This is a genomic window from Planobispora longispora (assembly GCF_016863135.1).
GTDB lineage: Bacteria > Actinomycetota > Actinomycetes > Streptosporangiales > Streptosporangiaceae > Planobispora > Planobispora longispora.
The window spans coordinates 1-55,096 of the sequence record NZ_BOOH01000067.1 but is presented as its reverse complement, the minus strand read 5'-3'; the positions used below and the strand labels follow the sequence as shown (position 1 = coordinate 55,096).

Sequence of the window (55,096 nt, the reverse complement as noted above, 5' to 3'; positions counted from 1 at the left end):
GCCCGGCGCCGCCATCATGGAGTTCTCGCTGAGCACCGCGATGGCCAGCATCGACCACATGCTCGGTGGTCCCGGCGGCCCGCAGATCGAGCGCCCGCTGACCGACATGGAGCTCCCGCTCCTGCGGGACCTGCTCAACCGGGTCCTGGACGAGATGCACTACGCCTTCGAGTCCATCGCCGACTTCCGGCCCATGCTCGGCGCCATCGACTACAACCCGCAGTTCGTCCAGGCGGCCGCCCCGGCCGACGCCGTCATCGTCGCCTCCTTCGAAATGCACGTGGGCAGCGAAGAGTGCATCATGACGTTCTGCCTGCCGTTCACCTCGATCTTCCCCAAGCTCCAGGGCAACGACAACGACGTCACCCTCAGCGACTCCCAGCGCAGGACGCGCGAGGAGGCCCACCGCAACATGGTGGCGGCGCTCGGGACCACCCCCATCGAGGTGTCGGTCCGGTTCGACTCCGTCGAGCTCCGCCCCGAGCAGATCGTCCGTCTCGAACCGGGTGACGTCGTTCCGCTCAGCCACGCCGTCACCGCGCCGCTCGCGGTGACCGCCGCGGACATCGTCTTCGCCCACGCAGTGCCCGGCAGCCAGGGCCCGCGCCTGGCCTGCCTCGTCGTGCCCACGCCGCTGAACGAAACGGAAAACCAGTAATGACCACGATCACCGTCGCCCCGCGCGTGGGGCTCGCGCTCGACGCGGCCGAGGCCGCCCTGGCCCTGCTGCCCGCCGGTGGTTCCCTGGAGGTCGGCACGCCCGTCGCGACCGTCCCGGCCGGCCTCCCCGAGGGCCAGGCCGTGTGCGCCCGCTTCTCCGGCGCCACCCAGGGAGAGGTCGCGGTCGTCGTCGGCCAGGACCTCGTCGACGCCCTGAAGCAGAGCCCGCTCGGCGAGCTCGACCTGGCCAAGGCCGTGCAGCCCGCCCTGGAGGCGGCGGCGCGGGTCATGGGCCCGGTCGTCCTGGACCCCGCCCAGGCCGTCGAGACCCAGGTCGGCCTGGGCGCGCTCGCCAACCGCGGCGAGGCCATGTTCGTGCCGCTGCTGGAGGACGGCGTCGTGCGCGCCGTCGTCGCCCTGGTGGCGAACCCGTGGCCGGCCCCCCAGGCCGCGGCCTCCACCCCGGCCCGCAAGGGCGGCCTGGAGATGCTGCACGGCGTCGAGATGAGCGTCACCGCCGAGCTCGGCCGCACCCGGATGACCATCCGCGAGCTGCTGTCGCTGTCGCCCGGCGCCGTGGTCGAGCTCGACCGCGCCGCGGGCAGCCCGGTGGACCTGCTGGTCAACGGCCGTCTGATCGCCCGCGGCGAGGTCGTGGTCATCGACGAGAACTTCGGCATCCGCATCACCGAGATCGTCCCGCCCACGGCAGAGCGCTCCTGACGGGAGCCCCTCCCGCCCGACCGAGACAGCCTCCGCGAAGGAACAGCCTGAAAATGATCGAGACCGTTCTGAGAATCACGTTCTCGCTCCTGGTCGTCCTGCTCCTGGTGTGGGGGCTGTCGAAGGTCGCCCGCAAACCCCTGGCCGGCCGCGGCGGCGGACACCTGTCGGTGATCGCCCGTCAGCAGCTGAGCCGCAACTCCTCGGTGGCCATCGTCCGCGTGGTGGACCGCGCCCTGGTGCTCGGCGTCACCGACGGCCAGGTCACCCTCCTGACGGAGACGGAGCTCGACGCGGTCGAGGAATCCCGCGAACAGGCCGTGGAACGCATCGCCGTCCCCCTGACGGACGTCCTCCCGGCAGCCGACTCCTCTCCGGCTGCCGAGGAGGCGACCCCCGAGCGGGCCGCGCTGACCGGCCCCCTGGCAGGCTCCGCCCTGTCGCTCCAGACCTGGAAGACCGCCCTGGAAACGCTGCGCGAACGGACGGCTCGCTAACTCATGAAGCGCATCTTCAGCCTGGCCGTGGTCGGCCTGGCTACCTTCGGCACGCTCGCGCTCGGCTCGGCCTCGGCCTCCGCCGCCACCCAGCCGGCCTCGGTCTCGGCCTCCACGACCACCACGGCCGCCTCCGCCGCCACGGCCCTCCAGGGCACCGTCTCCGCCCCGCTGGCCTCCCCGAAGCCCGACACCAAGGGCCCGAAGGGCCCGACCGGTCCCGGCGTCGACGACATCACCATCGACCTGAACGGCGTCAACGGCAAGCCGAGCCAGTCGATCGTCCTGATGCTGGGCCTGACGGTCCTGTCCGTCGCCCCGGCGATCCTGCTCCTGTGCACCAGCTTCACCAAGATCTTCGTGGTGCTGAGCATCACCCGCAACGCGCTCGGCCTGTCCAACGTCCCGCCCAACCAGGTGCTGGCCGGACTGGCGATCTTCATCAGCCTGTTCATCATGGGCCCGGTCGCCTCGCAGGTGAACGACAACGCCATCCAGCCCTACCTCAAGGGCGAGAAGAGCGTCTCCGAGGCCGTCGCGGCGGCCGAGCCGTCGGTGCGCGAGTTCCTGACCAAGCACACCCGCAAGGACGACCTGGCGCTGTTCACCAAGGTCTCCGGGAGCGCGAAGCCGGCCAACGCCCAGGCCGTGCCGATGACCACCCTGATCCCGGCGTTCGTCCTGTCGGAGCTGCGCGCCGCCTTCATCATCGGGTTTGTCATCTATGTACCTTTCCTCATCATCGACCTGGTCATATCCGCGGCCCTGATGTCGATGGGAATGATGATGCTCCCGCCGGTCACGGTGGCGATGCCCTTCAAGCTCCTTCTCTTCGTACTCGTCAACGGCTGGGGACTGATCGTGACGTCCCTGGTCGGAAGCTACCAGTGAGGATCTGTTAGTGACCGACACCCAGGTGCTGCACATCGGCACTCAGGCCATGGTTCTCGCCACCAAACTCGCGGCCCCCATCCTGATCACCGCCCTGCTCATCGGGTTCGCGATCTCCCTGTTCCAGTCGGTGACCCAGATCCAGGAAGCCACGCTGTCCTTCGTGCCGAAGGCCGCCGGCATCGCCGTGGCCCTGCTGTTCAGCGGCAACTGGATGCTGCACGAGCTGATGTCGTTCACCACGAACCTGTTCGGCCAGGTGCCGCAGCTCATCCACGGCGGCTGAGCCCATGACGGGATTGCTGTCCTCTCCCACCCTGGCGGCCCTGCTGCTGGCCTCGATCCGGGCCGCGGCCTGGCTGCTGATCAGCCCCCCGTTCAACTCCAAGGCGATCCCCAGCACGGTCAAGGCCCTCCTGGCCGTCGCGATCGCCCTGCCCATGGCCCCCCAGCTGGCCGGACAGCTTCCCGAGATCACCGCCGCCACCATGCTGATCGGCGCCATCGAGCAGGTCGTCGCGGGCGTGGCCCTCGGCTTCCTGACCTCTCTGGTCTTCGCCGCCGTGCAGGCCGCCGGCGACCTCCTCGACATCTTCGGCGGCTTCTCCCTGGCCACCGCCTTCGACCCGCTGTCGATGGCCGCCAGCTCGGTGTTCGGCAAGTTCTACCAGATGCTCTGCACCACCCTGCTGCTGGTCAGCGGCGCCTACCAGTTCGTCCTGCTGGGCTTCACCAAGACCTACGCCGCGCTCCCGCTGAACGGCACGTTCTCGCTGGAGAACCTCAGCGAGCTGATCACCGGCGGCATGGCCGACCTGTTCGTGGCCACCCTGCAGATCGCCGGCCCGATCATCGCGGTGCTGTTCTGCGCCGACCTCGCGCTCGGCCTGCTCAGCAAGGCCGCCCCGGCCCTGAACGCCTTCTCCCTCGGATTCCCCGTGAAGATCTTCCTCACCCTGGCCCTGGCCGGCATCGGCATCTCGGTGCTGCCCGGCGTCATCGACGGGCTGACCGACCGCGCCGTACGACTGATGATGGAGGGGGCCGGGGCATGAGCGGCGGTGGAGAGAAGACCGAAGAGCCAACAGCCAAAAAGAAGAAGGACGCCCAGAAAGAGGGGCAAGTCCCCCAGAGTCCTGACTTCGGGGCGTGGGCGTCGATGCTGGCGGCCGGCCTGCTGCTGCCCATGGTCCTGGAGAACTCCGTGGCGGCCGGCAAGCGCATCATGCTGCAGCTCGGGGAGATCGTCCGCGACCCCGACCCCCGGATGGGCCTCGACCTGCTCGTCACGGGCCTGAAGGACGGCATGCTGGCGATCGCGCCGCTCGCCGCCGCCACCGTGGTGATCACCCTCGCCGCCGCGGGCGGCCAGACCGGCCTCAAGCCCGCCAGCAAGCTGTTCAAGCCGCAGTTCAAGAAGCTCAACCCGCTGTCCGGCCTGAAGCGGATGTTCGGCGGCCAGGCGCTGTGGGAGAGCGTCAAGGCCGTGCTGAAGACCGCGGTGCTGACCGGCGTCGCCTACATGGCCATCAGCGACCTGATCCCGCTCCTGATGTCCTCCGGCTCCCTGCCCCTGGGCATGCTGCTGTCCACCGCCGCCGACTCGATCCTGTCGCTGATGCGCTTCGCGGGCGCCGCCGGCGTCGCGCTGGCGGCCGCCGACTACGCGATGGCGCGCCGCCGCATCGGCAAGCAGCTGAAGATGACCAAGCAGGAGGTCAAGGAGGAGCACAAGCGCAGCGAGGGCGACCCGCACGTCAAGGCCCAGATCCGCGCCCGCCAGCAGGCGATGAGCCGCAACCGGATGATGGCCGACGTCCCCAAGGCCGACGTGATCCTCGTCAACCCCACCCACGTCGCCGTCGCCCTGCGCTACGACCCCGAGAAGGGCGCCCCCCGGGTGGTCGCCAAGGGCGCCGGCGCCGTCGCCGCCAAGATCCGCGAGCTCGCCTCCGAGAACCGCATCCCGATGGTGCAGGACGTCCCGCTGGCCCGCGCGCTGTACAAGAGCTGCGAGATCGGCCACGAGATCCCGGCGGAGATGTACGGCGCGGTCGCCAAGGTGCTGGCCTTCGTCATGACCCTGAAGGCCAAGGGCTCGGCCGCCGGCTTCCACCGCCTCGCCGCCTGAGCCGCGCCGCGCGCCGGCCGGGCGGCCGGGAAGGACCGCCGGTCATCGCCCGGCGATGATCCGGCGGCCGGACGGCACGCTCAAGAGGCGTCCTTCGCCTTGGGGCGGGCGCGCAGGTGCGCGCGCTCGCCCTGCCTGCCGAACAGGCTGAGGAACTCGACCGGCTCGCTGTCGGCGGCGCCGAACCAGTGCGGCACCCGGGTGTCGAACTCGGCCGCCTCACCGGGTGAGAGCACCAGATCGTGCTCGCCGAGGATGAACCGGAGCCGCCCGTTGAGGACGTAGAGCCATTCGTAGCCCTCGTGGGTCTTCGGGTCGGGATCCCTGCGGCGGCTGTCGGGCGGAATAACGATCTTGTAGGCCTGGATGCCGCCGGACCGGCGGGTCAGGGGCAGCATGATCATGCCGTTCTGGGTGACCGGGCGCAGGTGGACGCGGGGGTCGCCGGTGGGCGGGGCGTCGACGAGCTCGTCGAGCGTGACGCCGTGGACCCTGGCCAGGGGGAGCAGGAGCTCCAGAGTCGGCCGGCGGGTGCCGGACTCCAGCCGGGACAGGGTGCTCACCGAGATGCCGGTCGCCGCCGACAGGTCGGCCAGCGTGGTCTCCCGCTGCCGGCGCAGGGCGCGCAGCCGGGGCCCGACCGCGTCGAGCGCCGGGCCGAGGTCGTCATCCATGCGGTCGTCCATGCCGCTAGTTTGCCACATTGGCAATGATGTTTGCCCTATTGGCGAGTTTTCCCGCATTGTGGCCGCGGAGGTGGTCACAGTGACCGAACAGCTGGAGAACAGCTATGACGTGGTGGTCGTCGGCGGTGGCGCCGCGGGGCTGAACGGGGCGCTGATGCTGGGGCGGGTGCGGCGGTCGGTGGTGGTGATCGACGCGGGCGCCCCGCGCAACGCCCCCGCCGCGGGCGTGCACGGGCTGCTGGCCCACGACGGGACGCCCCCGGCCGAGCTGCTGGAACGCGGCCGGCAGGAGGTCCGCCGCTACGGCGGCCACGTGGTGCGCGGCGAGGTCGGCGCCGTGGCCCGCGACGACGACGGCGACGGCGGCGGCGGGTTCACGGTGACGCTGACCGACGGCCGGACGGTCAGCGCGCGCCGGCTGCTGGTGACCACCGGACTGGTCGACGAGCTGCCGGACGTCCCCGGACTGCGCGACCGCTGGGGCCGGGACGTGATGCACTGCCCGTACTGCCACGGATGGGAGGCCCGCGACCGGGCCATCGGCGTGCTGGCCGGCGGGCCGATGTCGGTGCACCAGGCGCTGTTGTTCCGGCAGCTGAGCGCCGATGTCACGTTCTTCTCCCACACCGCGGCCCCGCCGGCCGGCGAGGCGGCCGAGCAGCTGGCCGCCCGCGGCATCCGCGTGGTGGAGGGCGAGGTGACGGCCCTGGAGATCGCCGGGGACCGCCTCACGGGAGTACGGCTGAGCGACGGCACGGTGGTCGGCCGCCAGGTGCTGGTCGTCTCCTCGCGGATGGTGGCGCGCACCGGATTCCTGGAGGGGATCGGGCTGCGGCCGGCGCAGCATCCGAGCGGGGCCGGGGAGCACATCCCCTCCGACGCGACCGGCCGCACCGACGTGCCCGGGGTGTGGGTGGCGGGCAACGTCACCGACCTGTCCGCCCAGGTCGGCGCCTCCGCCGCCGCGGGCGCCCTCGCAGGGGCCCACATCAACGCCGACCTGATCGCCGAGGAGACCCGCCAGGCGGTCGCCGCCCACCGCGACTCCCTCCCGGCCGGGTCCGCGGCGCGCGTCTGAGAAGAGGCGCCGTTCCGGCGGGTGAGCCGGGAGGAAACCGTTGTGCCCAAAGAATCGGGCAAGGCATTCTGGGAAGAGCGTTACCGCGGCCATACCGCGATCCGCCGCGGACGGCCCCGCCCCGGGGCGCCGTCCTGGCGGCCCCGATCCGGCCGCCCGAGTCCCAGGAGCCCCGATGTACCCGGCCGTTCCCCCGCCCTCCGCCCACGTCCACGAGAACGCGGCCTGGGCCCGCTACCTGCTGGCGGTCAACTCCCCGCGGGCGGCGCAGGCGATGCGGGACCGGGAGATGGAACGGCGCCGCCGGCGCCCCCGCCCCCGCGACAGCGACCACTGGAAGCTGACGGACACCCTGGCGCGGACCGCCCTGGAGCTGTCCCGGCCGCCGGCGGAGAACTGGATGCCGCCGGCGGACGAGGAGGAGGAAGTGGACGCCCGGACGGCCGCCCTGGCCAGGGCGCGGACCAGGGCGCGGATGGAACGGGCGACGCGGGCCGCGGAAGGCCCGCGCGGCGGCGGGCGGCCGCGTCCGTGAGGACGCCGCCGGGCGTGCCCACGGGCCGCCGGCGGCCGCCCGCGCGGGCCGTACACGCGAGGAGACGGCACGCGAGAAAGGGGCACGGCGCTCGGCGCCGTGCCCCTTCTCTCACGTTCCTACTGCGGGCTCAGGAGGTGTACTGCGGGTAGCCGTACCCGACGACCTGCGACGTCGGCCGCACCCGCTGCTCGACCTTGCCGTTGCCGGTGTTGCCCTCGATCGTGGTGATCGTGCCGTCGCCGTTGTCCTTCTTGACGAAGCCGACGTGATCGATCCCGGACAGGTCGCTGCCGCCGTCCCAGTCGAAGTAGACGACCGCGCCCGGCTTGGCCTCGGCGCCCCAGCGGTTGTTGTTCTGGAACCACTCGGCGTGGGTGACGGTGTAGGCGTCCCAGCCGACGGTGGGCCGCAGGCCGACCTGCTCGCCGACCCAGGAGACGAACATCGCGCACCAGGGGGCGTTGGCGTAGGCGCCCACGGCGCCGCCGTCGCGGGCGACGGTCTCCTTGGCCCGCGCGGAGTCCATGTACCAGGAGTGGAACTTGGTGCCGCCGCCGTCCGCGTTCTCGGCGGTGCCGACCTGCTTCTCGGCCACCTGCAGCAGCTGGTCCGCGCTCACCTTGGGAAGCGTCTCGGCCGAGGGGCGCGCCTGGTCGGCGGGGGTCTCGGCGTGGGCGGCGCCGCCGAAGGCGACGGTCGCGGCGGTGGCGGCGGCCAGGCCCAGGGTGGCGGTCAGGACACGGGTGCGGGTGGTGAAGCCGGTGGCGAAGGTCATCAAGCGGCATCCTTTGTACGGCGACAGGACTCCGGCGGTGAGTCCCGCGAGCGGGATCCGGTGCCGGTGAAGACCCTGCGCTAGCGGCCTTCGACATCCAGTAAGCCGTCCGGGCGTAGCGGGAGAAGTGCTCGAAAGGTGCAGCTGAGTTGCCGCGATGACGAATCGCTAAGCCCGTGGCCAAGGCCCGGCTGAAGCCGGGGCCCTGGCCCCGCCGCCCTCAGGCGCCGACGTAGGCCGCCAGGTGCTCGCCGGTGAGGGTGGAGCGGGCCGCGACGAGATCGGCGGGCGTGCCCTCGAAGACGATCCGGCCGCCGTCGTGACCGGCGCCCGGACCGAGATCGATGATCCAGTCCGCGTGCGCCATGACCGCCTGGTGGTGCTCGATGACGATGACCGACTTGCCGGAGTCGACCAGCCGGTCCAGCAGGCCCAGCAGCTGCTCGACGTCGGCCAGGTGCAGGCCGGTGGTCGGCTCGTCCAGGACGTAGACGCCGCCCTTCGCGCCCATGTGGGTGGCCAGCTTGAGCCGCTGCCGCTCGCCGCCGGACAACGTGGTGAGCGGCTGGCCGATGCCGAGGTAGCCGAGCCCGACGTCGGCGAGCCGCGCGAGGACGGCGTGCGCGGCCGGTGTGCGCGCCTCCCCGGCGCCGAAGAACTCCTCGGCCTCGGTCACCGACATCGCGAGCACCTCGCTGATGTCGCGGCCGCCCAGACGGTAGTCCAGCACCGCCGCCTGGAACCGCTTGCCCTCGCACTCCTCGCAGGTGGTGGAGACGCCGGCCATCATCGCCAGATCGGTGTAGATGACGCCGGAGCCGTTGCAGACGGGACAGGCCCCCTCGGAGTTGGCGCTGAACAGCGCCGGCTTCACGCCGTTGGCCTTCGCGAACGCCTTGCGGATCGGATCGAGCAGCCCGGTGTACGTCGCCGGATTGCTCCGCCGCGAGCCGCGGATCGCGCCCTGGTCGATCGAGACCACGCCCGCGCCGGCGGGGATCGACCCGTGGATGAGCGAGCTCTTGCCCGAGCCGGCGACCCCGGTGACGACGGTGAGCACCCCGAGCGGGACGTCGACGTCGACGCCGCACAGGTTGTTCGCCGTCGCGCCGCGGATCTCCAGCGCGCCGGCGGGCTCGCGCACCGTCTCCTTGAGGGCGGCCCGGTCGTCGAGATGGCGGCCGGTGACGGTGCCGCTGGCCCGCAGCCCCTCGAGGGTGCCCTCGAAGCAGACCGCGCCGCCCGCCGTACCGGCGCCGGGACCCAGATCGACGACGTGGTCGGCGATGGCGATCGTCTCCGGCTTGTGCTCCACGACGAGCACCGTGTTGCCCTTGTCCCGCAACCGCAGCAGCAGGTTGTTCATCCGCTGGATGTCATGGGGGTGCAGGCCCGCGGTGGGCTCGTCGAAGACGTAGGTGGTGTCGGTGAGCGAGGAGCCCAGGTGGCGGATCATCTTGACGCGCTGCGCCTCACCCCCCGACAGCGTGCCCGACGGCCGCTCCAGCGAGAGATAGCCCAGCCCGATCTCCACGAACGAGTCGAGCGTCTGCCGCAGCGAGGCCAGCAGCGGCGCCACCGACGGCTCGTCGAGGACGCGGACCCACTCGGCCAGATCCCTGATCTCCATCGCGCACGCGTCGGCGATGCTGATCCCCTCGACCTTCGACGACCGGGCCGCCTCGCCGAGCCGGGTGCCGTCGCACTCGGGACAGGTGGTGAAGGTGACCGCCCGGTCCACGAACTCCCGGATGTGCGGCTGCATCGCCTCCCGGTCCTTGGACAGGAAGGACTTGTGGATCTTCGGGATCAGCCCCTCGTAGGTGAGGTTCACCCCCTCGACCTTCACCTTGGTCGGCTCCCGGTAGAGGAAGTCGTGCATCTCCTTCTTCGTGAACTTGCGGATCGGCTTGTCCGGGTCGAGGAAACCGGACTCGGCGTAGATCCGCACCGTCCACCAGCTGTCCGACTTCCACCCGGGGATGGTGAACGCGCCCTCGGCGATCGACTTGGAGTCGTCGTAGAGCTGGGTGAGATCGATGTCGGAGACCGCGCCCCGCCCCTCGCAGCGCGCGCACATGCCGCCGGTGCGGGTGAAGGTCTCCTTCACCGTCTTGGTGGCGGCGCCGCGCTCGACCGTGATCGCGCCGCTCGCCCGGACCGAGGGGACGTTGAAGGCGAACGCGCTGGGCGGGCCGATGTACGGCCGCCCGAGCCGGCTGAAGAGGATGCGCAGCATCGCGTTGGCGTCGGTGGCGGTGCCGACGGTGGAGCGGGGATCGGCGCCCATCCGCTGCTGGTCGACGATGATCGCGGTCGTCAGCCCCTCGAGCACGTCGACCTCGGGCCGCGCCAGCGTCGGCATGAACCCCTGCACGAAGGCGCTGTAGGTCTCATTGATCAGCCGCTGCGACTCCGCGGCGATCGTGTCGAACACCAGCGAGCTCTTGCCCGAACCGGAGACACCGGTGAACACCGTCAGCCGGCGCTTGGGGATCTCGATGCTGACGTCCTTGAGATTGTTCACGCGCGCGCCGTGCACGCGGATCCAATCGTGGCTGTCGGCGACGTGCTCCGCAGACGACTGCGCGTGCGTCCTCGCGGCCTTGCTCATCCGTGTCTCCATGTGTGTCGGGGCGCCTGCCGGGCGGCAGCGCCCGCGCCGGCGTCGCGCGCGGGCTCCGCGGAACCGCCCGCGCGGGTCGTCATGCGGGAGCCGTACGGCTCAGTCTCGTTCCTGGATGCGGATCAGGTTCCCCGCGGGATCGCGGACGGCGCAGTCGCGGACGCCGTACGGCTGCCTGGTCGGCTCCTGGACGATCTCGGCGTCACCGGCCTGCAGCCGCTCGAAGGCGCCGTCGAGGTCGGCGGTGGCCAAGACGATGCCGGCGAAGGTGCCCTTGGCCATCATCTCGGCGATGGTGCGGCGCTCGTCGTCGGTGATCCCCGGATCGCCGGCGGGCGGCTGCAGGACGATGGAGACGTCGGGCTGGCCGGCCGGGCCGACCGTGATCCAGCGCATCCCGTCGTATCCGACGTCGTTGCGGACCTCGAAACCCAGGGCGTCGCGGTAGAAGGCCAGGGAGGCCTCCGGATCGTCGTGCGGCAGGAAGCTCGCGTGAATGCTGAGGTTCATGACGATCACGCTAGCCGCGGCCTTCCGGCGGGTGCTTCTCGATTCCTGACGGGTCTGGTCACCTGCTTGGCCACGCACGAGGGCATCCCCGCCGTCGCGCGCGCCGCCTGACGCCGGTAGGTGCTGGGCGGCACGCCGACCAGCTCGGTGAAGCGGGTGCTGAAGGTGCCCAGCGACGAGCAGCCGACCGCGAAGCAGACCTCGGTGACGCTGAGGTCGCCGCGGCGCAGCAGCGCCATCGCGCGCTCGATGCGCCGCGTCATCAGATAGGCGTACGGCGACTCGCCGTAGGCGCGCCGGAACTCGCGGCTGAGATGCCCGGCCGACATGTTCGCGCCGCGCGCGAGGGCCTCGACGTCCAGCGGCTGCGCGTACTCCCGGTCGATCCGGTCGCGGACGCGGCGCAGTCGCGCGAGGTCGCGCAGGTGCTGCGCCGCGGCGGGACTGCTGGTCATCTCAAGATCGTGTCATGTCACGCCGGAGTTGCCTAGGCCGCGACGCCCCGGATGCCCCCGGCACCCCTTTGAGCAGGGAGCATCCAGAACAGGTAACTCTCTGAATATTTTTCGCGACTCGCCGTGACAGCTGCTGGATCGTTGAATCGGCAAATCGGTATAACGGCCTCATGAGTGGTAGCAAGCGCGGACCTGACCCCAAGTGGGGGCCGGTGAAGCAGCACCCCCTGCGGGTGCCCGTTGAGCTTCTCGGCGACATCAAGACTCTCGCCCAGCAACGCGGATGCTCGGTGAACGAATACATCGTCAGGGTGCTCGCCCGCGAGCACGACTTCGTTCTGGCCCCGCCGCCGCGCGCGGCGACGCAGGACCCGCTCCCGCTCATCGAGGGGCGACAGGGAGCCGCGGCATGAACATCGCGATTCTCCCGCGAAGGAGGAGCTCCAGGCGTTAATCTCAATCGCCGTCGGTCGGCGACCTCATAAACGCGGAAGCCCCCGCGCTGTTGGCCTGAGAAACCTCGCGCGAGGGACTTCCCCCAAACCACAGGACAGTGCTGTTCCGCAGTGACATCAGGTCGTGCCGACTGCGCCTTTGACATGCGCTGTTCCATGGAACTTCTGGAGACCACCATAGACGACAGGTCCCCGGGTCGGCCACCTACACGCGAAAATCGCCCCTTCCGCGTGTCCCGACCCGCCTCACGCGATATCAGCCTTCGTAAGGCTGCGCCTGTTTTCCATAAAAGCAGCCCTAAATGTGCGCCAGCCGAGGTAATGGCGGGCGCCTCCATTCCGGACACCCTCGTCCCGGTGCACACCCTGGTGCTCTGGCTGCACCTCATCCAGGCCCATCCCGCCGCCGCCGGCCGCCGCGCCGACTGGTGGCGCAACACCACCGCCGTGGTCTGGCAGCTGATCCTGCACACCGGCCCCGACATGGTCACCTCGCCGCGCAAGGGCGCCACCTGGGCGCTGCTGGCCGCCAAGGCCGGGGTGTCGCGCAGGACCCTCGCCGACCGGCTGCGCTGGCTCAGGGAGATCGGCGCGCTCTTCACGCTCGTCTCCGGCTCGACCCCGCGCTACCGCCCCGGCTGCCGGGGCGGCCGCGTCGACGACGGGCTCGGCAACCTCGCCGCCCAGTACGTCCTCACCGCGCCCCAGGCCGTCCTGGACGCCATGGACCCCGAGGAGCTGGAGCGGCTGACCGCCATGCCCCACCCCGCCCCCGGGGCCCTCACCGAGGAGCTCTGGCAGGACGTCCCGTGGCCGGTGGAAGTACTTCCTGTGGAGGTAACTCGCACCCCAAGTGTTTCCATGGTTGCTCTAAGTGATAACACGAGCCCCGTATACGCGCGCGAGGAGAGCGGACAGAACGGGACATCACCCGCGACACCCGAGCGAACCTGGCCAAGCACCGTAACGCCGGAAACAAAGCCGCAAATGCTCGAAGCCTGCCGGAGGCTCCGCGAAGACGTCCACGTCCTGCGGAGAATCTCCCCGAAGCACCTGAGATCGCTGCTACGGTCGGCGTTGATCGCCGGGGCGACCGTCAGCGACGTCAAGCACATGCTCAACGTCCAGCCGGACGGACGACCGTGGGGCTACACCGACGAGCCGCGCTGGCTGCCGGGCTGGATCCGCTACCGCCTGGCGGCGTGGATCGACGAGTCGGGAGCGCTCCTGGCGCAGCTGCCGTCCCAGGCCGTGGCGGAGGCCAACCGCCGCCGGCTGCGGGAGCAGTCCGAGCGGGCCGAACAGCGGGCCGAGGCCGAAAGGAACCGGGCGGCGCCCGATCCGGCGCTGCTGGCGTCGCTGAGGCGCAGGCTGGAGGCCGTACGGCGCGGCGCGGGCCGTGCGGGCGGCGCCGAGGGGAGAGTCGCCTAGCCCGGCTCAGGGGTGTTGTGCGACCTACGCTTCTTTACATTGTAAAGGCGGGTGGAAGGCACAACACACGACCGTCTCCGGCCGCGCCATCGCTGGGGATCGGAAGAAGCCGCAGGTCAGGCGTACAGGGCGCCGACGACGGAGCTCGCCCAGCGCATGCGCTCGCAGACGAACTCGGGGTGCTCGCCGAACTCCTGGGCCAGGGCCGCGGCGCAGCCGGCCTCGCCGCCGTGCTTGTCCATCGCCGTCAGGATGGCGGTCTCGGCGGTCTCGCGGTCCAGGTAGACCCCGGCCGAGACGGGTGCGAGGGCGAGAGCCTCGGCTCGGACGGTGTTGTTGATTTCGATGCTCATCGGAACGTCATCTCCTCGTCCGTCAGGCGGCCGGGCTGGTGGGTCCGGCGCTTGGATTCCATTGGATGTGGCGTGGGTCTCACTGCCGGTAGCGCTTGGGGTGCCGGACGGTTGCATCCGGTGTGGTTGGTGCGCCCGGGGCCCCGCGGGGCATCGCCGAAGGCCCCGGGCACGATGCGGGGTGGTGCGGCGGTCAGGGGAACCGCACGCTCCACGTGTCCAGGTAGCCGTTGCTCCGCATCGGCAGGAGGGTGCGCACGCGCAGCTTCCAGGCGCCGTCGAGGGTGCGGCCGGTGACGGGGACGGTGTAGGTGGCGTCGAGGTCGGCGCCGCGGTCGCGCAGGTTGAGCTTGCGCAGCAGGACCGTCCTGCCGCCGGGCAGGACCAGGTCGATCACGAGGTCGGCGCGGCTGGCGCGCTTGATCGCGACGGTGACGGTGGCGGTGTCGGCGCCGCCGGTCATGCCGCTGACGGTCAGCTCGCTGCCGGCGGGGCGGTGCCATCGTTTGTCGAGCGGGACGTCGATGTCGTTGACGAAGTGGGTGTCGGTCGGCGGCTCGGGGTCTTCGACCGGGGGCTCGGGGACCTCTTCGGTGCCGGTGTAGGCCAGGAGGTTGGGTGAGCCGGTGCCGGCGTTCTGGATGATCGCGGGGGTGGCGGCGCCGGTCAGCGCCTGGGCGACCTGTGCCGGGGTGGCGGTGGGGGTGGTGGCCAGGTGCAGGGCGGCGGCTCCGGCGACGTGCGGGGCCGCCATGGAGGTGCCGCTGATGGTGCCGGTGGCGGTGTCGCCGGTGCTCCAGGCGGAGGTGATGTTCGCGCCGGGGGCGAACAGGTCCAGGCAGCGGCCGTAGTTGGAGAAGGAGGCCCGGGTGTCGCCGCTGGTGGTGGCGCCGACGGTGAGGGCTTCGGGGACGCGGGCCGGGGAGGCGGTGCAGGCGTCGCGGGCGCTGTTGCCGGCGGCGACGACGTAGGTGACGCCGGCGGCGACGGAGCGGCGGACGGCGTCGTCGAGGGCGGTGCTGGCGCCGCCGCCGAGGCTCATGTTGGCGACGGAGGGGCCGGTGGCGTTCTGGGTGACCCAGTCGACGCCGGCGATGACGCCGGACAGGGAGCCGCTGCCGTTGCAGCCGAGGACGCGGACGGGGTGCAGGTCGGCGCCTTTGGCGACGCCCCAGGTCTGGCCGGCGATGGTGGCGGCGACGTGGGTGCCGTGGCCGTTGCAGTCGTTGGTCCCGTTGCCGTCGCCGACGGTGTCGACGCCGCCGGTGACGCGGCCGCCGAAGTCGGTGTGGCTGGAGCGGATGCCGGTGTCGATGACGTAGACGTCGACGCCGGCGGCGGTCGAGGGGTAGGTGTAGGCGCCGTCGAGGCCGGCGGCGCGCTGGTCGAGGCGGTCCAGGCCCCAGGTGGGGTCGTTCTGGACGTCGGTGGCGCGGATGACGGCGTCCTGTTCGACGTAGGCGACGGAGGGGTCGCCGGCCAGGAGGCGGGCCTGGGTTTCGGAGGCTCGTACGGTGAAGCCCTTGAGTCCGCCGGCGAAGGTGCGGGAGACCTTGCCGCCGCGGCGGGTGGTGAGGGTTCCGGCCTGTTTGCGGACGGCGGTCGCGGTGGTGGCGGTGCCGTTCTTGAGGACCACGATGTAGTGGCCGGAGATGAGCTGTCCCGCCGGTTTGCGGACGGTGCCGGGTTTGGGGGCGGGGGCGGGGGCGGCCGCGGCGCTCGCCGTCGTGGCCGCGGCGGTTCCGCCGAGGAGGGCGAAGGACAGCAGGCCGGCGGTGGTCATCGCGCGGAGCGTTCTGTGTGGTCGACGCGCGGCGGTACGGAGCATCGTCTGTCCCTTCCGTGGTGCCCGGGTGCTCCCCGTGTGCGGCGTCCTTGCCGCTTCGGGCGACGGGTGCTGAGCGCGTCCGTCGCGGGCTGGAGCTGGAAGCTCGATGTCTTCGCATCGGCAGGGCGGGGGCGGGACTGAGGGAAACGGGTGTCCGGGATGTGGGGTTCGTCCCGGGTTTCGCAGAGTTCCTCAGGTGATGCGGGCGATCGCCGATGAAGGGGCTGCCTTATAAGAGAGGGAGAGGAACGTCGTGGACGAGTTGGGCGACATCATCCAGGAGTTCCTGGTCGAGAGCCACGAGAACCTGGATCAGTTGGACCGGGACTTGGTGGCTCTGGAGCAGGATCCGGGCTCCCGGGAGATGCTCTCCAGCATTTTCCGGACAATCCACACCATTAAGGGCACGAGTGGCTTCCTGGCGTTCCACCGCCTCGAGACGCTGACCCACGCGGGCGAGTCCCTGCTGTCCCGCCTGCGCGACGGCGCGCAGCGGATGAACCCGGCCAGCGCGGACGCTCTGCTGGCCATGGTGGACACCGTACGCAAGCTGCTGGAGTCCATCGAGGAGACCGGCGGCGAGGGCGACGTCGACGTCGAGACGGTCATCGCGATGGTGACGGCCTGCATCGAGGACCCGTCGGCGCCCAAGCCGGAGCCGGCCGCGCCGCAGGCCGCGCCCGCGGCGGAGGCCAAGCCGGCGAAGTCCGCCAAGCCCCGGACCGCGAAGGCCAAGGCCGAGCCGGAGGCCGTCGAGGACGCCCCCGCCGAGACCCCGGCGGAGACCCCGGTCGAGGAGCCCGCCGAGGCCCCGAAGAAGCCCGTCGAGGCCCCGGCCGCCGAGGCCCCGAAGAAGCCGGCGCCGCGGGAGTCCGCGACCGAGGAGACCGGCCAGAACACCAAGCGCAGCATCGCCGACAGCTCCATCCGCGTCGACGTCGACCTGCTCGACACGCTGATGCGGCTGGTCGGTGAGCTGGTGCTGACCCGCAACCAGATCGTCCGGGGCGTGAGCGAGATCTCCGACCCGGTGCTGGCCCGCACCACCCAGCGGCTCAACCTCATCACCAGCGAGCTGCAGGAGAGCGTCATGAAGACGCGTATGCAGCCCATCGACCACATCTGGTCGAAGCTGCCGCGCGTCGTGCGCGACCTGAGCGGCGCGCTCGGCAAGCAGGTGGCGCTGGCGATGGAGGGCAAGGAGACCGAGCTCGACCGGAGCCTGCTGGAGGCCGTCAAGGACCCGCTGACGCACCTGGTGCGCAACGCGGTGGACCACGGCATCGAGACCGTCGAGGAGCGCGTCGCCAAGGGCAAGCCCGGCCAGGGCACCCTGACCCTGCGCGCCTACCACGAGGGCGGCCACGTCATCGTCGAGATCAAGGACGACGGCGCGGGCATCGACGTCGAGCGGGTGGCGCAGACGGCGCTGGACCGCGGCGTCGTCACGCGCGACCAGCTCGCCCGGATGGAGTCGCGCGAGATCATCAGCCTGGTCTTCCGGCCCGGCTTCTCCACCGCCAAGAAGGTCACCAACGTCTCCGGCCGCGGTGTCGGCATGGACGTGGTGAAGACCAACATCGAGCAGATCGGCGGCGCCGTCGACGTCGACTCGACGCTGGGCAAGGGCACGACCTGGCGGCTGACCATCCCGCTCACCCTGGCGATCATCCAGGCCCTGACCGTGGAGTGCGGCGCCGAGCGTTACGCCATCCCGCAGGTGGGCGTGGACGAGCTGGTGTTCGTCGACGGCCAGTCCGGCCAGGCGATCGAGCACGTGTCGGGCGCGCCGGTCTACCGGCTGCGCGGCAAGCTGCTCCCGCTGGTCCGCCTGGACGAGACGCTGGGGCTGCCGGTGCGCAACAGCGACCGCGACGTCTACATCGCGGTGCTGCAGGCCGACGGCCGCCGCTTCGGCCTGGTGGTGGACCGCGTCCTCAACACCGAGGAGATCGTGGTCAAGCCGCTGACCGGCCGGATGAAGGACGTCGGCGTGTACGCCGGCGCCACCATCGTCGGTGACGGCAAGGTCGCCCTCATCCTCGACATCCCGTCGCTGGCCCGCCGCTCGCACCTGGCCGCCGAGGCCGCCGAGCGGGCGCAGCTGGACCAGGTCGACAACCGTCCCCGCGGCGGCGACATCGAGCGCCTGCTCATCGCCGGCATCGGCGAGCGCCGCGTGGCGATCCCGCTGGACATGGTCACCCGCCTGGAAGAGTTCCCGGTCGAGCGCATCGAGCGGGTCGGCAGCCGGGAGGTCGTGCAGTACCGCGACCACATCCTGCCGGTCATCCGCCTGGCCTCGCTGCTGGGCTGCTACGACGTGCAGGAGGGCGAGACGGTGCCGGCGGTGGTCTACACCGAGCGGGGCCGCAGCGTCGCCCTGGTCGTCGAGCAGATCGTCGACATCGTCGAGGACCACATCGAGGCCCGCAGCGACCTCGACGACGACGGCCTGACCGGCTCGGCCGTGATCCAGCAGCGCGTCACCGAACTGCTGGACGTGCGCCGCGCGATCCTCGCCGCCGACCCGCGGTTCTATACAGAAATGTCCGAAATCACCGACTCGATGGTGGGAGCCTGACAATGCCCAGCCGCCAGTACGCCACCTTCGAGGTGGCCGACCAGCTGTTCGGGGTGGACGTGGCCCAGGTGCAGGAGGTCCTGCGCTTCCACGAGTACACCCGCGTCCCGCTCGCGCCGACCTCGGTCGGCGGCCTGTTCAACCTGCGCGGTCAGGTCATCGCCGCGGTGGACCTGCGGGTCCAGCTCGGCCTGCCGCCGCGGGACCTGAACGTCCCGGCGATGAACGTGATCGTCTCGGTCGACGACGAGTGGGTCAGCCTGCTCGTGGACCGGATCGGCGAGGTCATCGAACTCGACGACGAGGCGTTCGAGCCGCCGCCGGACACCCTGGCCGGCGCCTACCGCAACCTCATCGTGGGCACCTTCAAGCTTCAGGACCGCCTGATGCTCGCCCTGGACGCGCGCCGCGCGGCCGACACGACCGTTCCGGTCCCGGTCGGCCAGCACGCCTGACAGGCACGGCCCGCGCGCCGAGCCTGAGCGCTCGGAGACGACGGGGCGCGGAGCACCGCACAGGTGCCCCGCGCCCCGTTCGCCGTTCCCGGCCCCGGGCGGGCCGGGCCGGGCATGCGTGGGAACGCTCTCGGCGTCGGGAGACGTCCTCACGCAGCGGTGACGGGGAGAAAATCGTTGATCACCGACGGCGTCGGGGCATCCTCGCAGAAACGACTCATTTCATACGGTCATTGTCCGATCACAGGAATATGACCGCTCTACGCACTTGGTGGCTCGTGGTGGCCGCGGCGCTGGCCGGTGTCGTCATCACGATGACGATCGGCACCCTGACCGGTGAGATCGTCTACTTCGGCTGCTACGCCGTCGTGTGCATCGCCGCCTGGTGGGCGGCGCTGCGCCCGGTCGCGGGTTCCGGCGCCCGCGCCGACCGGCGGCCCTGGCTGCTGATCGCCCTGGGGCAGACGCTCCTGCTGCTCGGCGATGCGGTGATGACGGTCTTCTTCTACTTCCTGCCGGAGGCGAGTCCCGTCGGCTGGATGGACGTCCCGTGGCTCGGCGGGTACGCCGCGATCGGCGCCGGGCTGATGATCATGGCCCGGCGGCGGGCCCGCGGGCAGCTGCGCGAGCCGCTGCTGGACATGCTCACCCTGACCACCGCCGCGACGCTCGGCCTGTGGCGGGTCATGATCGATCCGGAACTGACGGCGAGCGGCGGGCAGTACACCGCGGAGATCCTGCTGGACGCCTCCTACATGGTCGGCGACGTGCTGATCATGGCGGCGGTGCTGCTGCTGGTGCTGTCGCCGGGCGTCCGCGGCGTCCCCACCCGGTTGATGATCGTGGCCGGCTTCGGCCGGCTCGTCGCCGACATCGGGCGCGTGATGTGGCAGTACGAGGCGATCGTCATGTTCGTCAGCGGGGTCATCTTCTTCGCCAACGCGTTGATGGTGATCACCATGATGCGGTCCGACCGCGAGGAGCTGGTCCGCCCCGGCCGCCGGACCCGCACCCTGCACCCGGCCCGTATCGTCTTCCTCGGCCTCGCCCTGCTGACCGCTCCGGCCATCGCCGTGGCCGAGGGCTCGGGCTCCGGCGGCGAGCGCCTGGCCCTGCTGATCGCCACCGTCGCGGCCAGCGGCTTCGTGCTGACCCGCTTCACCGTCGCGGTGCGCCAGCAGGAGCGCGCCGAGCAGCTGCTCACCTACCAGGCCTCCTACGACCCGCTCACCGGCCTGGCCAACCGGCGCACCATCCTGTCCCGCCTGGAGGAGTCCGTCGCCGGCGACGTCCTGCTCTACCTGGACCTGGACGGCTTCAAGGCGGTCAACGACACCCACGGCCACGAGGCCGGCGACGCCCTGCTCGTCGAGATCGGCAACCGGCTGAGCGGCGCCGTCCGCGACGGGGACCTGGTGGCGCGGCTCGGCGGCGACGAGTTCGCCCTGCTGTGCCCGGGCCCCGCGGACGTCTCCGAGATCACCGCCCTGGCCGAGCGGCTGCTGGCCGTCGTCACCGAACCGGTCGGCTACCACGGCCACGAGCTGCGCGTGGGCACCAGCATCGGCATCGCCGTCCACGCCGGGGGCGTCACCTCCCCCGGCGACCTGATCCGCGCCGCCGACGTCGCCATGTACCAGGCCAAGCGCGGCGGCCGCGGCCGCTGGGTCCTGGCCGGCCCCACCCCGGGCGGCGCCTCCCTGGCCCTGGCCGGCTGACGCGCGTCCCGTCCCGCCGAAAAAAGGGGGGCGGGAACATCCGGCGGGAGACGTCGGTTATCTCTCTCCGTGGACGGTGTGCCCGTGTCCCCGGGCCTCACCTAATTCGCCTTCGCGGACTACCGTACGGCTGGAGCCGCGTTGTGCCTTTCGCCGAGAGGCGACATGCACACCGCCCCACAGACGCCGATGACCCCGCCGGGATCCCTCCCGGCGGGGTCATCGGCGTTTTCCCGGCGTCCCCGGCCCCGCCGCCGCTCACCGCCGTACGGCGGCCCGGCAGGCCGGCGAGGACCGGGCAGGCATAGGGCGGGAGACGGTCTTCCGCCGTGCGGGTCGCGGCTCGGGCGCGTGCTCAGTCTGCCTCCTCCATGTCCTGTGCGGCCTGTCGATCGGCGGCCGCCATTTCACGATGGTGCGCCGCGTGCAGCCGATTCTCATCCGGCGCACCGAAGCCCTCGGCCTCCAGGCGTTCATAAAGCCAAGCCGCCCTGTCATGGGCGAGGGCGGCGGAGCAATAGGCCTGCCGGCACCGCGACGCGGCTCGGCGGGCGCGCGGTACGGCCTGCTCCGCCCACTGCTCGGCCGACAAGGCCAGGTCGCGTGCATCGGGCGAGGGGGTGAACGCCTTCTCGCCGTACGAGGCCAGATCGATGAGCCGTTGCTTGATCTGGGCGACCCGCAAGCCGGCCTCCCACGCCCGCGTGCGTGCCTCATCGGCGCGTGTCATGTAGCCGTCGTAGTCCATAGTTCGAGCATGCGCCCGGCGGGGACGGCAGGCCAGCCCTCTCCAGGGTGTCCGGCGGCGCCGTCGCCCGGCGGACGCCCGGCCGCATCCGGCGCCGGGCTCACCTGCCGGCCGCTCAGGTGCCGAGCAGTTCCACGATGCGCAGGGCGCCGGGGCCGATGATGATGACGAACAGGGCGGGGAACAGGCAGAACAGCAGCGGGAAGAGGATCTTGATGGGGACCTTCTGGGCCGCCTCCTCCGCGCGCTGGCGGCGGCGCAGCCGCATCTCCCTGGCCTGCTCGCGCAGCACGTTGGCGATCGGGATGCCCAGCTCGCTGGCCTGCACCACCGACGAGGCGAACCCGCGCAGCTCCATCACGGTGGTGCGCTCCGACATGGCGCGCAGCGCGTCGGTGCGGGGCTTGCCGAGCTGCATCTCGCGCAGCATCCGGGCGAACTCCGCCGCCATCGGGCCCTCGGCGTTGACGCGCACCTGCGCCACGGCGGCGTCGAAGCCCAGTCCGGCCTCCACGCTGACGGTCAGCATGTCGAGGATGTCGGGAAGCGTCCTGGCGATCTCCTGCTGGCGGCGCACGCCCAGGTTGTAGACCAGCAGGTCCGGCAGGAAGAACCCGGCCGCCGCGCCCAGCACGGGGCCCAGGAGCGTCAGCGCGCCGCCCAGGCCGGAGCCGTACAGCAGGCCGATGAAACCGCCCGCCAGCAGGCCCAGCCCCTTGGCCTGCATGACCCGCTCGACCGGCCACTTCGGCGGGTTGCCCGCGTAGGTGAGCGAGCGGTTCATCCGGGCGACCATGCCGGCGGGGGTGAGCCTGCGCGCCAGCGTGCCGAACCGGCCGGCCAGCGGGCGCAGCACCCGGTCGGTGAACGGCTCCTGCGGCGCCTGGGGGGCGGGGCCCGCGCCGTACACCCGCTCGATCGACTCCAGCCGTCCCGGATCCACCCGCCGTCCGGTACGGCCCATCGCCAGCACCCGCACCAGCAGCGCGCCGGCGGCCGACAGCGCCGTCAGCCCGCCCATCAGCAGCAGCAGTCGCATCGGCTCAGACCTCCACCTTGATCAGGCGGCTCATCCAGAAGGCCCCGGCGGCGACCAGGAACACCGCGGCGACCAGCATGGCGATGCCCGGCGGTTCGGTGTAGAGGGGGCGCACGTACTCGCCGCGGATGAGGAACATCCAGCCGCCGATGCCGACGGGCAGCGCGATCAGCACGTACGCCGACAGGCGGCCCTCGGCGGTCAGGGCGCGCACGTGGCGGCGGAGACGGGCGCGCTCGCGCATGGTGTCCACCGCGGTCGCCATGATCTCGGCCAGGTTGCCGCCCACCTCCCGCTGGATGCGGATGGCCATCACCAGCCAGGACAGGTCCCGGCAGGCGGTGCGCTCGGCCGCCTTCTCCAGGGCGTCCTCCAGGTCCACGCCGATCCTGGTCTCGGCCAGGGCCCGGCCGAACTCGGTGCTGACCGGCTCGGCCGACTCCCGTACCAGCGCCGCCAGCGCCTGCCCCAGGGAGAACCCGGACCGCAGCGAGCCGACGACCAGCTGCAGCGCGTCCGGCAGCTGCTCGGCGAAGCGGCGCGAGCGCTGGGCGGCGCGGTGGCGCCGGTAGAAGGCGCAGGCCGCCCAGGCCGGGCCGGGGCCGAGCAGGAGCCCGGCGACGGGCGAGAGCAGCAGGCCGAGCAGGACCGTCGCGCCGAATGCGGCCCCCAGCCGCAGCAGCGTCCACTCGTGCGGCAGCAGTTTCATCCCGGCCTGCTCCAGCTCGATGGTGAGGCGCTCGTGCCGGCCCCGGGCGCGCACCACCTTCTCGGTGAGCGCGAGCGCCGCGCCCGGCACGTTGAGGACCCCCGCCCCCGTGCCGCCCGCGGGCGCGGTCCGGCCCAGCGTGAACCGCTCCAGCTGGGCCAGCCGCCCGCCCTCCAGGCCCCGGCGGGGCCGGGTCAGCGCCGCGGCCGCCAGCGCCAGGGAGGCCAGCAGCGCGCCGCCGCCCGCCGGGTACAGCCAGTCCGGCGGGCCGGCGACCGTGGCGGCGGGCGGGGGCGCGGCGGGGCCGTCCGCGTGCGGCGGGGCCGCGAAGGTCACTGAGACGGTCGTGCTCGCCGCCCAGGTCCCGCCGGCGGCCGCCGGCGGGTCGCCCGCCGTCCCCGGAGGGGTCGCCGTCGGGTCGATCACCGGTGCCGGGGTCGTCGCCGTGGGGTCGGGCGCCGGTGCGGGGGTTCCCGCCGGGCCGCCCGGGCGGGCCTCGACCGTCAGGCGCGCGCTCTGCCCGGCCAGCTCCCCCGGCACCCGCACGGTGACCAGCACCGGCGGGGAGAACGCGGCGGCGGCCGACAGGAACGCCGAGGCCAGCTCCTCTCCCCGGGAGGCGCGGCGGACCTTCCCCCCGCCGGCGGAGGCGATGCGGCCCAGCGCGGCGACGTCGACCCGGTCGCCGAACGCCACCACCTCGACGACCGCCCCGTCCCGGCTCAGCCGCCTGGTCAGCGCCTCCAGGCCGGTCTGCGAGGAGGTGTCGGAGCCGTCGGACAACACCAGCAGCCGCCGGTCCCCCGCCTTCTCCCGGGCCGACAGCGCGTGCGCCTCGGCGACCGCGTCGTACAGGGCGGTGGCGCCCGCCGCCCGCAGGCCGCGCACCGCCGCGGTGAAGGCCGCCCGGTCGGCGGTGGGCGGCAGCACGGTCTCGGCCCGGTCGCCGATCCTGACCAGGCCGATCCGCACGTCGGCGGGGACGGCGCGGGCGTAGCGCAGCGCGGCGTCCTGGGCCTGGGCCAGCGGCGGGCCGGCCATCGAGAGGCTGGCGTCGAAGACGATCACCACGGATCTGGCGGGGGCCTGCGCGGCGTTCCCCTTCCCGTCCTTCGCGCCGCCCGCGGCGGGCTCCACGGCGACGGGCAGCGGCGTGTCCCCGGCGCGCACGGTGATCCGCGCCGTCTCCAGGGACGCGCCCGCCGGCAGGTCCCGCGCGGTCAGGTAGAACTGCGCCCGGCCGGGGGTGGTCCGCACGGCGCTCGCCGCCAGCGACGGCTCGCCGTCGGCCCGCGCCGCCGGCGCCGCGACCAGGACCACGGCCGGCACGAGGACGGCGGCCAGCACGGCCCGGACCACGGCCGGCACGAGGACGAGGGCGAGGACGGCGGCCGGCACGGCCCGGACCGCGGCGAGCGGCCCGGCGGCGGCCCGGACCGGCGCCGGGGCCCCGGCGGGGGCGGCCCGGCGCTCGGCGGCGGGCCGTACCGGAACGGGCACGGACCTCGCCGGGCTCACCACGCGCCCCCGAAAACGCCCGGCGGGACGGTGACGCCCGCCTTCGCGATCTCGTCGAGGAACCGCGGCCGCAGCCCGGTCGGCACCAGCGTGCCCCGGTAGCGGCCGTTCTCGTCCATGCCCGCCCGGTAGTCGAACACGAAGATGTCCTGGAGGGTGACCACCTCGCCCTCCATGCCGGTCACCTCGGTGACGTGGGTGATCCGGCGCACGCCGTCCTTCATCCGGGTCACCTGCACGATCACGTCGATGGCGGAGGCGATCTGCTCCCGGATGGCCCGCGCGGGCAGGTCCACCCCGGCCATCAGCACCATCGTCTCCAGGCGCGCCAGCGTGTCGCGCGGGGTGTTGGCGTGCACGGTGGTCAGCGAGCCGTCGTGGCCGGTGTTCATGGCCTGGAGCATGTCGAGGGCCGCGCCGTCGCGGACCTCGCCGACGACGATGCGGTCCGGGCGCATCCGCAGCGCGTTGCGGACCAGGTCCCGGATGGTGACCTCGCCCCGGCCCTCGGTGTTGGCCGGGCGCGACTCCAGGCGCAGCACGTGCCTCTGGCGCAGCTGCAGCTCGGCGGCGTCCTCGATGGTGACGATGCGCTCGCCGGAGGGCACGAAACTCGACAGCACGTTGAGCGTGGTGGTCTTGCCGGAACCGGTGCCGCCGCTGATCACCATGTCGAGGCGGCCCCGCACGCACGCCTCCAGCACGTCGGCCACCGGCCGGGTGAACGTGCCGAAGGAGATCAGGTCGTCGACGGTGTAGGGGTCCTTGGAGAACTTGCGGATGGTCAGCATGGCGCCGTCCAGCGCGATGGGGCTGACCACGGCGTTGACCCGGCTGCCGTCGGGCAGGCGGGCGTCGACCATCGGGCTGGCCTCGTCGACGTGCCGGCCGACCCGCGAGACGATGCGGTCGATGACGCGCCGCAGGTGGGCGTCGTCGGCGAAGCGCGTCTCGACCTCCTGGATGCGCCCGCTCCGCTCCACGAAGATCAGGTTCGGGCCGTTGACCATGATCTCGCTGACGTCGGGGTCGCGCAGCAGGGGCTCCAGCGGGCCGTGACCGAGGATGTCGTCGGCGACCTCGTCGGCGATGCGGGCCCGGTCGGCGGCCGTCAGCGGCGTCTCCTCGCCCGCCAGCACCTCGCCGATGGTCTCGCGCACCCGCCGCCGCAGGTCGTCGTCGCCGCCCACGTCGGCGTACATCTGCGGGCCGAGCACGTCCAGCAGCGCCTGGTGCACCCGGCGGCGCACCTCGGCCAGCGGATCGACGGCCCGGACCGGCGCGGCCGCACCGGCCCCGTCGGGGCCCGGCGCCCGCTCGGCGGCGTCCTGCGGCACGGCGTCCACGCGCCGCCGGGCGATGCGGTCGTTGAGTCCCATCAGTCCCTCTCCCGATCGTCGCGTCCCACCGGCCGCTCAGCCCCTCACCCTGCGCAGGAACCCGCGCCGGCCCCGCTCGCGCCGGGGCCGCTCGGACGCCGCCGCGTCCAGGTGGCGGGCGGCGAGGTCGGCGATGGCCCGGCTGACCGCGTGGGCGGGGTCGGCGGCCGCCAGCGGCACGCCCCGGTTCAGCGAGATCGGCACATCGGCGCTGGAGGGGATGTGCGCGTGCGGCGGCACCCGCAGCACCCGCTCGACGTCCTGCGGGGTCAGCCCGACCGGCGAGCCGGAACGGTTGAGCGTCACGATCCGCCGGTCGGCGGGGTGGCCGAGCAGGTCGAGCGTCTCCAGCGCGATGCGGGTGTTCTTCAGCGTCAGCACGTCGGGCGCGGCCAGCACCAGGAAGTGGTCGGTGACGTCGAGCGCGGCCAGCGCCGGGTCGGAGAAGTGCGGCGGCGTGTCCACGACGACGTAGTCGAACATGTTCCGGGCCAGGCGCAGCACCTCCCCGACCAGCGGGCCGCCGATCTGCTCGCCGTCGGTCGGCCGGACCGGCGCCAGCAGCGTGTCCAGGCCCGGCCGGTACGGCGTCAGCAGCGAGCGCAGCCCCGTCTCGTCGAGCCGGTCGGCCATCGTGATGGCGTCGGCGAGGCCGCGCTCGGGGGTGAGCTGCAGCGCGATGGCCACGTCGCCGAACTCCACATCCAGGTCCACCAGCAGGACCCGGCGCCGGCCGCCGTCGGCCAGCGTCACCGCCAGGTTGGTGGCGACGGTGGTCTTGCCGCAGCCGCCCTTGGTGGCCAGGACCGTGACGATCCTGCCGGGATGTCCGGGGGTGCGGCCGCCCGGGGCGGGGTGCTCGCCGTGGGGGGCGGGCGCGCCGTGCGGGCCGTACGGCGAGGCGCTCAGCCGCCGGGACACCTCCAGCGAGCGCCCGCACGCCTCCAGCACGGCGTGCGGGTCCCCCGGGTCGGCGACCTCCCTGATGCCGGCCCGCAGCGCCTCCCGCAGCAGGCCGGCGCCCGCGTCGGAGTTCAGCAGCACGACGCCGGTCTCGGGCCGGCGCAGCCGCTGCTCGGCGGCGAAGGCCACGGCCTCGGCGGGCGCGGCCCCGGGGCCGAAGACCACGAGCGGCTCGGCGGGGTCGGCGGTCAGGAGCGCGCCGAGCTCGGCGGGGTCGGCGGCGATCCGGACCGCGTGGCCCGCCTGCCCCAGGAGCGCGGCGAGCTCCGCGGCCGTCGCGGGCCACGGCTCGTAGATGACAGTCATATCGCCTCCTTCCGGACGTCAGGTCTTTCTGCCGCGGCGCCGCCGTCCCTCGCGGCGCCGCGCTCTCCCGCCGGTCAGCGGAACAGCGAGTGGTTGTCGACGCCGGGACCGGGGGCGACGTCGGCGGTGTCGGTGAGCAGGCCGAGGTAGAGGGTGCCGGTCTGGGCCCCGTGCACCAGCCGTTCGGCCTCGGCCTGGTTGACGGCCACGGTGACCAGCACGGTCCGCTCCTTCTCCTGCTCCTGCTCGGCGGCGTCGGCCCCCTCGGCGGGCACGGCGCGGCGCGGCCCGACGGCGAGCACCTGCACGCGCGGGAGCAGCACCCGGGTGGCCTTGTTGGTGTCGGCGCCCTCGGCCAGCCGGTCGCCCGCGGGCACGCCGTCGCGGCCTTCGAGCACGTTGAAGGTGTCGAAGACGACGACCTGCGTGTCGGGCCGGACGTATCCGGCGACCTCGGCGGCGACGGTCATCTCCACCGTGATCGCCAGCTTGCCCTCGGGGATCGTCAGTCCCCCGGTGGCCCGCTCCGGCGCGGCGAACATGCCGCGCAGCAGCAGCTGGCGCGGCTGGAGCCCGGAGGTGAGCACCAGCTTGTCGGTGGCGGCGTCCAGGGCGCCCAGGGCGTCGGCCGGGACGCTCTCGGCGGGCATGCGCACCAGCTCGGTGAGCTCGCCGGAGCGCACCCGCTCCCCGGTGGTCCCGGCCGGGATGCGGTCCTTGGCCACCAGCACGCTGACGGCCTTCTTGCCCTCCAGCGCGCGCGATTCGGCGCCGGAGACGTAGACCAGCACCGCGGCGGCCCCGCCCAGGCCCAGCACGAGCGCGGCCAGGAGCGTGAGCATGCGCGATTTCACGCCTTTCGTCCTCCCTCCGACTATCCGATCAGCGTCACGATGGCGGCGCCCAGGTCGGGACCGCCGATCGTGCCCCTCGCCGGGATGAGGGCGCGGGTGAAGTAGCCGTAGACGCACTTGTCGGAGCCCTTGCAGTGGCTCACCCCGGTCAGCCTCGACGGCTCGGAGGCGCCGGGCAGGGCGTAGCCGGTGATGACGAACGGGGCGAAGCCCTCGATCGTGTACCGGGTGTTCTGACCGGTCCCCGCGACCTCCCGGAAGATCGGCAGGTAGGTGAGCGTCCGCCTGTCGCGGGCGTCCTCCAGGACCTCCTCGCACTCCCTGGACGGCGACACGCCCGGGTCGCCGCCGTAGGTGCCGTCGGCCTCGACGAGCACCGAGCAGGTGTCGTCCAGGTCGTCCAGCCACCCGAACCCGCCCGGGTTGTCGCCGCCCGAGCCGCGGGTCGTGCACGTCCTCGCCGTGGTGGTGTGCAGGTAGAGCACGGACTCGGAGGCCCCGGTCACGACGGCGGGCGGCGCGGGCGCGAACACCGTCCCGCCGGCGGTGGCCTCACGCCACTCGCACAGCGAGACGGTCAGGCCCAGGCCGCGGGCCCGCAGCGGCGGGCCCCAGGCGGCGCGGGCGCAGGCCCGCACCTCGGCTCCGGCGTAGCCGTCGCGGCCGAGCAGCGTCGCGGCCAGGATCGGCGGCAGCAGCGTCTCTCCTCCGGGTTGCCGGGACAGGGTCCGCGTCTCCACGTACACGGCGGTGTCGGGCGCGTCGCCGAGGCAGGAGGCCAGGTTGCCGGGCGCGGGCGGGCAGGCGGGCAGGGCCCCGTTGCCGGTCCGGCCGCACACGGTCTCCACCCCCGACGTGCCGTCCTTGGCGTTGGCGTCGGCGTAGCGCTGCGCCGTGGCGGTGGGCGCCGTGCCGCACCAGCCCCCGTCACGGGCGCACTGCTCGGCGACGGCGACGGCGGCCGCGTCGGCGCCGCTCTGCAGTTCCTCGCGTTCGGCGTAGAGCTGGCCGACGTCGACCGCCAGGGCGCCCATGCCCAGCAGCACCCCGCCGGTGATCAGCACGCAGACCAGGACGGCGATGCCGCCCTCGTCGCCGCCGCGCCAGGCCGAGCGCAGGCGTCCGGGCAGGAGCGCGGAGCGCAGGGCCGGGAGGTTCAGCCGAGGCACGGCATGACCCCCCTGCCGGTCAGGGTGATGGGCCCGTCCAGGCCGCCGCCGAACAGCGCGGCCAGTCCGGTCACCGGAGTGATGAACTCGAAGGAGTGCCTGACCTCGACGACAGCGTCGGCGCCGGGGTCAGGAGTGATGGGGCAGGCGGTGACCGTGGTGGACAGGGGCGACAGCCCGTAGGCGGCCGACTCCACGCGGGGTCCGGCCAGGTGGCCGAGCGCGACGGCCCGGGCGCCCTCCCGCGCCGCCTCGGTGAGCGTGACCTGCGCGTTGAACATGCGCCCGAAGTCGATGATCGCGAAGAGGAGGAAGAGGATCACGGGGAGCATGAGCGCCGTCTCCACGGAGGCGGCGCCCCGCTCTCCGGCGCGCGCCGTGCGCCGGGGTCCCGCGGGCCGGGCGACGCGGCCCGCCGCTGGGGCGGGCCGGCCGGGGAGCCCGGGCCGCGTGACCGTCCTGGTACGGCCCGGCTGCGCGCGAAGGCCCAGCCGGGGCACGCGATCAGCCGATCTGGTCGAGGACTTCGGTGAACTGCACGTCGAGGGCCTGACCGAGCAGGATCACGGTGCCGACGATGACCGCCGCGATGAGCGCGACCATGAGGCCGTACTCCACGGCCGTGGCGCCGCGGTCACGGTCGTCACCACTCATCAGGGCCAGGAGCTTGAGGTAAAGACCGGTCATGGGGCACTCCTCCGTGAGTCGCGGACCATCCACGGCGTCCCGCCGAGGTGGCTTTACGTGATGTGTTGAACACGTTACGTCGCGATCGGTTGCGGGAGTGGGTGCGGAAAGGGTGCAAAATCGGTGCACATCGCTCCACGTCGTTAAGTGCGCACACTCCGCCATATCTCGCTGAGAGCGAACAGCCGCCGACGGCCGCGTCCGCGAGGATCGCCGCGGAGATCACTGGAGGGCGGCGCGCCGCCGGAGGCGGAGACCGGCACGCCCCTCCCGGTGACCTCCGTGTGCCCGCACGGCACGGCCCGGAGTGCGGGGACGCCCGCCGAGCCGCGAACGCGAGGTCAGGGACGGGCGCGGGACAGGAGCGCCTCGACGCGCACCGCGAGCTCGCGCGGGCTGAACGGCTTGACCATGTAGTCGTCCGCGCCGGCCCGGAATCCCTCCTCCACGTCGCCTTCCTGGGCCTTCGACGTCAGCATCAGCACCACCACGCCCTCCATCCCGGGCATCTCGCGCAGCCTGCGGCAGACCTCCGGCCCCGACAGGCCCGGCATCATCCAGTCCAGGATCACGATGTCGGGCCGGTTCGCCTCCAGCTCGGTCAGGGCCTCCATCCCGTCGCCGGCGGTGCGTACATCGTGGCCCGCCTGTTCCAGCCGGAACACGGTCAGATCCCGGATGTCGAGATCGTCTTCGACGATCAGAACACTGCTCATGGTCACCCCGTGACGTCTCTCCCCGAAAGCCCCTTTGACCAGCGTTCATACCCGGTTCCTCCGTTCTAGGCCTCAACCGCGGCGGAACCGCCTGCAACCGTTCCGCTCCTCAAGTCACCACCCCCCGTCCCGATGGGATGGCGGAATCTACCCAGAAGCAGACAAGGGAGTGGGGATGAGCGCGCGCAGCGAGGCGGTCGCGGATGCCGCCTACTTCCGCGTCCCCCGGCGCATCGGCCGCACCGGCGGAGTGATCCTGGCAGGCCTCGTGCTGGTCCTCGGGATGATCGTGACCACGGTGGCGGCCGGGGCGCTGGCCGGCGCGCAGCGCCAGCAGGCCGACGACCGCATGGACCGCTACATGGAGGTCGCGCGCGCCGTGGTCGCCGGTGAGGCCTACCGGCGCGTCGAGCTGCTCGGCCAGCTCGCGTCCTCGGCGGGCGCCCAGACGGACCTGACCGCGAACGACTTCAACGCCCTGACCCACCGGCTCGCCTACCGGGGACTGGCCGGAATCAGCGAGGTGGGACTCGTGGTCCCCGCCGATGACAGTCAGGTGCGGAAACTGGCGGCCTTCTGGCGGAGCAAGGGCTCGACGCTGAACGTGCGGACCGCGCCGGGCGACGACCACCGGATCGTCGTGCTGAGCCGCCCCCTGGACGGGCTCTCCAGCGCCCTGGGCTCGGACCTGGCGGCCGCCGCCGAACCCGTCGAGGCCATGGACGTCGCCCGCCGCACCGGGCAGGTCACCGCCAGCCAGGTCTACGTGCTGCTGCGGGACCGCCCGCTGCCCCCCTCGCGGCGGCAGCCGTCGTTCGTGCTGGCGGCCCCCGTCTACGGCGCGGGCGACGTCCCCGACGCCGGGCTGCTGCGCGGCTGGCTGCTGATGGGCGTGCGCGGCGTCGACTTCGTCGACGGCACCCTGAAGCAGATCGCCCGGGGCGTCATCAACGCGAAGCTCACCGACGTGTCCGTACCCGGGCAGGAGCGGCAGCTGGCTGCGCTGCGGGACGGCGAGCCGATCGGCGACACCGGCCTCTACCGCGAGACGCCGATCGACGTCGGCGGCCGCCAGTGGAAGCTGGAACTCCAGCCGACCGCGGGCTTCCTCACCACCGGCGACACCTACACCTACCAAGTGATCATGAGCAGCGGGGCGGTCGCGAGCCTCCTGCTGGCCGGGCTGGTCCTGGTCCTGGTCACCTCGCGAGACCGCGCGCTGGCGCGGGTGGAGCAGGCCACCTCGGCGCTCCAGGCCGACATCGCCCACCGGCAGCAGGTGGAGACCCACCTGCGGGAGCGGGAGGCCGAACTGGAGCGCTTCGCCGCGGTCGCGGCCCACGACCTGAAATCCCCGCTCACCGTGATCATGGGCTACTGCGAGCTCGTGGAGGACCGGGTCGCCGAGAGGGTCGACTCTCAGGTGACCGGCTGGCTGAAGCGGGTCCGGACCGGCACGCGCAGGATGCAGCACCTCATCGACGACCTGCTCGCCTACGCCGCCGCCGGGGACGGGACCCTCGACCTGGAGGAAGTCGACCTCGACACGCTCGTCTCCGACATCGTCATGGAGCGGACCACCCACCTGGAGGACGAGCGGCCCAACATCGAGTTCGGCCGGCTGCCGGCGGTCGTGGCCGACCCGGCCCGGATCCGGCAGGTCCTGGACAACCTCATCGGCAACGCGGTCAAGTACGTCCGGCACGGCACCGTCGCCCAGGTCGACGTCAGCGCCGAGCGGGACCAGGACGTGTGGCGGATCGCCGTCGCCGACCGCGGCATCGGGATCTCCGCCGACCAGCGCGAGAACGTCTTCGCCGCCTTCAGCAGGGCGCGCGGCAGCGAGGGGTACCCCGGCACGGGTCTCGGGCTCGCCATCTGCCGCCGGATCGTCAACCACCACGGGGGAGAGATCCGCGTCGAGGAGAACCCCGGCGGCGGCTCCCGCTTCATCTTCACCCTGCCGGTCACGCCGGAGCCGTCCGGCCAGGACCCGGCCGCCGGGCGGGACGGCCTGGCCGCCGCAACCGGCCGGCACCCCGGCTGATCCTCTATCGCCACGCGGGTCGCGCCAAATAGACACAGGTGACCGACCTCACAGGTGCCGGATCCGCTCAGGCGCGGTCGCTCGCGAGGGCGGCGCAGGTCATCGGAGGCATACCTCCTCAGCTGCCGGATCCACCGGCCGATGGTGTGACGACCGACCGTAAAGACCGTAAACGAACGACACGGGGGTGGAAGTGATGATGATCACCAAGGAGAGGATCCTGCAGCACGAGCCGCTGAAGATCGCCGACCGTTGCGATCAGTGTGGTGCGCAGGCATTCGTCCGTGTCGCCTTCGGCCCGGAGCGTGATCTTCTGTTCTGCGGTCATCACTACAACCGGCACGAGCCGGTCCTGATGACCCAGTACTCCCACGTCACCGTGACCGACGAGCGGCACCGCATCAACCAGAAGCCGAGCGTGTCCGCCAACGCCGACTGAGCGGAGCCCTCGCCTCCGCGTCTGAGCCCGTACCGGTTCCCGGCGCGACGGCCCGGGGCCGGTCAGCCGGGCGCGGGGACGGTGAAGAAGAAGCGGGACCCGCCGCCCGGATTGTCCTCGACGCCGATCTCTCCCCCGTGGCGCTCGACTATGCGCTTGCAGATGGCGAGACCGAGACCGCTTCCGGTGTAGCCCTGCTTCACATGGGCGCGGTGGAAGTTCTCGAAGATCGCGCCGTGCTGTCCCGGGGGGATGCCGATGCCGCGGTCGGCGACCTCCACGCGGATCCACCCCGGGCTCGCGGGTGCGGCGGTGATGGCGATGTCCGGCGTGCTGCCGGGCGCGGTGTACTTGACGGCGTTGCTGATCAGGTTGTCCATCAGCTGGCGCAGCAGCGCCGGATCGGCCCGCACCTCGGGCAGGTCCCCCAGGTGGAAGAGGGGCGTGCGGGTCCCCTCCCGGCCCGCCGGGAGGTCCGCGCGCGCGGAGACGATGTCCCGCACCACGTCCTCGAGACAGACCGTGTCGACTTTGATGGCCGCGTCCCGCGCGGTGGTGTAGGCGAGCAGGTCCTGGATCAGGTTCCGCATGCGGACGCTGGCCCGCTGGATCCGGGCGATGATGTCCTTCGTGCTGCCCGGCCCCTCTTCTCCGGGCCGCTCCTCGACGGTCTCGGCGAGGATGTCGACCCAGCCCTCGATGGTGGTCAGGGGATTGCGCAGGTCGTGGGCGACCACGCCGGCGAACGCGGCCAGCTCGTCGCGGTGCCGCCGCTCGGCGGTGACGTCGTGCAGGACGACGATCACCTCGTCCTCCACCGAGGGCATGGGGATCGCGGTGACGTTGAGCGTGCGGCCCTCGGGGACGCCGGGATTGCGCACCACCACGTCCACGCCGCTGACCACATGGCCGGTCAGGGCCCGCAGGTGCGGCATCTCGTCGTCACGCAGGGGCCTGCCGTCGGGATGGAACAGGCCGTAGTGCTCGCTGGCGGCGATCCTGTCGGTGGGGCTGCTCATCCCGCCGAGCAGGCGGTGGGTGGCGGGGTTGCGCAGGAGGAAGCGCCCGCCGGCGTCCATCACGGCCAGCCCGTCGTGCATCGTGTCGACGATCGTGGTCAGGAGCCCGGCCTGGGCGGAGGCCGACTCCTCGGCCGCGGTGAGCTGCCGCAGGAGCGCCTCGCGCTCGTCCCGGCTGAGCGCGAGGGTGAGGCCGACGAGGGTGACCAGGCCCACGAAGACCTGCGCCACCATGGCCCGGGCCGGGGCCGACTCGATCGAGGCGAAGGGGCCGTGGCCGTTCAGGGTGAACAGGATGCCGGCCGTGCCGACGGCCAGGTCGTGCAGGACCACGAAGGTGGTGTTGAACCGGAGCCCCGCCCAGACCGTCACGGCCAGCAGCGGGAACGCCAGCGGAAGGCCGTGGTTGATGGCGAAGGCCACGATGTAGGCGGCGGCGGAGGCCGTGACCAGCGCGGCGCATTCCAGCGCCCGCCACATGGCGAGCCCGCGCAGCATGCCCCAGGAGGCTCGCAGGGCGGAGGCGACGTCGCCGTAGGAGCTGAAGAAGCGGCCCAGGCGCAGGCCGACCGCGCCGATCAGCACGACGCTCACGGTGTTGCGGATCAGCCACACCGCGGTGGACGTCCACGACCACTGGTCGGTGAAGACCCACACCGCCGTGGGCCCGACGGCCGTGCCGCACAGCGTGCTGATCCCCGCGACCAGCAGCAGCCTCCAGACATGCTGGACCCGGTTGAACCGTCCCCAGCTCTCGGCCTCCCATAAATCCGGACATAGCCATTTAAAAAGCCGCAGGAAAACGGCCACCTGAACCAGGTTGGCGATCACGAAGCAGATCGCCAGCCCTGAGGAGGCGCCGGTCATCGCGTTGACGGCAAACGTGATCACCGAGAACGCCACCGCGTCCAGCCACTGCGACCGTTCGTGGCGCTGCGCCATGAACCACAGCACCGCCACACCGGCGGAGGGCCACACCAGGCTCAGGCTCGACCCCTCGATCACGGTCATCCGCCCGGCGAACGTCGCGACGAGGAACAAGGCGGCGAAGCCGGCCGTACGGCGCAGTCCGGACGCCGTGGGCACCAGCGGACCGCCCGCCGCCACCATCAGCGGACCGCCCGCCGCGTCGCGGGACCGCCGGGGTCTGCGCAGCCCGGATCGGCCCCCGCCGTCGCGGAAGGCGGCTCGCCGGGCACGCACAAGGTCACCGGGGACTCATCCCCCGAAGGGGAGCCCGGTTAACGGTGACCACGGCCCCGCTGACCAGGATTTCCGGAGTATTGCCGATACCGTTCTGCGTGGCCGGACAGGAGTGAAAACCAGTTCAATTCAGGAGATTTCTCACATGGAGCCCTCGCCAGTCGATGAAGGGAGCATGTACTCCGCCGACAGGCCCGTCGACTGCGGCTGGCACCGCATCCACATCGGTCGTCAGCCGATTCATGACGACACCGGTGCCCTGGTGGCCTACGAGCTCCTCTTCCGCTCCCACGCGCATGCCGCGGGGGCGAGCGCGCGCGGCGCCGAGGCGACCAGCCAGGTGATCGTCAATGCGTTCAGCGAGTTCGGCCTGGAACGGCTGACAGGCTCGCGCCTGTGCTTCATCAACCTGACGCGGGAGTTCCTCGTCGGCGAACTGCCGCTGCCGTTCGACTCCGGCTCGGTGGTCCTGGAAGTCCTGGAGAGCGTCAGCATCGACGACCAGGTGATCTCCGGCGTGCGGAAACTCGCCGAGCAGGGATTCGCCATCGCGCTGGACGACTTCGTCCTCGGCAACGAGCACGAGCGCCTGCTCGACGTGGCCTCCTACGTCAAGCTCGAGGTCTCCGGCGTGCACCCCGAGCTCCTGCGCACCCGCGTGGCGGTCTGCAGGGCCTACAAGGGACTGCGCCTGGTGGCCGAGCGGCTGGAGACGCCCGAAGACCTGAAGTTCGCCCGCGAGCTGGGCTTCGACCTGTTCCAGGGTTACCTGCTGGGCAAGCCCCGGGTGCTGTCGCTCGACACTCTGGAGCCCAGCCGGCTGCGCCACCTCGCGCTGATCAGCAAGCTCGCCGACGAGCAGACCGACCTGGAGGAGGTCGTGAGGATCGTCACCTCCGACCCCGCCCTGTCCTACCGCATCCTGCGCGCCGCGAACTCCGCGGCGGTCGGCCTGTGGCAGCGGATCTCCTCGGTGAACGACGCGATCATGATCATGGGCACCGAGCGCCTGCGGCACTGGGTCACCCTGATGCTCCTCAGCGACGTGGTCGGCACCGACGGCGACGTCGAAGCCGACCGCATGTCCCACATCCTCACGCGGGCGCGGCTGTGCCAGCTGCTCTCCAAGCCCCTGGGCCTGCCCAGCGACAAGGCGTTCACCGTGGGCCTGCTGAGCGGCGTGGCCGACCTGCTGGGCGTGGCCCCGGCAGAGCTGATCTCCCACCTGGCGCTCAGCCAGGACGTGTCGGACGCGGTCATCGACGAGTACGGCCCGCTGGGCTCGGTCGTCACCACCGCCAAGGCGTACGAGTCGGGGAACCTGCCCGAGGAGAAGAACACGCAGCCCGACCGGCTGGCGCACGCCTACTTGAGCGCCGTCGACTGGTCGATGAACATCATCACGAGCGTCTGACCCCCGCCGTCACCGCGAGCCCCCGGCCATCATCAGCGTCCGGACGCCCAGGCGTCCGGACGTTCTGATCACCGACCCCTCTCAGGGGCCTTACTCCTCCCGGCTGTCCAAGCTCAGGGGCCTTGCTCCTCCCGGCTGTCCGGGTTCGGAGGTCGTGGTCCTCCCGGCCGTCCCGACTCAGGAGCCTTGGCCCTCCCGGCCGTCCCGACTCAGGAGCCTTGGCCCTCCCGGCCGTCCGGGCCCTTCCTGGCGGGGGCGAGGGCGGTCAGGGCGGTCATCAGCTCGTCCATGCGGGCGTCCCGGGCTCCGGCCGCCTCCAGCGCGGCCTGCAGCTCCCGGACCCGCTCCTCGGCGCCCTGCCGTACGGCATGCGCCCGCTCAGTCTCGGTGTGCGCCCGGGCCACCTCCTGCCGGGCCCGGTCCGCGACGGCCTCGGCGTCCGCGCGGACCCGGTCGAGGGCGGCCCTCGCGGCCTCGGCGTCCGCGCGGGCCAGGTCCCGGGCGGTCTCCGCGGTCTCGGCGCGCTCGCGCAGGTGCTCGGCCTGTTCGCGGGCCATGCGGGCCCGCTCCTCGGCGAGACCGGCCTGTTGCCGGGCCCCCTGCGCCTGCTCGCGCAGCACCGTCCCCTCGGCGGCCGCCTCGGCCACGGCCCGCTCGGCGGCGGCCAGCCGCCCGCTCTGCCGGGCGTGGGCGGCCCGCAGCTCCTCCAGCGCCTGCCGTACGGCGCGCAGCTCGGCGGCCGTCTCCTCGCGAGCGGTCTCGGCCGCGTTCCTGGCGTCCTCCGCCACGCGCCGCGCCGCCTGGGCGGCCTCTCCGGCGGCCTCGGCCTGGCCCCGCGCCCGCTCGTGCGCGACCGCCTCCTGCCAGGCCTCGCGCCGCGCCTCCTCGGCCTCGGCCCGGACCCGGGCGGCCAGCCGTTCGGCCTGCTCGCGGGCCTGCCGGTCGTCCCGGGCGGCGTTCAGAGCCTCCCTGCGGCGTCTTTCGGCGGTCTCCGCCCGCTGCTCGGCGGCCTCCGCCTCGGCGCGGGCCTGCGCGGCCTCGGCCTCCGCCGCGGCGATCCGCGCCAGGGCGCCGCTCTCGGCCGTCTCCAGGCGTTCGAGGAGCCGGGTGAGCAGACCGCTCAGCTCGCCCGCGGCGGGCAGCAGGCGGTCGGCCAGCGAGGCGGCCTCGGCCAGCGGTTCGGAGACGGCGGCGGCCTGCTGCGCGCGGCGGGCCCGGGAGGCGGCGTCGGCGCAGGCCTTCCTGCAGTAGAGGCGGGGCCGCCCGCCCTTGCGCCTGCCCTCTTCGTCCAGGGGTTCGGACGGCAGCGGCTCCCCGCAGTGCACGCACGCGGCCGTCTCCCGCCCCGCGGCCTCTCCCCCGAATCCCTCTCCTCCTGTGCCCTCTCCCGTGAACCTCTCTTCTCCTGCGGCGCTCCCTCCGCTCGTGCCCGCCGGGCGGGCGGCATCGGATTCGTCCTGCTGGCGAGGGTCCTCGATCATGGAGGCACCCTACAGCAAAAGCTTTCGCGTCACGCCTAAACGAATCGCGTGTCAGAAAAACGCATATTCATCTCCCCTCTGAGTTTCGATAACACCTGGTTAACGCAACTCAGAAATCGCAGGGGAAGAAGACTTCCGGCGGGTGCCCTCGTCCTGTCTCACCGGGCTTGAGGCGGTCTCATCGATCATGAGGCGTTCAGCTGCCCGTCCCACCCGGCTGGGGCCGCGGTCCGGGATCCGGATGCGGCGGCTGCGCTCGCCGCGGTCATCACGGTCATCGCGGTCGTGTGCGGCGGTGGCGCTCAGGACGCCGCGGTCTGCAGCGCCCAGGCGATCGCGAGCGGGTTCTGATACTCCCGCCAGCGGGAGATCCGTCCCTCGCGGACGGTCAGCACGCCGACGAACGGGGCCGCGGCGGACACTCCCGTCTCGGCCATCGTCGCGGCCAGCTCGTACTCCACGACGATGGTGCCGGGGTCGGCGGTGTCGTGCACGGCCAGCGCGCGGCAGTCGTCGAAGCGGAACGGCAGGTCGGCGTGCCCGGCGCGGATGAACGCCAGCACCGCGTCCCGGCCCTCGATCCGGCTGGGCCGCCCGGGCGCGGCGAACGGCATCTCCAGGATGACGTCTCCGGCGAGCGAGTCGTCGTCGAAGACGGTCTCGTTGGCGATCCAGTTCTGACGCATGCGCTCGAAGACCTCGCGTGGGGTCATTCCTGCCTCCAAGATAAGATGAGTGACGACTCGACTTACGATAATGAGTCGAGACTCATTTTCCAAGGGGGTAGGAGTGCGGGCGGACGCGCAACGCAACCGGGAACGCATCCTCGACGCGGCCGAGGAGGTGTTCGCCCACCACGGCGCCTCGGCGTCCACCGAGGAGGTGGCCCGGCTGGCCGGCGTGGCGATCGGCACGGTCTTCCGGCACTTCCCGACCAAGGACGACCTGCTGGCGGCGATCCTGAAACGCCTGCTGGCGCGGCTGGCGGAGGACGCGGCCACGCTCGGCGGGGCGGACGGCCTGCACGTCTTCTTCCGCCGGCTGGTCGAGCAGGCGGCGGCCAAGCGCACGGTGGTCGACCTGGCCGGTGTCAGCGTCCCGGCGGCGTTGAGCCAGCTGGGCGAGGCCGTGGGCGAGCTGCTGGGCCAGGCGCAGGCCGCCGGCACGGTACGCGGTGACGTCCGCCGGCCCGAGGTGATGGCGCTGCTGGTGAGCCTCTGCCAGGGCGCCCTGCAAGGCGGCTGGGACGCGAAGCTGCAGGAACGGACACTCGCCGTCGTCTTCGCCGGCCTGGCCGCGTAGACGTCGTCGGCCTCCTCCATCTTGAGCCACACCTGCGCGAACGCCTCGTAGGTCACGCGCCCCAGCAGGAGGGCGTCGCACGAGGAGAACGCGGCGCCGCCGTACGCCGAGTGCTCCTCGTCCCAGTACGGCGAGCCCACCTCTCCGGCGAGCTGATGACTCCGTCCAGCGACACGAACGTGGACTCGATGAGCTTGCGTACGGCCCTTCTCCCTTCAACCCGGCGACGCGGCGGCGGGTCAGGACTGGGCCGAGTCCTGAGCGGCGTCGCCGGTGTCCTTGGCTCCGCGGGGGCCGCCGCCGAGCAGGCCCGCCTTCTGGGCCTTGAGGACGGCGTCGGCCTCGGCCTGGGTGATGGTGCCGGCGGTGACGGCGGTCTTGAGCCGCTCGCTCAGGGCGGCCTCGGCCTCGGCGGCGCGCTGCCCGCGCAGAGCGTCCATGGCGGCGGTGAGCTTGTCGGCGGTCACGCCGAGCTTGGCGGCGAGGGCCTCGTTCCACGCCTCGCGGTCGGCCGGCTGCTCGCTCTTGTCGGTCCGATCGGCGCCGGCCTCCTCGCGGAGCTCCTCCATCGCCGTGGTGATCTTGTCCTCGTCGATGCCGAGGATCTCGGCGAGCCCGGCGGCCATCCGGCCGTGGCCGCCGCGCGGGCCGCGCTCGCCGGTCCCGGACGCGGCGCCGCCCGTGTCGGCGGTCGTGTCGGCGGTCGTGCCGCCGGAGCTCGCCGAGGACGACGCGGAGGGAGTGGGCTCCGCGGCCCAGGCCGCCACGGGGGTGACGACGCCGCCGGCGACGGCGGCGCTGAGAGCGGCGATGACGGCCAGACGCTTGGTGCGGTTCACGGTGCTCCTCGTTTTCGGTTCGGCTTGCTTTCTCACCTCGATGTTCGGCGAGCCGTATGAATGACCGATGGCGGTCTTCTGATAATTCGATGAGGAAGCGGCCGCGACGGCGGGACCGTCCGGGCGGGAGGCCGGCGAGGCGGCTCATCGCCCGCTTTTCACCCGCCTGAGCTGGGGCTGTCTCCTCGCACACGGAAGATCTCCGTGCTCCCGGCCTGTCGCCGGATCTGTTTTAATGCGATTCTCACCCTTCTCCCATAAGACCCGAGAAATGGACAGGGGATACGCGCGAAGGCGGCGGTGAAGAAGGCCCCTCGGAAACGCCGCCGGACGGAGAACCCGCCGCCCGCCGGGAGCCGGGCACATCCCGATACGGGATCGACGCGTCCCGCAGCCATCCGCGGCACGAGCTGCTCCGAAACCCTTGGCGTCGGAGCCGTGCGGATGGGGCGGAGGAAGCGCGTGGGAGCACGAGGCAGGCCGCGGGCGGGCGAGGATCGTCCGGACGGCCGTCCGCCGGGGCTGGAGGAGCTCCTGCAGAAGGTGGGGCGGGGGGACCGGGCGGCGTTCGAGCGGGTGTACGAGGCGATGGCCCCGCGCGTGTACGGCCTGGTGCTGCGGGTGCTGCGGGACCGGGCGCAGAGCGAGGAGGTCGCCCAGGAGGTCATGGTCGAGGTGTGGCGCAGCGCCGCCCGCTACGAACCCGGCCGTGGCTCCGGGCTGGCCTGGGTGCTCACGATCGCGCACCGCCGGGCGATCGACCGGGTCCGCTCGGCCCAGGCGGGTCTGGACCGTGAGGAGCGGGTGGCGCGGATGGAGACGCACCGGCCGTACGACGAGGTGTCGGAGCTGGTGGAGGACCGCCTGGAACGCGAACGGCTGCGCCGCTGCCTGGAGCGCCTGACACCGCTGCAGCACGAGTCGCTCACCTTCGCCTACTACGGCGGATACTCCTATCGAGAGGTCGCCGAGCTGGTCAGAGCGCCGCTGGCGACGGTCAAGACGCGGATGCGCGACGGGCTGATCCGGCTGCGCGACTGCCTGGGGGTGGATCGGTGAGGACGAGGAGCGGCGGGTTCGACCCGCACACCCTGGCCGGCGCCTACGTGCTGGACGCCGTCGACGACGAACTGGAGCGGCGGCGGTTCGAGCGGCATCTGGACGGGTGCCCCGAGTGCGCCCAGGAGGTCGTGACGCTGACCGAGACGGCGGCCCGGCTCGGCCGGGCGGTGGCGGCCGAGCCTCCGCCGGGGTTGCGGGAGCGGGTGATGGCCGAGATCGACCAGGTACGGCAGCTGCCACCGGCCGTCCCGGCACCGGGCGGCGGCCGGTTCCGTCCGCGCGTGAGCGGGTGGCGGCCCCGGCTGTCGGCGGTCATCGTGGCGGCCGCGACGGCCGCGGTGGCCGTGCTCGGTCTGACGACCGTCCAGGCACGCCAGGAACTGGAGGAGGCACGGCACGCCGAGCGGCGGATCGCCGCCGTCCTGACGGCCGCCGACGCGCGGACCTTCACCGCCCCGGCCGTCGAGGGCGGGCGTGGCCGCGTGGTCGTGTCCCGCTCGCAGGGCCGGATGGTGTTCTGGGCGTCGGGGCTGGCCGACCTGCCCGACGACCGGGTCTACCAGCTGTGGCAACTGGCCCCGGGCAAGATCTCCTCAGCCGGGCTGCTGTCCCCGGACGCCACCGGCGCCACCCTGCCGGTGATCAGCGTCACCGGCGAGGGAGTGGCCCAGGTGGGGGTGACGGTGGAACCGGCGGGCGGCTCGGCGCAGCCCACCACCACCCCGTTGCTGCTGGTGGACCTGCCCGCCGCCTGACCCGGACCGCCCGGCGGGCGGGACTCCGCACGGCGCGCCTCCGGGTGGCGGAAACCGGCGCCCGTCCGCCCGGCGGGCGGCGCCGTCCACGATGCGGGCGGCGTCAGCGTTCGACGGCGGCACGGAACGCGGGAAGGACCGCCTTGAGCTCGGCGGCTCCGAGATTCGCGCCGGTCACCACGCCGATCGTGCCGTCGTCGGCCCAGGCGCACATGCCGGTCTCGGATCCCAGTTCGATGATTCCAATGCAGAGAGCGCTCTCATTCGACGGATTGGCCGTCAGATCGAACCTGTGGTCGGGCGTGACGCCTTCCAGGAAGTCGCCGACGGCGGCCTCCACGACCTGCCGCCGCCGATCGGGGCCGAGCTCCGCGTCGTAGCCGGTGAAGATCATTTTCCTGGTCCACTTCTGCCCCTCGGCCCGCTCGGCCTCCTCGTAGCGCACCTGTACGGCGTCGCGCACGGAGACGCCTTCGGCGTCCCCGAGATGGGGCTGCCTGTCCAGCAGTTCCTGGCGGGTGAAGAACGGCCACATGCCGTCGAGGCGGAAGCCCTCCACCCGCTGGGGCGGCGGAAGCACCAGGCGATGGGCTCCGGCGGACGGCCCCGCCGGCGACCGGCCCGGAGCAGCGGGCTCCCCGGCCGCGCACGCCGTCAGCGCTCCCGTGACGAGCACGGTCATCGCCGCGGCGGCCGTACGGCGGAGGCGGAACCTGCGAGCGGCGGATGACGTGATCATGGACCTTCCTTCGTCCCCCGCCTCCCCTCCGGGCGCGGGTACGGAAGGTTAACCCGCTGCGGGACCATCACCGCCCCGCAGCGTTTACGCCGTAAACAGCGGACGGGGCTCCCTGCAGCGGGCCGGCGCACGAAGGGAGGAGTGTTTACGGCGTAAACGCTCCCGGGAACCCGGCCTCGGACCAACGCCAGGTGTTTACGCCGTAAACGCTCGCGGGAGCCCCCGGACCGGCGCCAGGTGTTTACGCCGTAAACGGCAGCCGGGCATGACCCCTGTGACAGGCCGGCGCACGAAGGGCGAGGAGCGTTTACGGCGTAAACGCCCGCCGGGAGCTCAGCCCCTGGCGAGCGCCGGGTGTTTACGGCGTAAACACGCGGCGCGTCTTCGTCCGGAGGGTGAGGTCAGGCTTGGTGGGGACGGTGATGCCGCCGTCGAGGATCCGCTGGCGGAGGGAGTCCACCTGCCTGCGCACCGGAGCCACGGCCTTCTCGTTGGACACCGAGTAGCCGACACCGTCGGTCTTCAGGTCGAAACGCTTGACGCCGCCCGCCCGGTCGCCCTTGATGAACGCCTGGATCTCCTGGAAGACGGCGTTGTCCACCCGCTTGATCATCGAGCTCAGGATGGCGTCGCGGACACCGGGGTCGGCGGTCTGGTACTGGTCGGAGTCCACCCCGACGGCCCAGACCCCCTTGCGGGCGGCGATCGCCTCCAGCGAGCCCGCGCCGGAGCCTCCGGCGGCGGTGTAGATGACGTCCACGCCGTCCGCCATCATCCTCTCGGCGATCTCCTTGGCCCGGTCCGGGGCGCCGAAGCCGCTGAAGTCCGGCGGCACGGAGACGTAGTCGACGCTGACGTCCACCCCCGGCCTGGCCTTGGCGGCCCCGGCGGCGAATCCGGCCTCGAACTTCTGCAGCAGCGGGATGCGGACGCCACCGATGAACCCCACCCGCCCGGAGCGGGACTTCAGCGCCGCGGCCGCCCCCACCAGGTAGGAGCCCTGCTCCTCGGCGAAGACCAGGGAGACCACGTTCGGGGCGCTGAAGGAGTCGTCGTCGACGATGGCGAAGGTGGTGTCGGGGAACTCCGCCGCGACCGTCTGGACCGCCTTGGCGTACAGGAAGCCGACCGCGATGACCGGGTTGCGGCCGGACTTCGCCAGCTCGCGGAGCTTGGCGGTCCGCTCCTCCTCGGTCTCCTCCGAGAGCGTGACCTCGACGCCGTCGACCTCCAGCTCCTTCTTCGCCCGGTCCAGTCCGGCTGCCGCCGCGTCGTTGAAGCTCTTGTCCCCCCGGCCGCCCTGGTCGAAGGCGATTCCGACCCGGACCTGCTCCAGTCCCAGGCCGTCGCTGTCGGCGGCGGCGAGGCGCACGGCCGGCTCGGCCCCGCATCCGGCGACGGCCGTCATGGCCGACAGGGCCAGTACCGCCAGCACGGTCCTGTTCGTCTTGCGCACTGTGGTCTTCCTTACTGCCTGGCGAAGGGGCCGGTGATGCGGGAGGTCTTTCGGTCCCGGCGGTCTCCGGCGTCTCTGAACGGCTTCTCTGGGGACTTCTCTGGATGTCTTCTCGGGAGGGGGTGAGGACCCGGCAGGTGTTTACGGCGTAAACGCCCGCCGGACCCACGGGCCGCGGCGCCGGAGTGTTTACGGCGTAAACGCTCCGGCGGCACGGCTCGGACGCGGCTCAGTAGGTGAACTGCTCAACCGACTCCCGCAACCGCTGGGAGACGCCGGTGAGCTCCTCCACGGTCCGGCGCGAGCGGGTGACGTCCGTGTCGACCGCCGAGGCGGAGGCGGCCACGGCGGTGATGCTCTCCGCGATCCGGGAGGCGCCGCCGGCCGCGTCGGCGACGCTGCGGTTCATCTCGTTGGTGGTGGCGGTCTGCTCCTCCACCGCGCTGGCGATCGTCGTCTGGTAGTCGCTGATCCCCGAGATGACCTCGCTGATCCTGGCGATGGCGCCGACCGCCGCGGTGCTGTCGTCCTGGATGGCCAGGACGAGACGGCTGATCTCCTCGGTGGCCGCCGCGGTCTCCTGCGCCAGGCTCTTGACCTCGTGGGCGACCACGGCGAAACCCTTGCCGGCGTCGCCGGCGCGGGCGGCCTCGATGGTGGCGTTGAGGGCCAGCAGGTTCGTCTGCTCGGCGATGCTCGTGATCAGCTTGACCACGTGGTCGATCTCCGACGAGGACGACGTCAGCTGCGCCACGGTGGCGTTGGCCGACTCCGCGGCGTTCACGGCCTCCGCGGCCACCCGGGCCGCCTCGGCGGCGTTCCTGGAGATCTCCTCGATCGCGCCGCCCATCTCACGCGAGCCCTCAGCGACGTTCCGCACGCTCTGGCTCACCTCGTGCGAGGTCTGGGCGACGGCGCCGGCCTGCTCGGAGGCGTGGGTCGCGCTGGCGGCGAAGGTGCTGGTGACGGCGTCCAGCTCGGTGGACATGTCCGCGAGGGTCACGGCGTGGTCGGCCACGTCGGTGACGACCGAGCGGACCGCCGCGAGCGCCTCGTTGAGCGCGACGGCCATCTGCGCGGGCTCGTCGTCGCCCTCGGTCGGCAGCTCCACGTCCAGGCGGCGGCGCGCCACCGTGCGCAGGGCGTCCCGCGCCGCGGTGACCGGCGCGACGATGCTCCGGGTCACCAGGAAGGCGAGGAGGCAGCCGAGCAGGAGGGCCAGGGCCGCGCCGATCGTGATCGCCCGCTGGGCGGAGGCGGCCGCGTCCGCGGAGTCCGCCACGGCCTGCTGGCTGCGCTGGTCCACGGAGTGGGCGAGCTGCTGCGCGGCGCGCAGGATCCGGTAGTAGGTGTTCCAGCTGTCGTTGACGGCGAGCTGGTCGCCCTGCCACAGCGCCTCGGAGGTGCCCGCGCGGAACGTCTCGACGATCTTGTCGTTGATCGTGAAGTACGTCTCGGACTCGGCGGTGATCCGGTCGAAGAGCTTCCGCTCGGAGGCGTTCATGGTGCCGGTGACGACGCGGGGGAGGAACTCCTCGAAGCGCTCGCGCTCCTGCTCCCACGCCTTGTGGTTGACCGAGTCCCCGCCGAACGCGCGGGCGGCGCCCAGGCGGTGGACGTCGGAGATGTAGGCGCTCTGCCAGCCGCTCATGCTGGCCGCATAGAACTTGATCTCTTTGGCCTGGCTGGTGAGGATCTGCAGATCGCGCACCTGCGACGAGGTCTGCCGCTGGTCCTGGATCGCCGAGAAGGCGATCACGGCGACCCCGGCGAGAAGGGTCAGCAGCACGGTGAATGCCACCGCCAGCCGTACTCCGATCCTGACCCTGCGCATGATCATCCTCCGTGACAGTTCTGCAACCGAGACCCATCGGCAGACCTGCGCCGGAGCTGAGGGGCACAGCCGGCCGGAAGCGCCGGAGGAGCGAACGCTGGGCGAACGTCGGCTGGGGGAACGTCAGCCGCCGGTGTTCACGCCGTGAACACCGGCCGTGGTCTCCCGGTCGAGTGTTTACGGCGTAAACGGGGGCCGCGCGTGCCGCCGGATGCTCACGCCGCGAACGGCGCCCCGTCCACGCCGCCGAGTGTTTACGGCGTAAACGCCTGCGGTGATCGTGGCCGGGTGTTTACGCCGTAAACGCTGCCTCGTCCAGCCACCGGTGTTTACGCCGTAAACGCTGTCCCGGTCCACGGCGTCGGGTGTTTACGGCGTAAACGCCCGACGGCCTCCGCCCGCCCCCGGATCTCCGGTCGGCCGGCGTGCCCCTGTCGGCCTCGCCTGCCAGACTTCGAGAGCGGGAGATCATGGGAGGAGCGCACGGTGAACGATGACCGATCGGTGGACGTCCCGGCCGCGTCCGTCCCCGGGACGCCGGCCGTCCCGGAGACTCCGGAGGCGTCCGCCCCGGCCGGCCTCATGGGATCGGCGGTCCCGGCCGTGATCGGGAAGCGGCCCGATCCGGTGGCCGCCGGAAGCCCGCCCGGCCCGGCGCCCGGCGGGCAGGTGATCGAAGGAACCCTCGCCGGGACGCCCGACTCCACGGTGTCCGCCTCGACCGCGGCCCGCATCGCCGCCAGCGTCCCGGACGCCACCCGCCGCGCCTACGCCGGGGACTGGAACCGCTTCACCGCCTGGTGCTCCCGGACGGGCCGCACGGCGCTGCCCGCCTCCGCCGAGACCCTCGCCGAGTACGTCTCCGCCCTCGCCGACGAGGGCAAGGCGCCGGCCACCATCACCCGCGCCATCGCCGGGGTCCGCACCGCCCACCGCGTCAACGGCCTCACCCCGCCCGACACCACCGCCGCCCGCGCCGTCCGCAAGGCGTACCGGGGCGAGCGGGCCGCCGCCGGGCTGCCCAACCAGCGCCAGGCCGCCGCGCTGGCCGTATCCCACCTGCGCAGAATCGCCGCCGCCCTCGACACCGGCACGGCGATCGACCTGCGCGACCGCCTGACCGTGGTCCTCGGCTGGGCCATGATGGCCCGCCGCAGCGAGCTCGCCGGCCTCGATCTGGGCGACGTCGTCGAGGTCGAGCAGGGCCTCGTCGTGACCGTCCGACGGTCCAAGACCGACCAGGCCGCCACCGGGCGTCAGGTCGCCGTGCCGTACGGCTCCGACCCGCTCACCTGCCCGGTGCGGGCCCTGCGCGCCTGGCGGGCGCTGCTGGCCGAGCGCGGCTCCGTCTCCGGCCCGCTACTGCGCCGCGTCGACCGGCGCGGCGTCATCGCCGGCGTCCCCGGGGCGAAGCCCGCCGGCGGCGGTCCCGCCGACGGCCGCCTCAGCGGTCACTCCATCGGCCAGATCCTCACCCGCGCCGCCCGCCGCGCCGGGCTCGCCGTCGACGACCTGAGCGCCCACAGCCTCCGCGCCGGCGGCGCGACCGGCGCCTACACCGCCGGGGCCGACCTGGTCGCCATCGGCCGCCACGGCGGCTGGCGCGACGGGTCGAGTGAGCTGCTGAAGTACATCCGCGACGTCGACCGCTGGAAGCACAACCCGATGCACGGCGCCGGTCTCTGACGCCGGAGAGCGGAGGCGTTTACGCCGTAAACACCTGGTGCCCTGTCTGAGCCGTCCGGCGGGACGTCCGGTCATGTATTGATCTGGAGGACCCACACCGAGACATGATCAGCACCGTGCGTGTATATGAGGCGGAAGGCATCGGTGCGCAGTTCGAACGCACCGGGGATGCCTCCGTAGGGGCGCACGCCCAGTGGTTCAGGCTCCTCGGCAAGATCGAGAAAGATATCAACGATCATGGAGCGCAGACCGGGAGCGGCCTGCCGCAGGGTCTCTCTAACGCCGTCGGCGAGATCGAGGGGTCGCTTCAAGAGTGCTCGCCGGGGGCGGGCAGGCCGAAGTCGGCGTATAGCTCGTCACGGGTCTCGTAGCGGTGCATCCTCAGCTCACCACGTTCCCGGGCGGCGATCGCCTCACGGACGCGACCGATTTCCAGTTCCTCGCGAGCCCGCAGCAGTTCCTCGTACTCCTTTTCGGAGATGAGCACAGCGCGTTCCTCGTCGGAGCGGGTGATCGTGGTCGGCTGACGACCGTGGACGGCGCGGGCCACCAGGGGACCGAGCCTCTTACGAGCCTCGACGATGCCGAGAGTTTCGTTCGTCATGCCTCCCATCGTACGGGCTGGTGAGCACCCTGTACATGATGGTCATAGTGATCACCGTTTCTCTGACAGCAGGCGGTACCGGTAGTGGCTGTGAGGCCTTCGGTGGCCCCGTCGGTCCACCTGTGTTTACGCCGTAAACACCCGAAGCCTCATACCGCGTGCCGTCCGGCTCGGCGTCCTGGTCTCGGGATACTCGGCTACCTGCTCTGCCGGGCGCGCCCCGAGTGTTTACGGCGTAAACGCCAGGAGCATCTGGGATAGTTGGCCTCCTGATCCGAAGTACCACCTCGGGAAGCACACGGAACAGGAGCCCCACGTGGCCAGAGTGCACGTTGTCCTCAACCAGAAGGGCGGCGTCGGCAAGTCGACGCTCGCCGTCAACCTCGCCGCCGTCACCGCCGACACCGTCGGGGGAGTGGCGGGGGAGAACCCCCCGGTCGTCACCGTCTCCATCGACCCGCAGGGCTCGGCCGTCTGGTGGTCGGAGCGGGTCGGCGAGGCGCTGCCCTTCGACTTCGTCCAGGCGCACGACGACATCGACGGACTGGCGAACCTCCGGCACATCCCGCACATCACCGACGTGTGGGTGGACACGCCCGGCTGGCTGGACCTGTCGGACGGCGCCTCCACCGACGACCCGCTGGGGGACGGCAAGGCCGCCGACGCGCTGCGCGCCGTGCTCGACAACGCCGACGACGTGATCGTTCCCATCGAGCCGGAGCCGCTGTCGTTCCAGCCGACGTTCAACACGGTCGAGAAGGTCGTCAAGCCGCGCAAGCTGCCGTACCTCGTCGTCGCCAACAACTGGGACCCGCGCGACGGCCGCGCCGACCTGGACGACACCCTGCAGTTCGTCCGCAACCAGGGCTGGCCGCTGGCCAACACGGTGATCCGGCACTACAAGATCCACTCTCGGGCGTCGGCCGAGGGCCTGGTCGTCACCCAGTACCCGAAGAACCGGGTCGCGATGGAGGCCCGCGAGGACTTCTACCGGCTCGCGCTGGAGCACGGCCAGATGATGAACGGGCGGGGCTGATGGCGGGGAAGAGGACGAGCCTCGCGGCGCTGATGGTCGGCCAGCCGGCCGACGCCGAGGCCCCGGCCGCGCCCGCCGCCCCGGCCGCGCCCAAGTGGCCGGAGACGGTGCGGCTGGAGGACCTGGCCGACAACCCGGACAACCCGCGGGAGAGCCTGCGGGACCTGGAAGGGCTCGCCGACACGATCCGGGACGAGGGTCTTCTGCAGGATCTGGTCGTCGTCCCCCGGGACACCTGGCTGGCCGTCTACCCGCACCACGCGGAGAAGGTCGGAGACAGGCCGTACGTCATCCAGCACGGCCACCGGCGCCGGCACGCGGCGGCGCTGGCCGGGCTGACCGAGGTGCCGGTCAAGGTGCGGGAGTCGGCGGAGTCGGCCGAGGAGCGCACATTGATCGAGAACTTCCAGCGGGACGACCTGACGCCTCTGGAGGAGGCCCGGGCCCTGCAGCGGCTGATGGAACTGCGGGAGATCTCCCTGCGGGAGGCGTGCCGCAAGGTGGGCAAGTCGCCGGGCTGGGGCTCGCAGCGGATGATCCTGCTGAAGCTCCGGCCGGAACTGCAGCAGGCGCTGATCGACGGCACGCTGAAGCTGGAGGACGCCCGGGAGATCGGGAAGCTCCCCCCGGAGGAGCAGGCCATGCCGGTCGCCCCGCCGCCCGTGGTGGAGCCCGTACGGCGGGCCGGGGACAGCGTTCACGCCGGGGACGGTGTTTACGGCGTAAACGCCCGTCGGGAGGGTTCGGCCGCCGGGGAGAAGAGCGCGAGCAGGAGGCAGAACTACGGCGTCATCCCGCTCGGGCCGCCCTCGGCGATAGCGGCCGAACTGCGGGCCCGTCTCTCCCGGGAGGACCTGGAGACGCTGGTGGAACTGCTGTCGGCGTCGGTGGCCCGGTGAGTACGGCGCAGGCCGGAGCGCGGGAAACGCCGGTCGCCGAGACCGGTGGAGTGTTTACGGCGTAAACGGGGGCCGGGGACGAAGGGTCCCCGGTCCTCTCGCGTGAGCCGGGAGGCTTCGCGAGAGGACCGGGAAGTCCCTCCGGGGCGGAAGGAGGGCGGACCGGAACCGGCCCGTCCGAGGGTCTTCGCAACGTGATCCCCCGTTCATATGATGAAGGTATGAGCACCCGCCCGATCACCATCACCGTGGAAGAGGACTTCCACGACTACGTCCAGCAGCAAGTCGAGCAGGGACGTGTCCGATCCGTGTCGGCCTATTTCAACGAGGCCGTCGCCCGCAGGATCGAGACGGAACGCCGCGCGGACGCCGCCTGGCGCGCGGCCGTGGAGAAGGCTCAGCAGAATCCGGAGGCGGTCGCCCGGGCCCGGCGGCGGGCACGCAAGGCCCAGGAGATCTTGAGTGCCCGCTGACCCGGCGTTCGTCCTGGACGCGATGGTGCTCACCGAAGTCGCACGCGGCGACTCCGACACCATCATCCTTCTTCAGCAGCTCGACGCCGAGAAGATCACATTGATCGTCCCGGCCCTGGCCGTCACCGGCGCCGCCGTCGACGTCGGCTGCGTCGACGAGCAGCTGGCGACCGTACGAGGCGTCTGCCGGCTGAACTCCGCGAAGTTCGTGGGCCCGGCCACTTTCGACGACTCCGCAGACCTCGCCCAGCTCCGCCTGGAAATCGAATCGCTCGGCGAACTGTGGGACGTCCACACGGCGGTCCAGGCCATCCTGCACGGCTGCCCCATCCTGACCACCGACTACGGTCGCTGGAAGGACGCGGTTCTCGAGGCTCGCGGGGCGCTCTCCGTCGTCGAAGTCACCGACCTCGACGACTGAACAGTCCCGATCTCGCAGGGGACCGCCGGTCTCGCGCCGACGCCTTCCAGGTGCCTGAAGGCCGGAGCACCGTAGACGGCCCGGGAAGCCGAGGTGTTTACGGCGTAAACAGCGGTCCGTGAGAGGGGCCCGGCAGGTGGAGTGAAACACGAGGCCGCCACCGGATGTCCGGTGGCGGCCTCGTGGCTGTCGGGGTGACCTGGTGGCGCCGCTGGGGCGCCTCGGTCAGGTGTTTACGTCGTAAACAGCGGCGGGGATCAGGCGTCGGCCTTGGCGCGCTGCCGCGCCATGCGCAGGGCGGCGAATCCGGCGCCGCCGAGGGTCAGGAGCATGGTCACGGCCAGAGCAGGCGAGATGCCCTCCTCACGGGCGGCGGCGACCGGGGCGGCCTTCAGCTCGGTGGTCTTGGCGTCCGCGGCGGCGGGCTGGGCGGCCTTGTCGGCCTCGGCCTTCTTGGCCTCGGTCTTCTCGGTCTTCTTGGGCTCGGCCTTGGCCGGCTGGGTCAGGGTGACCGGCTCGGCGGGGTTGCGGTCCTTCTTGCCCCAGGCGCCGGTCTCGAAGGCCACCGGGTGGTTCTTCTTGCCCACGCCCGGGCCCCACTTGGTGATGACGTAGTCGACCTTGATGTGGCCCTTGCCGCCGTTGCCGTCCACGCCCAGGGTGTCGGGGTTGAAGGTGCCGCCGGTCAGCTCGGCGAAGGTCTTGGCGTCCAGGTCCAGCATGATGCCGCGGTTGGAGGGCTCGCCCGGGCCGCGGTCGCCGACGAAGAACGGGGCCTTCTTGCCGTTGTAGACGACGTAGCCCTCGGTCATCAGCGGCCAGGACGGGGAGGCGGCCAGGCCCTTCTGCATGGGCTTGCCCGAGGCCGGCAGGCCGGTGTCGCCGTTGCGGCCCGAGGCGTCGTCCCAGTAGTAGGAGGCGGTGGTCGCGCCCTTGAGCATGACCTGCTTCTGCTCGGCGGTCTGCGTGGCGGGGGTCTTCTGGGCGGTCTCCGCGTGGGCCGCACCTGCGACGCCCATGCTCAGTCCGGCGGTCAGGGTCAGACCCAGGGTGGCGGTGAACAGGCGGGCGCGGGTGCTGAGGCGAGCGGCGAACGTCATGAATTGTGATCCCTCGTGCGGCGACAGGACTCCGGCGGTGAGTCCCGCGAGCGGGATCCGGTGCCGGTGAAGGCTGCCGTAGCGGCCTTCGACATCCAGTAAGCCGTCCGGGCGTAGCGGGAGAAGTGCGCCAAAGGTGCAGGAAAGTTGCCGCGGTTCCCGATCCCTCAACCCCCTGCTACGTAGGGGTTCCGGCCCGCTCCCACCGAGCGTTCACACCGTGGACACGGGACGGATGCCGGTGACGATCACGAGCGTTTACGCCGTGAACACGCGGCGGAGCCCAGGTGATCATCGCGAGCGTTTACGCCGTAAACACCGGGGAGGTTCGGACATCAGGGCCTGGGGCCGGACACAGACAGGCTTCCGCGACCTTGTTGCATGTATTGACCACTCATCAACCCCAGCAGTCAAGCCAGGAAGAATGCGCTTTCCAGGGCCCGTCCGTGACCCGTGGGCGGGGGTGTTCCCGCGCCCACGGGCCCGGTCGTGATCAGGCCGCGCAGTCGATGTAGACCGGGCGGGGGGCGCCGTTGCCGCCCGACTCGACGCGGGCGAGCATCGCAGCCTGGCGGCGGTTGACCACCATGGCCTGGGCCATCGCCTTGGCCGTGCCGAGCTGGCGGGCGAGGATGGCCTCGGCGCGCGGCCGCATGTCCAAGGGGAGCGGACCGATCCCCTCAGGGGGCGACCAGGAGGCCCCGCTCGCGAGTCCCTGCTCGGGCTGGTTGCTGGAGAGCAGCTTCTCGGCGGCGACGACGTCCATCTCCAGCTCGTCGAGCGCGGCGGTCCAGGCCGCACGCCATTCGTCCGCCCCTGACGGCTGGGCGGTCATGTCACGCCACCCGGGCGGCGGCGGCGAGCGAAGAGGCCTCGGCCGCGGCGGCCCGCCAGGCGTCGCGGAGCGGCTCGATCAGGGCTCGGCAGGAGGCCACCTGCGCGGCGTCGCGCCGTACGTTGGCCTGGATGAGCTGGGTGAGCAGGAAGCCGTAGAGCTCGGCGAGGCCGGCGGCGCCGTCCCAGCCGTCCGTCTTCAGCGAGGAGCGCAGCTCGATGATGATGTCCTGGGCATGCATGAGCTGCTGGGCGGCGGCCTCGCGGTCGCCGCGGCCCAGCGCCTCCTCCGCCCTGGTCAGGTCGAGTACGAGGCGGTCGTACAGCATGACGAGCAGCTGTCCGGGTGAGGCGGTGTTCACCGTGTCGGCGATGTACCGGGCTCGCATGGAAGGGTTGGTCATGGCGGCTATCCGTTGCTCGAGGGTGCGGGCAGGCTGGAGATCTGGCCGGCGAGCCAGGTGGACTGCTGGTTCAACTTGCCGAGCGAGACCTCAAGGTTGGAGAACTGCTTGCGCAGCGCGGCCTCACGCCTCTCCAGACGCAGGTCCCAGGCGTCGATTCGCTTGTTGAGGTCGGTGACCAGGCTCTCACTGCCTTTGATGGCGTTGGTGATGTTGGTCGTGCTGTTGTTGGCGGCGATCGAGATCCGCTCGGCGAGGCCCATGACGGCGGTCAGCTTGGACTTGGGGATCTTCGTTCCGTCGGGCGCCGTGGTGATCTGGACCGTGGGGTCCTCGGCCATCACCGCGTTCATGACCTTTGCGGGGTCTTCGGCGTAGGCCTTGAGGAACTGCTCGCGGTCGAAGGTGAGCTTGCCGTACTGGTCGAGCTCGACGCCGAACTGGGAGAAGCTCCCGTAGCCGGTCTGGCCGCCGCCGATCTGACCGAGGACGGTCTGCGAGATCTGACGGGCGGTGGAGTTGCCGGCGAGCGGCTGCTTCGTCTTGGCCCCGGCGGTGTAGGCGGTCTGGGTCTTGATCTCGCCCAGTACGGCGTTCGCCGCGTCGACGAAGGCCTTCATCTTGTCGGCGACGGCCTCGTTGTCCGCGTCGACCGTGACGGTGACGTTGTTCTCCAGCTTGGTCACGTTGATGGTGGTGCCGGGCAGGACGCCGGTGATGGCGTTGCTGCCGCTGGTGACGGTGTAGCCGCCGGCCGACGGGTCGCCCACCTCGATCACGGCGTTGGCGGCGGGGGTGATGTCGTCGGGGGCTCCGCCGGCGAGTCCGGTGATGGTGAAGCCGTTGGCCGTGCCGGTCTTGGTGGAGCTGAACTGGAGGACGGTGCCCTGGTCGGTGGTGAGGACCGAGGCGCGCACGTTCAGGCCCGCGGCGTTGATCGCGTCGGCGACGCCCTGCGGGGTGTTCGTGGTGACGTTGACCTCGACCGCGGCGGCGCCGCCGATCGAGATGCCGACCTTCGTGACGCCGCCGGCCAGTGCGGGGTCGGTGGCCGAGGCGTACTTGGCGGTGCTCACCTGCGCCTTGGCGACGTCGGTGACGTTGAAGCTGACGCTGCCGGGCATGGCCCCGGCCGTGGTGGTCGCGGTGACCGTGGACGAGGAGGACGCCGCCTTGCCGATCTGCCACGAGGTGGTCTTCAGCATGTCGTCGGCGGCGGACTTGAGGGAGGCCAGTTTGGTGTTGATCCCCTGGAAGGCGCTCTGCACCTTCTGCTGGGTCGTGACCTTGGACTGGAGCTGGGTCTGGGGGACCCGCTCCACCTGCATGAGCTGTGAGATCAGGGAACTGGTGCTCAGGCCGCTGACAAGGCCGTCGACAGTGCTGCCAGCCACGTATGCGTGTCCTCTCTAGGTTTCCCGCCCCCGGGCGGGCACTCACTCACTCCCGCCCCGGGGGGCGAAAGGCCGAACAAGGCGAAAGGGCGGCCGGCGGATCACGCCGGCCGCCCCTTCGTTGATGCGTTGCCGCTCATCAACGGGCGCGGTTAGCGCCTGCCGATGATTAA

Annotated in this window: 55 protein-coding genes (1 of these 55 cut by a window edge); 25 read left to right on the top strand and 30 right to left on the bottom strand. The window is 72.0% G+C overall.

What is annotated here, in order from left to right:
- The 7 genes in view from Plo01_RS36950 to Plo01_RS36920 are tightly spaced (at most 53 nt apart) and all read left to right on the top strand, a layout consistent with a single transcriptional unit that may run on beyond the window.
- A protein-coding gene (locus tag Plo01_RS36950; RefSeq protein ID WP_203895435.1) for a flagellar motor switch protein FliM crosses the window boundary here: on the top strand, positions 1 to 658 show its 3' portion. The gene continues 254 nt to the left of window position 1, outside the view; only the last 658 of its 912 coding nucleotides appear in the window; its start codon lies off the left edge, out of view; the stop codon is at positions 656 to 658.
- Entirely contained in the window at positions 658 to 1,383 is a 726-nt protein-coding gene (gene fliN / locus Plo01_RS36945) for a flagellar motor switch protein FliN (protein WP_203895434.1), read from the top strand. The genes Plo01_RS36950 and fliN overlap by 1 nt, the downstream gene beginning before the upstream one ends.
- Before the next feature lie 53 nt (positions 1,384 to 1,436).
- On the top strand, positions 1,437 to 1,880 hold the full coding sequence (gene fliO / locus Plo01_RS36940; protein WP_203895433.1) for a flagellar biosynthetic protein FliO: 444 nt from the start codon (positions 1,437 to 1,439) through the stop codon (positions 1,878 to 1,880).
- A 3-nt stretch (positions 1,881 to 1,883) separates the two neighbouring features.
- On the top strand, positions 1,884 to 2,771 hold the full coding sequence (gene fliP / locus Plo01_RS36935; protein WP_203895432.1) for a flagellar type III secretion system pore protein FliP: 888 nt from the start codon (positions 1,884 to 1,886) through the stop codon (positions 2,769 to 2,771).
- Between the two features lie 10 nt (positions 2,772 to 2,781).
- Complete coding sequence (gene fliQ, locus Plo01_RS36930) at positions 2,782 to 3,057, top strand: flagellar biosynthesis protein FliQ (RefSeq protein WP_203895431.1); 276 nt, start codon at positions 2,782 to 2,784, stop codon at positions 3,055 to 3,057.
- A gap of 4 nt (positions 3,058 to 3,061) precedes the next feature.
- Positions 3,062 to 3,826 (top strand): flagellar biosynthetic protein FliR, encoded by a 765-nt coding sequence (locus Plo01_RS36925; RefSeq protein WP_203895430.1) that lies wholly within the window; start codon positions 3,062 to 3,064, stop codon positions 3,824 to 3,826.
- The gene (locus tag Plo01_RS36920; RefSeq protein WP_203895429.1) at positions 3,823 to 4,902 is read left to right on the top strand and encodes an EscU/YscU/HrcU family type III secretion system export apparatus switch protein; all 1,080 of its coding nucleotides are present in this window, start codon (positions 3,823 to 3,825) and stop codon (positions 4,900 to 4,902) included. Before Plo01_RS36925 ends, Plo01_RS36920 begins: the two co-directional genes overlap by 4 nt.
- A gap of 80 nt (positions 4,903 to 4,982) precedes the next feature.
- Here the strand turns inward: Plo01_RS36920 and Plo01_RS36915 are convergent, their stop codons facing one another.
- A complete protein-coding gene (locus Plo01_RS36915; RefSeq protein WP_203895463.1) occupies positions 4,983 to 5,576 on the bottom strand; it encodes a helix-turn-helix domain-containing protein in 594 nt (197 codons plus the stop codon).
- 91 nt (positions 5,577 to 5,667) lie between these two features.
- Between Plo01_RS36915 and Plo01_RS36910 the strand changes: the two genes are divergently transcribed.
- Positions 5,668 to 6,666: an NAD(P)/FAD-dependent oxidoreductase gene (locus tag Plo01_RS36910; protein ID WP_239317811.1), complete on the top strand. Its 999-nt coding sequence runs from the start codon at positions 5,668 to 5,670 to the stop codon at positions 6,664 to 6,666.
- 175 nt (positions 6,667 to 6,841) lie between these two features.
- Positions 6,842 to 7,201 (top strand): hypothetical protein, encoded by a 360-nt coding sequence (locus Plo01_RS36905; protein ID WP_203895428.1) that lies wholly within the window; start codon positions 6,842 to 6,844, stop codon positions 7,199 to 7,201.
- Between the two features lie 130 nt (positions 7,202 to 7,331).
- On the opposite strand, the gene Plo01_RS36900 is transcribed toward Plo01_RS36905, so the two are convergent.
- The 4 genes from Plo01_RS36900 to Plo01_RS36885 form a co-directional block, all read right to left on the bottom strand.
- Positions 7,332 to 7,979, bottom strand: coding sequence for a CHAP domain-containing protein (locus Plo01_RS36900; RefSeq protein WP_203895427.1), 648 nt, complete (start codon positions 7,977 to 7,979; stop codon positions 7,332 to 7,334).
- A 220-nt stretch (positions 7,980 to 8,199) separates the two neighbouring features.
- Positions 8,200 to 10,593 carry an ATP-binding cassette domain-containing protein gene (locus Plo01_RS36895; protein WP_203895426.1) on the bottom strand — a complete coding sequence of 798 codons (2,394 nt, stop codon included), beginning with the start codon at positions 10,591 to 10,593 and terminating at the stop codon, positions 8,200 to 8,202.
- A gap of 111 nt (positions 10,594 to 10,704) precedes the next feature.
- Positions 10,705 to 11,115: a VOC family protein gene (locus Plo01_RS36890; protein WP_203895425.1), complete on the bottom strand. Its 411-nt coding sequence runs from the start codon at positions 11,113 to 11,115 to the stop codon at positions 10,705 to 10,707.
- Between the two features lie 5 nt (positions 11,116 to 11,120).
- Positions 11,121 to 11,570 carry a helix-turn-helix transcriptional regulator gene (locus tag Plo01_RS36885; protein ID WP_203895424.1) on the bottom strand — a complete coding sequence of 150 codons (450 nt, stop codon included), beginning with the start codon at positions 11,568 to 11,570 and terminating at the stop codon, positions 11,121 to 11,123.
- A 170-nt stretch (positions 11,571 to 11,740) separates the two neighbouring features.
- On the opposite strand from Plo01_RS36885, the gene Plo01_RS36880 reads away from it, so the two are divergent.
- Complete coding sequence (locus Plo01_RS36880; protein ID WP_141703763.1) at positions 11,741 to 11,983, top strand: hypothetical protein; 243 nt, start codon at positions 11,741 to 11,743, stop codon at positions 11,981 to 11,983.
- Positions 11,984 to 12,382: 399 nt separating this feature from the next.
- Positions 12,383 to 13,456, top strand: a complete 1,074-nt coding sequence (locus Plo01_RS36875; RefSeq protein ID WP_203895423.1) for a hypothetical protein — start codon at positions 12,383 to 12,385, stop codon at positions 13,454 to 13,456.
- A gap of 116 nt (positions 13,457 to 13,572) precedes the next feature.
- Here Plo01_RS36875 and Plo01_RS36870 read toward each other — a convergent pair whose 3' ends face one another.
- Both Plo01_RS36870 and Plo01_RS36865 read right to left on the bottom strand, forming a co-directional pair.
- A complete protein-coding gene (locus Plo01_RS36870; RefSeq protein WP_203895422.1) occupies positions 13,573 to 13,809 on the bottom strand; it encodes a hypothetical protein in 237 nt (78 codons plus the stop codon).
- Positions 13,810 to 14,002: 193 nt separating this feature from the next.
- Positions 14,003 to 15,592 (bottom strand): S8 family peptidase, encoded by a 1,590-nt coding sequence (locus tag Plo01_RS36865; protein ID WP_203895421.1) that lies wholly within the window; start codon positions 15,590 to 15,592, stop codon positions 14,003 to 14,005.
- A 298-nt stretch (positions 15,593 to 15,890) separates the two neighbouring features.
- On the opposite strand from Plo01_RS36865, the gene Plo01_RS36860 reads away from it, so the two are divergent.
- The 3 genes from Plo01_RS36860 (at position 15,891) to Plo01_RS36850 (ending at position 20,394) form a co-directional block, all read left to right on the top strand.
- Positions 15,891 to 18,221, top strand: coding sequence for a chemotaxis protein CheW (locus Plo01_RS36860; protein ID WP_203895420.1), 2,331 nt, complete (start codon positions 15,891 to 15,893; stop codon positions 18,219 to 18,221).
- Positions 18,222 to 18,223: 2 nt separating this feature from the next.
- On the top strand, positions 18,224 to 18,676 hold the full coding sequence (locus tag Plo01_RS36855) for a chemotaxis protein CheW (protein WP_203895419.1): 453 nt from the start codon (positions 18,224 to 18,226) through the stop codon (positions 18,674 to 18,676).
- Positions 18,677 to 18,927: 251 nt separating this feature from the next.
- Complete coding sequence (locus Plo01_RS36850) at positions 18,928 to 20,394, top strand: GGDEF domain-containing protein (RefSeq protein WP_203895418.1); 1,467 nt, start codon at positions 18,928 to 18,930, stop codon at positions 20,392 to 20,394.
- Positions 20,395 to 20,749: 355 nt separating this feature from the next.
- Here the strand turns inward: Plo01_RS36850 and Plo01_RS36845 are convergent, their stop codons facing one another.
- From Plo01_RS36845 to Plo01_RS36800, 10 genes are all read right to left on the bottom strand, one after another.
- Entirely contained in the window at positions 20,750 to 21,142 is a 393-nt protein-coding gene (locus Plo01_RS36845; protein WP_203895417.1) for a hypothetical protein, read from the bottom strand.
- Positions 21,143 to 21,257: 115 nt separating this feature from the next.
- Positions 21,258 to 22,181, bottom strand: coding sequence for a type II secretion system F family protein (locus Plo01_RS36840; RefSeq protein WP_203895416.1), 924 nt, complete (start codon positions 22,179 to 22,181; stop codon positions 21,258 to 21,260).
- 4 nt (positions 22,182 to 22,185) lie between these two features.
- On the bottom strand, positions 22,186 to 24,408 hold the full coding sequence (locus Plo01_RS41180; protein ID WP_203895415.1) for a type II secretion system F family protein: 2,223 nt from the start codon (positions 24,406 to 24,408) through the stop codon (positions 22,186 to 22,188).
- Positions 24,405 to 25,787: a TadA family conjugal transfer-associated ATPase gene (locus Plo01_RS36830; protein WP_239317809.1), complete on the bottom strand. Its 1,383-nt coding sequence runs from the start codon at positions 25,785 to 25,787 to the stop codon at positions 24,405 to 24,407. Before Plo01_RS36830 ends, Plo01_RS41180 begins: the two co-directional genes overlap by 4 nt.
- Positions 25,788 to 25,823: 36 nt before the next feature.
- Positions 25,824 to 27,056, bottom strand: coding sequence for a CpaE/TadZ family protein (locus tag Plo01_RS36825; protein ID WP_203895414.1), 1,233 nt, complete (start codon positions 27,054 to 27,056; stop codon positions 25,824 to 25,826).
- Positions 27,057 to 27,130: 74 nt separating this feature from the next.
- Complete coding sequence (cpaB, locus tag Plo01_RS36820; protein WP_203895413.1) at positions 27,131 to 27,910, bottom strand: Flp pilus assembly protein CpaB; 780 nt, start codon at positions 27,908 to 27,910, stop codon at positions 27,131 to 27,133.
- Positions 27,911 to 27,930: 20 nt separating this feature from the next.
- Entirely contained in the window at positions 27,931 to 29,079 is a 1,149-nt protein-coding gene (locus tag Plo01_RS36815; RefSeq protein ID WP_203895412.1) for a pilus assembly protein TadG-related protein, read from the bottom strand.
- Positions 29,067 to 29,426: a TadE/TadG family type IV pilus assembly protein gene (locus tag Plo01_RS36810; RefSeq protein WP_275415454.1), complete on the bottom strand. Its 360-nt coding sequence runs from the start codon at positions 29,424 to 29,426 to the stop codon at positions 29,067 to 29,069. Before Plo01_RS36810 ends, Plo01_RS36815 begins: the two co-directional genes overlap by 13 nt.
- A 157-nt stretch (positions 29,427 to 29,583) precedes the next feature.
- Complete coding sequence (locus tag Plo01_RS36805; protein WP_203895410.1) at positions 29,584 to 29,766, bottom strand: Flp family type IVb pilin; 183 nt, start codon at positions 29,764 to 29,766, stop codon at positions 29,584 to 29,586.
- A 341-nt stretch (positions 29,767 to 30,107) separates the two neighbouring features.
- Positions 30,108 to 30,482, bottom strand: a complete 375-nt coding sequence (locus tag Plo01_RS36800) for a response regulator transcription factor (protein ID WP_203895409.1) — start codon at positions 30,480 to 30,482, stop codon at positions 30,108 to 30,110.
- Positions 30,483 to 30,657: 175 nt separating this feature from the next.
- Between Plo01_RS36800 and Plo01_RS36795 the strand changes: the two genes are divergently transcribed.
- Positions 30,658 to 32,529 (top strand): sensor histidine kinase, encoded by a 1,872-nt coding sequence (locus tag Plo01_RS36795; protein ID WP_203895408.1) that lies wholly within the window; start codon positions 30,658 to 30,660, stop codon positions 32,527 to 32,529.
- 196 nt (positions 32,530 to 32,725) lie between these two features.
- Positions 32,726 to 32,968, top strand: a complete 243-nt coding sequence (locus tag Plo01_RS36790) for a DUF7455 domain-containing protein (RefSeq protein ID WP_203895407.1) — start codon at positions 32,726 to 32,728, stop codon at positions 32,966 to 32,968.
- Between the two features lie 62 nt (positions 32,969 to 33,030).
- On the opposite strand, the gene Plo01_RS36785 is transcribed toward Plo01_RS36790, so the two are convergent.
- Positions 33,031 to 35,190: a sensor histidine kinase gene (locus Plo01_RS36785; RefSeq protein ID WP_203895406.1), complete on the bottom strand. Its 2,160-nt coding sequence runs from the start codon at positions 35,188 to 35,190 to the stop codon at positions 33,031 to 33,033.
- A gap of 145 nt (positions 35,191 to 35,335) precedes the next feature.
- Here Plo01_RS36785 and Plo01_RS36780 point away from each other — a divergent pair, with 145 nt between their 5' ends.
- Positions 35,336 to 36,604 (top strand): EAL and HDOD domain-containing protein, encoded by a 1,269-nt coding sequence (locus Plo01_RS36780; RefSeq protein WP_203895405.1) that lies wholly within the window; start codon positions 35,336 to 35,338, stop codon positions 36,602 to 36,604.
- Positions 36,605 to 36,813: 209 nt separating this feature from the next.
- Here the strand turns inward: Plo01_RS36780 and Plo01_RS36775 are convergent, their stop codons facing one another.
- Entirely contained in the window at positions 36,814 to 38,085 is a 1,272-nt protein-coding gene (locus Plo01_RS36775; RefSeq protein ID WP_203895404.1) for a coiled-coil domain-containing protein, read from the bottom strand.
- A 302-nt stretch (positions 38,086 to 38,387) separates the two neighbouring features.
- On the bottom strand, positions 38,388 to 38,798 hold the full coding sequence (locus Plo01_RS36770; RefSeq protein WP_203895403.1) for a nuclear transport factor 2 family protein: 411 nt from the start codon (positions 38,796 to 38,798) through the stop codon (positions 38,388 to 38,390).
- Positions 38,799 to 38,874: 76 nt separating this feature from the next.
- On the opposite strand from Plo01_RS36770, the gene Plo01_RS36765 reads away from it, so the two are divergent.
- Positions 38,875 to 39,387: a TetR/AcrR family transcriptional regulator gene (locus Plo01_RS36765; protein WP_239317807.1), complete on the top strand. Its 513-nt coding sequence runs from the start codon at positions 38,875 to 38,877 to the stop codon at positions 39,385 to 39,387.
- Positions 39,388 to 39,626: 239 nt separating this feature from the next.
- Here the strand turns inward: Plo01_RS36765 and Plo01_RS36760 are convergent, their stop codons facing one another.
- On the bottom strand, positions 39,627 to 40,226 hold the full coding sequence (locus Plo01_RS36760) for a hypothetical protein (protein WP_203895401.1): 600 nt from the start codon (positions 40,224 to 40,226) through the stop codon (positions 39,627 to 39,629).
- A gap of 444 nt (positions 40,227 to 40,670) precedes the next feature.
- On the opposite strand from Plo01_RS36760, the gene sigK reads away from it, so the two are divergent.
- Together sigK and Plo01_RS36750 are read left to right on the top strand one after the other, a co-directional pair.
- Positions 40,671 to 41,285: an ECF RNA polymerase sigma factor SigK gene (gene sigK, locus Plo01_RS36755; protein ID WP_203895400.1), complete on the top strand. Its 615-nt coding sequence runs from the start codon at positions 40,671 to 40,673 to the stop codon at positions 41,283 to 41,285.
- Positions 41,282 to 42,043, top strand: a complete 762-nt coding sequence (locus tag Plo01_RS36750; RefSeq protein WP_203895399.1) for an anti-sigma factor — start codon at positions 41,282 to 41,284, stop codon at positions 42,041 to 42,043. Before sigK ends, Plo01_RS36750 begins: the two co-directional genes overlap by 4 nt.
- Before the next feature lie 103 nt (positions 42,044 to 42,146).
- Here the strand turns inward: Plo01_RS36750 and Plo01_RS36745 are convergent, their stop codons facing one another.
- The 3 genes from Plo01_RS36745 to Plo01_RS36735 all read right to left on the bottom strand — a co-directional run bounded on the left by Plo01_RS36745 (position 42,147) and on the right by Plo01_RS36735 (position 46,072).
- A complete protein-coding gene (locus Plo01_RS36745; protein WP_203895398.1) occupies positions 42,147 to 42,782 on the bottom strand; it encodes a hypothetical protein in 636 nt (211 codons plus the stop codon).
- A gap of 358 nt (positions 42,783 to 43,140) precedes the next feature.
- Positions 43,141 to 44,238, bottom strand: a complete 1,098-nt coding sequence (locus Plo01_RS36740; protein ID WP_203895397.1) for a BMP family lipoprotein — start codon at positions 44,236 to 44,238, stop codon at positions 43,141 to 43,143.
- Positions 44,239 to 44,467: 229 nt separating this feature from the next.
- Positions 44,468 to 46,072 (bottom strand): methyl-accepting chemotaxis protein, encoded by a 1,605-nt coding sequence (locus Plo01_RS36735; protein WP_203895396.1) that lies wholly within the window; start codon positions 46,070 to 46,072, stop codon positions 44,468 to 44,470.
- Positions 46,073 to 46,558: 486 nt separating this feature from the next.
- Here Plo01_RS36735 and Plo01_RS36730 point away from each other — a divergent pair, with 486 nt between their 5' ends.
- Positions 46,559 to 47,758, top strand: a complete 1,200-nt coding sequence (locus Plo01_RS36730) for a site-specific integrase (protein ID WP_239317805.1) — start codon at positions 46,559 to 46,561, stop codon at positions 47,756 to 47,758.
- A 71-nt stretch (positions 47,759 to 47,829) separates the two neighbouring features.
- Here Plo01_RS36730 and Plo01_RS36725 read toward each other — a convergent pair whose 3' ends face one another.
- Both Plo01_RS36725 and Plo01_RS36720 read right to left on the bottom strand, forming a co-directional pair.
- Positions 47,830 to 48,069, bottom strand: a complete 240-nt coding sequence (locus tag Plo01_RS36725) for a type II toxin-antitoxin system RelE family toxin (protein WP_203895395.1) — start codon at positions 48,067 to 48,069, stop codon at positions 47,830 to 47,832.
- Complete coding sequence (locus tag Plo01_RS36720; RefSeq protein ID WP_203895394.1) at positions 48,066 to 48,362, bottom strand: type II toxin-antitoxin system Phd/YefM family antitoxin; 297 nt, start codon at positions 48,360 to 48,362, stop codon at positions 48,066 to 48,068. Before Plo01_RS36720 ends, Plo01_RS36725 begins: the two co-directional genes overlap by 4 nt.
- 316 nt (positions 48,363 to 48,678) lie before the next feature.
- On the opposite strand from Plo01_RS36720, the gene Plo01_RS36715 reads away from it, so the two are divergent.
- The 4 genes from Plo01_RS36715 (at position 48,679) to Plo01_RS36700 (ending at position 51,191) form a co-directional block, all read left to right on the top strand.
- Positions 48,679 to 49,398: a nucleotide-binding protein gene (locus Plo01_RS36715; protein WP_203895393.1), complete on the top strand. Its 720-nt coding sequence runs from the start codon at positions 48,679 to 48,681 to the stop codon at positions 49,396 to 49,398.
- A complete protein-coding gene (locus Plo01_RS36710; protein WP_203895392.1) occupies positions 49,398 to 50,297 on the top strand; it encodes a ParB/RepB/Spo0J family partition protein in 900 nt (299 codons plus the stop codon). The genes Plo01_RS36715 and Plo01_RS36710 overlap by 1 nt, the downstream gene beginning before the upstream one ends.
- 221 nt (positions 50,298 to 50,518) lie before the next feature.
- Positions 50,519 to 50,770: a hypothetical protein gene (locus tag Plo01_RS36705; protein WP_203895391.1), complete on the top strand. Its 252-nt coding sequence runs from the start codon at positions 50,519 to 50,521 to the stop codon at positions 50,768 to 50,770.
- Positions 50,760 to 51,191, top strand: a complete 432-nt coding sequence (locus tag Plo01_RS36700) for a PIN domain-containing protein (RefSeq protein ID WP_203895390.1) — start codon at positions 50,760 to 50,762, stop codon at positions 51,189 to 51,191. The genes Plo01_RS36705 and Plo01_RS36700 overlap by 11 nt, the downstream gene beginning before the upstream one ends.
- 257 nt (positions 51,192 to 51,448) lie before the next feature.
- Here Plo01_RS36700 and Plo01_RS36695 read toward each other — a convergent pair whose 3' ends face one another.
- From Plo01_RS36695 to fliD, 4 genes are all read right to left on the bottom strand, one after another.
- On the bottom strand, positions 51,449 to 52,291 hold the full coding sequence (locus Plo01_RS36695) for a hypothetical protein (RefSeq protein WP_239317802.1): 843 nt from the start codon (positions 52,289 to 52,291) through the stop codon (positions 51,449 to 51,451).
- 493 nt (positions 52,292 to 52,784) lie between these two features.
- A complete protein-coding gene (locus tag Plo01_RS36690; protein ID WP_203895389.1) occupies positions 52,785 to 53,126 on the bottom strand; it encodes a hypothetical protein in 342 nt (113 codons plus the stop codon).
- Position 53,127: 1 nt separating this feature from the next.
- Complete coding sequence (fliS, locus tag Plo01_RS36685) at positions 53,128 to 53,529, bottom strand: flagellar export chaperone FliS (RefSeq protein ID WP_203895388.1); 402 nt, start codon at positions 53,527 to 53,529, stop codon at positions 53,128 to 53,130.
- Positions 53,530 to 53,534: 5 nt separating this feature from the next.
- Positions 53,535 to 54,923, bottom strand: coding sequence for a flagellar filament capping protein FliD (fliD, locus tag Plo01_RS36680; protein ID WP_203895387.1), 1,389 nt, complete (start codon positions 54,921 to 54,923; stop codon positions 53,535 to 53,537).
- Positions 54,924 to 55,096 lie beyond the last annotated feature (173 nt).

What these genes read in the sequence shown, in the direction of transcription:
- fliN (WP_203895434.1), top strand. Translation starts at nt 658, where the DNA reads ATGACCACGATCACCGTCGCCCCGCGCGTGGGGCTCGCGCTCGACGCG.
- fliO (WP_203895433.1), top strand. Translation starts at nt 1,437, where the DNA reads ATGATCGAGACCGTTCTGAGAATCACGTTCTCGCTCCTGGTCGTCCTG.
- fliP (WP_203895432.1), top strand. Translation starts at nt 1,884, where the DNA reads ATGAAGCGCATCTTCAGCCTGGCCGTGGTCGGCCTGGCTACCTTCGGC.
- Plo01_RS36925 (WP_203895430.1), top strand. Translation starts at nt 3,062, where the DNA reads ATGACGGGATTGCTGTCCTCTCCCACCCTGGCGGCCCTGCTGCTGGCC.
- Plo01_RS36920 (WP_203895429.1), top strand. Translation starts at nt 3,823, where the DNA reads ATGAGCGGCGGTGGAGAGAAGACCGAAGAGCCAACAGCCAAAAAGAAG.
- Plo01_RS36915 (WP_203895463.1), bottom strand. Translation starts at nt 5,576, where the DNA reads ATGGATGACGACCTCGGCCCGGCGCTCGACGCGGTCGGGCCCCGGCTG.
- Plo01_RS36905 (WP_203895428.1), top strand. Translation starts at nt 6,842, where the DNA reads ATGTACCCGGCCGTTCCCCCGCCCTCCGCCCACGTCCACGAGAACGCG.
- Plo01_RS36900 (WP_203895427.1), bottom strand. Translation starts at nt 7,979, where the DNA reads ATGACCTTCGCCACCGGCTTCACCACCCGCACCCGTGTCCTGACCGCC.
- Plo01_RS36895 (WP_203895426.1), bottom strand. Translation starts at nt 10,593, where the DNA reads ATGAGCAAGGCCGCGAGGACGCACGCGCAGTCGTCTGCGGAGCACGTC.
- Plo01_RS36890 (WP_203895425.1), bottom strand. Translation starts at nt 11,115, where the DNA reads ATGAACCTCAGCATTCACGCGAGCTTCCTGCCGCACGACGATCCGGAG.
- Plo01_RS36885 (WP_203895424.1), bottom strand. Translation starts at nt 11,570, where the DNA reads ATGACCAGCAGTCCCGCCGCGGCGCAGCACCTGCGCGACCTCGCGCGA.
- Plo01_RS36880 (WP_141703763.1), top strand. Translation starts at nt 11,741, where the DNA reads ATGAGTGGTAGCAAGCGCGGACCTGACCCCAAGTGGGGGCCGGTGAAG.
- Plo01_RS36870 (WP_203895422.1), bottom strand. Translation starts at nt 13,809, where the DNA reads ATGAGCATCGAAATCAACAACACCGTCCGAGCCGAGGCTCTCGCCCTC.
- Plo01_RS36865 (WP_203895421.1), bottom strand. Translation starts at nt 15,592, where the DNA reads ATGACCACCGCCGGCCTGCTGTCCTTCGCCCTCCTCGGCGGAACCGCC.
- Plo01_RS36855 (WP_203895419.1), top strand. Translation starts at nt 18,224, where the DNA reads ATGCCCAGCCGCCAGTACGCCACCTTCGAGGTGGCCGACCAGCTGTTC.
- Plo01_RS36850 (WP_203895418.1), top strand. Translation starts at nt 18,928, where the DNA reads ATGACCGCTCTACGCACTTGGTGGCTCGTGGTGGCCGCGGCGCTGGCC.
- Plo01_RS36845 (WP_203895417.1), bottom strand. Translation starts at nt 21,142, where the DNA reads ATGGACTACGACGGCTACATGACACGCGCCGATGAGGCACGCACGCGG.
- Plo01_RS36840 (WP_203895416.1), bottom strand. Translation starts at nt 22,181, where the DNA reads ATGCGACTGCTGCTGCTGATGGGCGGGCTGACGGCGCTGTCGGCCGCC.
- Plo01_RS36830 (WP_239317809.1), bottom strand. Translation starts at nt 25,787, where the DNA reads ATGGGACTCAACGACCGCATCGCCCGGCGGCGCGTGGACGCCGTGCCG.
- Plo01_RS36825 (WP_203895414.1), bottom strand. Translation starts at nt 27,056, where the DNA reads ATGACTGTCATCTACGAGCCGTGGCCCGCGACGGCCGCGGAGCTCGCC.
- Plo01_RS36805 (WP_203895410.1), bottom strand. Translation starts at nt 29,766, where the DNA reads ATGACCGGTCTTTACCTCAAGCTCCTGGCCCTGATGAGTGGTGACGAC.
- Plo01_RS36800 (WP_203895409.1), bottom strand. Translation starts at nt 30,482, where the DNA reads ATGAGCAGTGTTCTGATCGTCGAAGACGATCTCGACATCCGGGATCTG.
- Plo01_RS36795 (WP_203895408.1), top strand. Translation starts at nt 30,658, where the DNA reads ATGAGCGCGCGCAGCGAGGCGGTCGCGGATGCCGCCTACTTCCGCGTC.
- Plo01_RS36790 (WP_203895407.1), top strand. Translation starts at nt 32,726, where the DNA reads ATGATGATCACCAAGGAGAGGATCCTGCAGCACGAGCCGCTGAAGATC.
- Plo01_RS36780 (WP_203895405.1), top strand. Translation starts at nt 35,336, where the DNA reads ATGGAGCCCTCGCCAGTCGATGAAGGGAGCATGTACTCCGCCGACAGG.
- Plo01_RS36775 (WP_203895404.1), bottom strand. Translation starts at nt 38,085, where the DNA reads ATGATCGAGGACCCTCGCCAGCAGGACGAATCCGATGCCGCCCGCCCG.
- Plo01_RS36770 (WP_203895403.1), bottom strand. Translation starts at nt 38,798, where the DNA reads ATGACCCCACGCGAGGTCTTCGAGCGCATGCGTCAGAACTGGATCGCC.
- sigK (WP_203895400.1), top strand. Translation starts at nt 40,671, where the DNA reads ATGGGGCGGAGGAAGCGCGTGGGAGCACGAGGCAGGCCGCGGGCGGGC.
- Plo01_RS36745 (WP_203895398.1), bottom strand. Translation starts at nt 42,782, where the DNA reads ATGATCACGTCATCCGCCGCTCGCAGGTTCCGCCTCCGCCGTACGGCC.
- Plo01_RS36735 (WP_203895396.1), bottom strand. Translation starts at nt 46,072, where the DNA reads ATGCGCAGGGTCAGGATCGGAGTACGGCTGGCGGTGGCATTCACCGTG.
- Plo01_RS36720 (WP_203895394.1), bottom strand. Translation starts at nt 48,362, where the DNA reads ATGACGAACGAAACTCTCGGCATCGTCGAGGCTCGTAAGAGGCTCGGT.
- Plo01_RS36710 (WP_203895392.1), top strand. Translation starts at nt 49,398, where the DNA reads ATGGCGGGGAAGAGGACGAGCCTCGCGGCGCTGATGGTCGGCCAGCCG.
- Plo01_RS36705 (WP_203895391.1), top strand. Translation starts at nt 50,519, where the DNA reads ATGAGCACCCGCCCGATCACCATCACCGTGGAAGAGGACTTCCACGAC.
- Plo01_RS36695 (WP_239317802.1), bottom strand. Translation starts at nt 52,291, where the DNA reads ATGACGTTCGCCGCTCGCCTCAGCACCCGCGCCCGCCTGTTCACCGCC.
- Plo01_RS36690 (WP_203895389.1), bottom strand. Translation starts at nt 53,126, where the DNA reads ATGACCGCCCAGCCGTCAGGGGCGGACGAATGGCGTGCGGCCTGGACC.
- fliS (WP_203895388.1), bottom strand. Translation starts at nt 53,529, where the DNA reads ATGACCAACCCTTCCATGCGAGCCCGGTACATCGCCGACACGGTGAAC.